Origin of the sequence: Lysinibacillus sp. ZYM-1 (genome assembly GCF_001308875.1) — a bacterium.
Lineage (GTDB): Bacteria > Bacillota > Bacilli > Bacillales_A > Planococcaceae > Lysinibacillus.
On sequence record NZ_KQ465114.1, the window covers coordinates 1 to 57671 of the forward strand.

Below are 57671 nucleotides of genomic sequence, written 5' to 3' on the forward strand. Positions count from 1 at the left end.
GCCCGTAGTGGAAATCAACGGCTTTACTTTATTTCATTGTAAAAGAAAAAAGACTGTAGGCAAACTCTCAAATTTTTTGAGTTTGTCTACAGTCTGAGACTGTCTAGTTAGACAGTCTTTTTTCTTAAATTTTAGCGCACTTCTGTACCTTCAATTGTAGCAATTGCTTTTAGTACTTTATTGTGTGCAGCTACTACTTCTTCATCTGTTAAAGTACGTTCTGGGTCGAAGTATGTGAGCGAGAAGGCAACAGATTTTTTACCTAGCTCCATTTTCTCTCCTTCGTAAACGTCAAATACACGGATGTCTTTCAATAATTTCACGCCTGCTGCATCAATAGCTTTAACCACTTCACCTGCAGTTGTTGTGCGGTCCATAATAAGCGCAATATCACGAGACATTGCTGGGAAACGAGGTACTGGTGTGTATGCAAGTGGCGCTTCTTGTGCATTTGCCATTAGTAGAGTAACGAGATTCATCTCCATGACATATGTGTCTTTTACACCCCATGTTTTTTCCTCTGCTGGGTGTAGACCACCTATAATCCCAACTTGCTCGCCATCCAATAAAATGCTGGCTGTACGGCCTGGATGTAATCCATCCACTTGTGTTTTTACAAATGAAATACGATTTCCTAGGCCAAGTTTGCCAATGACTCCTTCTACAATGCCTTTTAAGACAAAGAAATCTACTGCTTTTTTCTCGCCTTGCCATGTATGGTCTAGCCATTTTCCTGTAAGGACTGCTGCTATATGCTCTTCCTCGAATGGTTGCCCTTCATCCGATTGACCAAGGAATACTGAGCCAATCTCATACAGTGCTACACTGTCAGCTTGACGGGCAACATTGTATGCAGCCGCTTCGATTAAGTGTGGAATTAGGCTTTGTCGTAATGTAGAGCGCTCCTCACTCATCGGCATTAGTAATCGAGTCACTGGTTCAGCTTTCAAGGCAAATTGTTGTGACAATGCATCAGATGTTAAAGAATATGTCACTGCTTGATATAGACCAGCACCTTCCATGAAATTGCGAACAATACGTCGATTAGCTTGGTAAGGTGTCAAACTACCTACTTGTGTAGCACCTTCTGGTAATGTCATTGGGATTTCATCGTAGCTATAAAGACGTGCAATCTCCTCCACAATATCTTCCTCGATTTTAATATCCTGACGACGTGTTGGTGCATCAATAATTAATAAACCGTTGGCAGCTTCTACGCCGAATTTTAGGCGTTCTAAAATAGATAACATATCTTCCAATGCGATCTTCATGCCTAAACGTTCGTTAATAAAATCTGGAGAAACGACAACACGTGATGGTGTTTTTTCTAACTCATCTACTAGACATGTGCCTTCCAATACTTCTCCACCAGCTAATTCAGCAAGTAAAGATGCAGCACGTTCAGCGGCAGGTAAAACACGGTTTGGATCAACACCTTTTTCAAAACGGGCAGATGCATCTGATCGTAGACCTAGATGACGAGACGTTTGACGTACTGTTAAGCCATCGAAATAAGCGGACTCAATGACAACAGTCGTAGTAGAATCTGTTACCTCAGAATTGGCACCACCCATTACACCAGCAATAGCAACTGGTTCTTTGCCATTCGTGATGACTAAGTCTGATGCTTTTAATGTTCTTTCTTGGTCATCCAATGTTGTGATTTTCTCACCCTCTGTTGCTTTACGGACAACGATTTCACCAGTTGCTAGGCTATCATAGTCAAACGCATGAAGTGGTTGACCATATTCCATTAACACATAGTTTGTCACGTCCACTACGTTATTGTGTGGGCGTACGCCTGCTGCCATTAAACGATTTTGGAGCCACATTGGAGACTCACCAATTTTTACGTTTTTCACAACTTTTGCTACATACATTGGATTCCCTTGTAAATCTTCCACTCGAAGTTTTAGTAAATCCTCTGCTTTTTCATTCGCAGCATGATAAGCGATTTCTGGATACTTTACTTCCTCTGAAAGGATGGCACCCACCTCATACGCTACACCCAGCATAGAAAGTGCATCTGATCGATTTGGTGTTAAGCCAAGCTCTAGCACCGTATCACGTAAGCCTAAAATAGCCAGTGCGTCCGTTCCTACTTCTGCATCTTCTGGAAGCACATAGATACCTTCAGAATAAGCTTTAGGAACAAGTTTCCCCTCAATACCAAGTTCTTGTAGTGAACAAATCATACCATTTGATTCATGTCCACGAAGTTTTGCCTTTTTAATTTTAATACCGCCTGGTAAATGGGCGCCTGGGCGAGCCACAATAACTTTTTGACCAGCATCTACATTGGGAGCACCACAAATAATTTGTTGTGGCTCTTCTTCTCCAACGTCAACTTGGCAAATATTCAATTTATCGGCTTCTGGATGTTTTTCCTTCGCTACAACATAACCAACTACAATTTTATCCATAGCGTTAGCACGATCAATTACTGCGTCTACTTCAATACCTGAACGCGTAATTTTTTCTGCTAATAGCTCAGGTGCTAAGTCCTGTGTATTGACATAATCTTTTAACCATTCTAATGATACTAACATGTTTTATCCCCCTTACGCCTCTGTTCGCTCGAATTGTGATAAGAAACGAGTGTCGCTTGTATAGAAATGTCGAATATCGTCTACACCATATTTCAACATGGCAATACGCTCTGCACCAATACCAAATGCGAAGCCAGAAACTTTCTTCGGATCATAACCAGCCATTTCTAAGACATTTGGATGAACCATACCTGCGCCTAGAATTTCAATCCAACCAGTGCTCTTACATACGTTACATCCTGCACCACCACATTTAAAGCAAGAGATATCCATTTCAACAGATGGTTCTGTGAATGGGAAGAAGCTCGGACGAAGTCGAATTTCACGTTCAGCACCAAACATTTTTTTCGCTAAAGTATCTAAAGTTCCTTTTAGATCACTCATACGAATATTTTCGCCAATCACTAAACCTTCAATTTGCATAAATTGATGTGAGTGAGTGGCATCATCATTATCACGACGGAATACTTTTCCTGGACAAATGATACGAATGGATTCACCTTTCTTAGCTTCCATTGTGCGAGCCTGTACGGGTGAAGTATGGGTACGTAATAATATTTCCTCGGAAATATAGAACGAGTCTTGCATGTCACGAGCAGGATGTCCTTTTGGTAAATTCAATGCTTCAAAGTTATAGTAGTCCTTCTCTACTTCAGGGCCTTCTGCAATTTCATAGCCCATTCCAATAAATAAATCTTCTATTTCTTCAATTACACGTGTCAAAGGATGACGATTTCCAACTTTAATTTCACGTCCAGGTAATGTAACATCAATCGACTCACTTGCTAATTTTTCAGCAATAGCTGTTGCTTCAAGAACAGCTACCTTTGACTCTAATACTGCTGTTACATTTTCACGAACAGTATTTACTAAAGCACCCATTTTTGGTCGTTCTTCAGCTGATAATTTTCCCATCCCTTTTAATAAATCAGTGATGGGTCCTTTTTTCCCTAAATATGCAACACGTACTTCATTCAATTCTTTTAGATTTGCTGCTGCTTCAATTTTAGCAAGTGCTTCTTGCTCTAATTGTTTTAATTGCTCTTCCATGATAAAACCTCCTTAGAAAGTAAACGCCTGTTTTTAGGCATAAAAAAACTCGCCCCTAAAAAAGGGACGAGGACATAATCGCGGTACCACCCTAGTTATTGCAAGGTCAAATATCCTTACAATCACTTCATTGACATAACGACTTGATGAAGCCGGCTTACCTTTACAGCATCAAGCTGGTCCCGGTAGCTGCTCGCGGGCTGAATTCAAAACTGCATCGGTACGGCGTTGGCTCTCAATCTCCGGCCTTACGCTCCCTGTCGTCCATTCACAATCTTTACTACTTCCCGGTCATAGCATTTCCTATTTAAACTTACATTTTAGAATTAATCATACAGTAATAGACGCTTGCAAATCAAGTGGTAACTGTCTGAAACCTGCTTTTATTTGTCAATTATCTCACAAAACCATATAAAACAATGCCAGTTGCTACAGCAACATTAAGAGATTCTGCCTGACCCAAAATAGGAATGATTATATTTTGATCTGTCATCGCTAAAAGCTGCGGCTGAATGCCACTACCTTCATTCCCCATAATAATAGCAAATGCACCTGTATGATGAATGTCGTTATATGGCACAGCATCTTCATCCAATGCAGTCCCAAATACAGGAACTCCTTGATCCTGTAAAAAATCTACACATTCTGTTAACTCTTCACGTATCACAGGGATATGGAAATGTGAGCCTTGTGCAGCTCGTAACGTTTTAGGATTGTAGACATCGGCACAACCTTTCCCTAAAATAACGGCGTCTAATCCTGCTGCATCGGCTGTACGAATCATTGTCCCGATGTTTCCTGGATCTTGGACAGCATCTACCAATAACACTTTACGCCAGGATGCCTTCACTTCATCCTCTAAGACAGGCTGTTTACAGATGGCAAAAACACCTTGTGACGTTTCTGTTTCCGCAAATTCCTTCGCAACAGTTGCCGTTACCTCTACTATATCAATTCCATCAATCGGCCATAGCATTGGTAAATCTATACCTTCACGTACAATAATTTGCAGAACTTGATCTTTGTTTTTTAATGCTTCTTCTACAAGATGAAAACCTTCGACTATGAATTCACCTGTTCGTTCCCGCTCTTTTCTTGTTGTCGCTAATTTTTTCCAAAATTTCACCAATGCGTTTTGCGTAGATTCAATTCTCTTCATTGCTACCTCTGACCGCCTTTTTCCTATATATTGACCACTATTATACCTTAGGAAATACTAAATTACATAGCTATGTGAGAAAACTGTTATTTTCTTAGGGCAAGTATAATTTTGATTGCGTGAATAACAAATCCAACATGATATAATGATATATATTTTAAAATATTCCGACGAAGAAGGTGACATGGATGAAAAAAACAATACGTGTAGTTGGAGCAATAATTGAAAATGATCGGCAAGAAGTATTTTGTGCTCTAAGAAGTGCCCATATGGTCCTCGCTAATTATTGGGAATTCCCTGGTGGTAAAATTGAACATGGCGAATCACCCCAACAAGCACTTTATCGAGAAATCCTTGAGGAATTTAACTGCATCATTCAAGTGGGTGATCAAGTAGCCGAAACTCTTTATGAATACGAACAATTTTTTGTTCACTTAGAAACCTATCAAGCAACTATTGTCAAAGGTACGCCAGAAATACTGGAACATGCTGAAGCAAAGTGGGTGTCTCGTCATCAATTGCTTCAGCTTCCGTTTGCTCCAGCAGATCTTCCTTCCATTCAAAAATTATTAGCTGAACAATAGAATCCAGTCATTTCATATCACAAAAATGAGTTACTTGGTTACGACCATTTTCTTTCGATGCATACAAAGCATCATCAGCATTTTTTATCAATGTCGTCCCAGTATCTTCTAATGTAACTGTGGCCATTCCAATACTTATTGTCACCTGACCAGTTGGCCAATTATCCAACGCAACCGTTTGTCTTATTTGCTCCCCTAATTCTTTTGCTGCGACTATCTCGGTTTCTGGTAAGATTATGACAAATTCTTCGCCACCATAACGTGCGACGATATCTTCATTACCCGCTCGTTGTGTTAGTAGCTGTGCCAATTGAACAAGAACAGCGTCACCCGCTTGATGACCAAATGTATCATTGACCTTTTTAAAATGATCAATATCAAGAATACATAAAGAAAAAGGTTTAGCTGTTTCATAAAAACTGTTAAACTGTTGTTCAAGTTTCTCTTGGAAAAATCTTCTATTTTTTAAACCTGTCAGTTTATCTGTCTCAGACAATTCAACTAAAGTAGCATTCATTTCTAACAATTTTGCTTGTTGCTGTTCGATTTCTACATGAATTTGCTTCAAATTGGCTAATGCCTGGTCTTTTTCTTGATAAGCTGCCTCCAATAGCTTTTTTGCCGATCGCAATTCTTGTTCATAATCGATACGCTTTTTCATCTTGACTAAAATACAATCAATTCGTTCTACCATATCCTCCGTATACAATCTAGCATTCATTAGAAATGGTATAGACATCCCATCTTTATGTTTTAGATGAATAAATAATTCCTCTACGTGCTGTTCTAAATTAATCGTCGGATAAAAATACGAATGAAAAATCAATTTGTTAGGTGTAGATAGAAGTATCTCTAGGTGTCTGTGTAGCAAATCAGTCTGCTCAAAGCCTATCCAATTCAGCAAGGTTTGATTGATTTCTGCAATAACTCCTTCGTGTGTGATGGAAAGAAAACCACATGGCGCATAATTAAGTCGTTGTTCCATTTTCGATAATCCTTTCATTTTTCCCTACAAAAAACCCGTAATGCACTGAATGGTTTCATTTGGGTGACTAATGTGCGGGTAATGTCCTTTCGCTTCCATTAATATCAAGGTACTGTCTTTAACATGTCTATGTAAATAATCTCCTACACCAATGGGTACAATACTGTCTTCGGAGCATTGTATAATTAAAGTAGGGACAGTTACCTTCGATAAATCATTTCGATGATCGGTTAAAAATGTTGCCTCAGCAAATTCTCTCGCAATGACAGGATCTGCAGATTTAAACGTTTGTTTGAGTTCTTGCGTTAATGATGGATTTTCAGGGTTACTCATCGCGATAGGGGCCATATAACTTGCCCAACCTGCAAAGTTCATTTCCATCATGTCTAATAATTCTGATATATCGTTACGCTCAAATCCACCTTGATATTCACCATCATTTAAATAACACGGAGAAGGACCAATCATAATTAATTTTTGAAAGTATTCAGGTTGTTTTATGGATGCAAGCATGCCAATCATGGCACTAATAGAATGCCCTACAAAAATACTTTGCTGTAAATTTAATGATTCAATAATATCCAATAAATCTTGCACATAGCCCTGCAAAGTTTGGTATTTTTCAGATGTATAGGCACCTTTATCCGAGCTCCCGGAGCCGACATAATCGAATAATATAATTTGATATTTGTCCATAAATGCAGGCGTAATAAAACGCCACATGTTTTGATCACAGCCAAATCCATGTCCAAAAATAATCGGTTGATTCCCTTGTCCGATTACTTTTACATGATTACGAACAACAATATTTTCCATCCCACTTACTCCTTTTAGAAATTTATGTAATAGTTTTATTGTGACCTCTGACACTGTAATTATCAAGATTAATTTCAACTTGTCGGTTGGACTTACTTTACTTTTCCAAAAAAAGAAAGAGCAGCAATGCCTCTGCATCCTGCTCAGCTTTTGGGCTATATCCATTTTCTAACAGGTGGAATACTTTGCGGAAATTGAAATACATTAAATGGATCATACTTTGTTTTTACTTCCCTCAGCCTTCTAAAATTACGACCATAATAGGCTGTTGGCCAATCCTGAATAAACCGATCCGGAAAATTCACATAATCTCCAGCAGTGTATGGTGATAAAGCTCTCCGTAAGTGCTCCACCCACTCAATATTTTCCTCTTCCTCGTCTGGCTTTTTCCAAGAAGTATTGTATTCTTGAGCCATTAATGCATTTCGGTAGTAATAGGCAGTGCGATTTGGTGCAACTTCACTGACTGCCCCTCTTAAAGATTGTTGCCAAATTGTCGAATTTAGATTGGGTGCATTGGTCAAAAATTCTTTCATTTTCTTAATTGCCTCAAAAGGCAGTGGTTTCTCAATAAAGGAACCCGAACTTTTACGGAGGGCTGGCCGATTACCACTGGGTTGATCAAAAAATTCTACAGCCTTTATATAGGGCACCTCTTTTATCCAAATATTCGTTGGTGAACCGGCTTTTCTTAGTGGACGTAGAAGTTTCTTTAAGTCGGCTACTGATCCCACAAATTCCCCTTGTGCTACAATTTCTCCAACTTCTTTGGACTTTAACTCAATTTGTGATGTCAAACGCACATCTGTATAGGGAGCCCATTTTTGCCAAGTATCGAAAGCAAGCTCAAAATCGTTCCAGCCCCAAGTAATGGAAAAGAGTGATACATCACTGATAGCATGTAGTTTGAACGTTAGTGAAGTGACAATGCCGAAATTGCCTCCGCCTCCACCACAGCTTGCCCAAAAGAGATCATTATTCTTTTGCCTATTTGATTGAATGATTTGAGCTCCTTCCTGTCCACTTGCTATTACCATCTCTATTTCCAGGAGATTGTCACAAGTTAGCCCAAAAGGTCGTGACAGCATACCAATCCCCCCACCAAGGGTTAAGCCAACTACGCCAACGCTACTTTCTGTGCCAGCAGGTATCGTTACACCATTCTCCCATAATTCCCGGTATACCTTTCCTAAATTGGCCCCAGCATCAATTCTCACCGACATATCTTGGAGATTAACAGCCATCTTATTTATGTCACTTATATCAATAACTAGTCCTTTATTTAATAACGAAAAATTTTCATAGCTATGACGACCACTGCGAATTCTGAAAGGTTCATTGTTTTCTCTAGCCCATTTTAAAGCATTGACCACATCCTTCGTTCTTTGACAGAACACAATTAAACTCGGATATTTTGGATTATTTAAATTATTATTTGTCCTCGCTTGTTCATAATTCGGATCTTCAGGAGTAACGATTCTACCTGTAAGTTTCGCTTTTTTCAACATCAAACCCCTTTCTCCATGATACCTAGCATACGTCTTATCCTATGCTACACAGTTAGAAAGAATTTGAAGTTTCAAGCATTTTACATATCTCTTATAAAAATACTTATTTCATCATTTGAATCATATGATGCACTAATAAAATATAATTTTAGGAGGTGTTCTATGATTATTCATGTAGTAAGTGCTGGAGAAACGCTATGGCAAATTGCCAATCATTATGGGGTACCTGTTCAATCTATTACCTTATTAAATGCGTTAGCTACTCCTGATCAATTAGCGATCGGACAATCACTTGTTATCCCTTCACCGTATACCACTTATACCGTGAAAAGCGGGGATACGTTATGGGCGATTGCCCAACAATTTGGCGTTCCCATAGAAGCGATCATTGCAGACAATCATCTAACAAACCCCGATATGTTAACACCAGGCACTAAATTAGTCATTCCTCCAGTCATTCATATTGTGCAGCCTGGTGAAACATTATGGCAGATAGCTCAATACTATGAAACATCCATTCAAGCTATTGTGGCAGCAAATCATATCAACAACCCCAATATGATTTATGTAGGTAGCCATTTAATCATCCCTAGGAAGTTACCGATTATCGAAGTAAATGCTTATTCTTACCAACCATCCGAAGAAGCGATTGATTCAATAAATGCTGTTGGTCATCTACTTACTTATTTTAGTCCTTTTGCTTATATGATGAAGGAAGATGGTACATTGCAGCCCATAAGTGATGAAAAAATGATAGCAGCTGCACAGGCTAAAAACATCATTCCTATGTTAACGCTCACTAATTTTACTTCCACAGAAGAGGGTTCTAATTTAGCACATGTTGTTTTGTCCAACGAAGACTTACGTGTAAAGGTAATGAATAATGTTTTACAGGTGATGCAAGAGAAGGGCTATCAAGTATTGAATATTGATTTCGAAAATGTTTTACCTGCTGATCGAGAAAATTACAATGCGTTTATTGAATTAGCTGCGGATATGCTTCATCCAATGGGCTACCTCGTATCAACAGCCCTTGCACCTAAAACAAGTGCTACACAAGTTGGAACATTATATGAAGCACATGATTATGAGGCACACGGTCGCTTAGCAGATTTTGTGGTTTTGATGACATACGAATGGGGCTATCGTTTTGGTCCCCCTCAAGCCATTTCTCCTATTAACGAGATGAAAAGAGTTGTAGAATATGCCTTAACAGAAATACCTGCAGATAAAATTTTATTAGGCTTTGAGCTGTATGCCCGTGATTGGCTACTACCACATGTCAAGGGGCAAGAAGCAGAAACATTTAGTCCACAGGAGGCGCTCAATCGAGCAATTAAGTATGGCGCAACGATCCAATTTGATCAGACAGCACAATCTCCATTTTATCGTTATGTCGATGAACAAGGGAGAAATCATGAAGTTTGGTTTGAAGATGCAAGAAGTGCACAAGCTAAATTTGACATGGTCAAACAATACAACCTTCGAGGAATTAGCTACTGGGCATTAGGATTCCCATTCCCACAAAATTGGGTACTTTTAAATGAAAATTTTTCTATTAAGAAACCTTAGCTCTTCCTTATTGTGCACGCAATTATGAAAGATATGCTACATTTTCCCGATTTTTTCCCATGATAAAAAATCCGTTTCAAAGCCATATTAAGATATATCAATATGAAAGGAGCAACTCACATGGGAAGAGACAATAAACAAGGTCAAAGTAGCAATAAAGGCTCATTACCACAAACACCAAAAAACCAGAAGATCGCACCTAATAAGGTTAGCGAGGAATTTTCTCAAGAATTCATGGAGCTGATTAATTCCGTATCGCAAAATCAGAATAATAAGAAGAAAAAATAAGGGGGGCCTCAGTTGGATTTTCAGCGTGCACATGAAATTGTTGCCTCACCGTTAGAATTTGAAGTGAGCTATAATGGTGTTTCCGTTTGGATTGATAAACTCCATGATGATGAGAAAACAGCGACCGTTCACCTACGCCGCTCTTTAGAAGAGCGTTCTGAAGTGGATATATCCGAACTAAAGGAAGAATATCTCGTTCACTAAAAAGAAAGAACCTGCTTCATTACTACTTAAGCAGGTTCTTTGTATTGCTTTAAATACTATAATCTTCAATATAGTGAAGCTGCATTAAAACGTCGTCTACATGGTGGTGCAAATCTTGAAAGGTTTCCGAAATTTGCTGAGGCGAGATCGGCCTACTAAATAAATATCCTTGAATATAATCGCATCCACCATCCATTAGAAATGAAAGCTGTTCAACCTCTTCGATGCCCTCTGCCACAACCTTCAAACGTAAATGCTTCGCCATCGAAATAATCATTGATACAAGTGCCTCATCATTTGGATTATGTGGCACATTTCTTACAAAGGTACGGTCAATTTTTAGACAATCGATAGGAAAATCTTTTAAATAGGATAAAGATGAATAACCGGTTCCAAAATCATCTACCGCTATTTGAATGCCGAGCGCCTTTAATTCATGCAGTAGCTGTGTCATTTGATCGATATTCATTGTCATACTTTCTGTAATTTCTAATTGCAGATATTTTGCATCCAATTTTGTACGTTGTAATATTTCATCCACCATTTCAACTAAATCCCGTTGGAATAATTGTCCAAGTGATAAGTTAACCGCCACTTTGATTGGAGGTAAACCTTGTTCCTCCCATAGTTTCGCTTGATGACAGGCCGTTTCTAATATCCATTTACCAAGCGGAATAATGAGACCACATTCTTCAGCAATCGGAATAAATAATTCAGGTGACACAAATCCGCGATTGGGATGTCGCCAGCGCACTAATGCTTCAACCGATTCGATAGTGCCAGTTTTTAAATTCACCTGTGGTTGATAATCTAAATAAAATTCGTTATTAGCTAACGCATTATGTAAATCTTGCTCTAGAAGAATTCTATCTGCAATCCCTTTAGACATGTACGACTTATAGAAAAGAAATCTTTGAGGTATTTGTCTAGCCTCTCGCATCGCTAACTGGGCATGCATCAATAGCTCTTCACCTGTCCACTTCTCCTCATGTAGAGCAATCCCCATATTTAAATTGCCATTTAGCGAAAATAATTGTACCTGTAAAGGACTTTTCATGGCACTTTTTAGGTTTAAGCAAAATTGTAATAACTCTTCAACGGTCTTAACATGATTAATATAAATGACAAATTGGCCCTCACGTAGTTTAGTGGCAAAATAATGCGGTGGTAAAATCGCTTGAATACGTTCTGCCACTAGCTTCATCATTTTATTAGAATGGCTGATTCCTATAGAAGAACGAATGGCTGCAAAACGATCGATCTCTATGGCAATGATCGCCTTTTGCAGTTTATTTTCATGTAATTTTTCTTTTAATGTTTTTAGTAATAAATGTTCATTTGGCAGTAGTGTAATATCATCATGATAGGCTTGGAATAGAAGCTCCTGTTGTGATTGTTCAAGATCCTTTTTAATTTTCAACAGTTGTTGAAATGGTTTTTCAACAGATGTATAATAAATCGCCTTTAAAAAAAAGTAAAATGCTAAAAATTGATAAATTAGTGCAGAGAAATCCCAAATAGCATTTGTATCTTGGCTTATAATAAAAAAGGTATCACTTACGATGAGCGAGATAGCTGCACTGATTAGCCACATGGAACGCTTCGGCATTTTTTTAAAAAATCTACTAATAATAACAATCGTAATTAGTTGAAGCACACTAGAAAATAGGTGTACCATATTATCAATATGATCTATCCATTGTTCTGGTAAAAATATTGGAGAAATATACACTAGTAGAATGCTTGTTACAACAAAAAGTAGAGAGCTACCATAAGTAAGGACCCGATGTTTCATCGTTAATTGTTTTCTAGGGTGTAAAATAATAAATAAAAATCCCAGTGATAAATAAAAACGTATTAATATATGTAAATGACCATCCATAAATCTCCATTCAATGGAATTGTTTTGACTATAAAATAAACTTACTAATTCGAGTAATGCAAGAATAAAAAACAAATTTCCTATGTATAAAGTTTGATTTGAAAGTAAGTGTGAAAATACTAAATAGGATTGTATGGCAATTGCCATTGTAAACACAATAATTAAAACTTGTATAATCAATTTTAAATTTGTATAAATTTCACCTTGAAAAACACCATATATTTGATTACTAAAAATTAATAATGGTATGACCAGTAATAATGGTAATACCATGTACCAAACCTCTTTTTTTTCGATCTGATTAAACCATTTCCCCAAAACAAACCCTCCATACTACTATGTAAAAAAAATTGCTAGGTATTTTAAACTATCCAAATAGAATAATCTATGTAAAATTGTACATTTCTTTGACTACTTACAAATCATAACACTTTTATCTTAATTTGTATGCATTCGAGTGTAGTATGCTAATATTCATTTTATTTCAATATTAGCATACTTTTGATATTTCAGAGCTTTATTTCCACTTTAAAACCAGATTTCTTAATTTTTTGATGATTCTCTCCCGCCTTTTTTTACTGGCTACAATAGAACAACCCAATACATTAGCTATTTCTTGATCACTGAAATCTTCTACATAATAAAGAAGCAATATGCTCCTTTCTACCTGTTTCAACTGGGACATCAAGCATTCTAGAAAGTTAGAACTTTGTGGATAATTATTTTCCTCCATCTCGAACTCACTTCGCAGATGATCGAGTGTTTCATCATCAACTGTTGTAATTTGCTTTGTATAGTTTTTTTCCTTTAATAATTCATTTAAAATTTCTCCTTTTATTGATGAATAAATATAAGCAGACAACTGTCCTTTTGACGGATCCGCTTTTAGCCATGCTCTCCAAACAGCAATGGACGCTACTTGACGATAGTAATCATGATCTTTATAAATTCGCAGCTTTGTAAGGATTGAAGTAATCATTGGTTGTACACCTTCCAATATTTCCTCGAATGATTGTGTAGATAAGAGCTTTCGATTGTTATGAATGGTCATTTGTCTCTTCCTGTCGACTATGCACAGTCCGATATTCCTAGGTGATATTATCTTATTACTGACTATTTCTTGAGGCGAATGCTCTTTTTGATCAATTCATTGTGCAAAATGGATCAAATCCCTATTGGTATTTAGTCATAATGACAGCATGTTTTTGTAAAATTGATCTATTTTCTTTGGGATTTCATACATATTTAAACGAAGCTTGGACAAATTACTACTAAGGAGGCGAAATAGATGAATTTTCAAATTAGAGATGCGATTACAGCCAATGTACACGGACAATCTGCGGCAGAAATTAAAGATATTGTTGAAGATGCCATTAGCCGTGGTGAAGAGCATTTACTGCCAGGGCTTGGGGTATTTTTTGAAAAATGGTGGAATCAATCAAGCTCCACTGAACAAGATGCATTCGTTCAAAAATTAGAAAAAGCATTTGCAAACTGATTTTTTATAAGTAGCACATTCCATTTCCAATAAATGCATGATAAAGTTTTACTTATCAGAAAATTTGGAGGGATTGGAATGACTGTTGCAGTAGAATTAATTGTCAATCAACTCAAACAGGTTTTATCAGAAGAACAAGTGTCAACAAACGAAACGGTACGACAGCTACACGGAAAGGATGAATCCCATCATGCGATGATCTTACCAGATATCGTTGTTTTTCCCCGCTCCACCGCTGATGTCAGTGGCATTTTAAAAGTCGCGCATGCACAACGTGTACCAGTTGTACCATTCGGTGTTGGCTCAAGCTTAGAAGGAAATGCAATTCCTATTGCACATGGTATTTCAATCGATTTCTCTGAAATGAATGCTATTTTAGAAGTTCGACCTGACGACCTCCTTGTAAAAGTACAACCAGGCGTCACACGTTCACAATTGAATAAAGAATTAAAAAAACATGGATTACAATTTACAGTGGATCCTGGTGCTGATGCAACGCTAGGTGGTATGGCAGCTACAAATGCTAGTGGCACTACTGCGGTTCGTTATGGTGTTATGCGTGATCAAGTTCGTGATTTAGAAGTAGTACTTGCAGACGGCTCTGTTATCCATACAGGAAATTTAGCAGCGAAGTCCTCTTCTGGCTATCATTTAAACGGTCTATTCGTTGGCTCAGAAGGTACACTTGGCTGCTTTACTGAGCTTACATTGAAAGTATACGGAATACCTGAATTCGTGACTGCAGGGCGAGCGGTATTTGATACGGTGGGCGATGCTGTCAGTTCCGTCACGACATTATTACAGGCAGGAATTTCGGTTGGTCGAGTGGAATTGGTCGATGAAGCCTCCATTAAACAAGCCAATATTTATAACGACACATCCTTTAACGAAAAACCGACTCTATTTTTAGAGTTCCATGGAAATGAAGCGGGTATGCATGCAGATATAGCATTTGCTAGCGAAATTTTTGAAGACTTTCATTGTCTATCTGTTGAATTTGAACATGATAATGCTGGACGTAATAAACTATGGGAAGCGCGCCATTCATTGGCATATGCCTATATCCACTCTTACCCTGGAAAGAAGCTTATGTCAACAGATGTCTGTGTACCAATCTCTATGCTTGCAGAAACCATCTTATATGCACGGGAACAACTCGATAATGTTGGACTAGCAGGTGGAATTGTCGGTCATGTAGGAGACGGTAATTTTCATGCACTGTTAATGTTAAATCCGAATGATACGGAGGAGCGAACAAAAGCCGATCGCTTCAACGAGCACATTGTTCAATATGCTCTACTTCGAGGAGGTACATGTACGGGTGAACATGGTGTTGGGATTGGTAAGATGAAATATCAAGCTACTGAACACGGTACCTCCCTTACAGTCATGAAAAGTATAAAGGTAGCACTTGATCCACATAACATTATGAATCCAGGAAAAATTTTCTCCCTATAACCATTAGAAACCCGCCGATGTCTACCACGTCAGCGGGTTTATATTTATAGATCATAACGAAAGCTCTTAACTAATATATCTCCTTTATAAAACTCCTTTGACTCGTCTCTTACAAAGCCCAAAGATAAATAAAGATTAATAGCAGCCTGCATGATATCACCTGAATGCAAGTATAGTGCCTGATCCTGTCTCTTTCTGGCAAAGGCAAAACTTTCATGCAATAATTTCTTGGCAACCCCCTGCCCTCTTCCATTTGGATGGACACCCAATAAGCGAACGATTGTCGATTGAATATTAAGCTCTGGCAGTCCATAAGCTTTCTCAGCATCCGTAAATAATTGTAATCCTCCTAAAATCTCATCGCCACGCTTTGCGACTAAAATAGTTTCTGCGTTCGGATTGCCGACAGAGGCACGGATATCACTTAAATACGACGCCCATCGCTCTGGATCCTTATAATCTTTTTCATATTGTCCATAGCTCTCTACTAAAACCTCAAGATAACGTGCATAATCTTCCTCTTGTAAATGTTCAATAACAATTTCCGCTACTGTCATATATATTTCCCCTTTCTACTAAAGGCCACTCTTACTATAGGCCGTTACTCTTTTTTCAATGAGGTGTGAGATCCATTCTGTCATGATCGAAATACTCCAATAAATGATACCAACAGCAATGAAAGCCTCTAAAAACTTCAAGTTTACAGAAGCAACGATGTTCGCCACTCCTGTCAATTCTTTGATGGAAAGAAAAAAAGCTAATGAGGTGGCATGTAAAAAACCAATAAAGACATTTGTAAAGTTAGGTATAGACTTACCAAATGCTTGCGGCAGGATATAACGTCGCATAGCTTGAGTAAATGTTAAACCTATTGCATACGCCGCTTCTAATTGTCCTTTGGGTACACTTAATATACCTGAGCGAATAATTTCTGAGGCATAGGCCCCAGCACTAAATGTAAGCGCGAGTATCACAAAAAATAATATAGGAATTGAGCTTGATTGAATTGCTAAATGGAAAGTATTTGCCACACCATCCACTATAAGGGGTAACCCAAAATAAACGAGCATGATATGCATAATAATAGGTGTGCCTCTGAAAAAGGATACATATAAATTTAATAATGGTGTGACAAATTTTATTTGCTTCATCCGCACAAAGGCTACGATTATTCCTATAACAATGCCTAAAAAAACAGGTGTAAATGTCATGAATAAGGTTAACGGTATTACTTTACTAATTTCTCGTAAAGCCTCCAACACAAATGCGATATCAATGGTCATAGCACATCCCCCTAATGAGTGGCAATTTCTTTTGGCATATAGCGATTAAAATAACGTTCATTGAATTTGAATATTTTTTCAAGAACCATCACTATCACAAAGTAAACAATAGACAATGCCACATATATTTCTAGCGCTCGTGTTGTGGAAGCAATCAAAGTTTCTCCACGCCCAACCATATCCATCACACCAATTGAAAAGGCTAGTGATGTATCTTTTAGTGAACTAATCATCGTGTTCGCGATATTTGGGAAAGCAACACGTATTGCTTGTGGGAAAACAATTCGCATAAAAGCTTGTGGACCATTTAAGCCTACGGAATAGGCTGCCTCCATTTGCCCATTGTCAACAGTTAATATGGCTGCACGAAATATTTCAGCAAAGGCTGCCGCATTGCTCAGTGTATACGTAATAATGACAAAATACATGGCATCCATTCGAGTAACATCAATATGAATGAGCTTTAGGATTGCAGGTACGCCATAAAATACTAAGAACAACTGCACTAAAATGGGTGTGCCACGAATAAATGATATATAAATTGTGATAATTTGCTTCAATACCGGTATGTGCAGAAGCTTCGGTATAGCTAGCATAATCCCTATCACCATACCAAAAAGTATGGAGAATACTAGGATTTCAAAAGTTACTGGTAAATACTGAAGCAATGTAGGGAGTAATTTCGCAATGAGTACGAAATCAAAGTTATTTTCCATACTTTTTTCTTCCTCTCTTGTTTGTTAAAAGTCTACTGAATAGTCATCTCCTAACCATTTTTGACTTAGTTCGCTTATAACACCCTCTTTCTTTAGCTCAACAATAGCCTCATCTAAACGCTCTTGTAACTTCACCTCATCCTTATTTAATAAGAAGTAAACTTTCGAATTTAATAATGCATCCCCGACGACTTTTTGCTGTGCCTCATTACTTTCGTTATAGTATTTCACGGCAAATGGTGTCGTAATAATAGCATCAATACGACCACTTGCAAGTTGATTATTCACATCGACTGAACCAGAAGAATACACGATATTCGCTCCTAAATTATGTTCCTTGTTATATTTTTCAATAAAGACAGCGGAGTTACTTGTCGGAGAAACGCTCACGTTTTTCCCTTTCAAATCATCAATAGATTGAATCTCTTTATTTTTTTCGTTCACTGTCACCTTTAATGGGAAAACATTATACGGTTCTTTATTGAATAAAAATTTCTCTTCTCGCTCACTATTCACTTCCATTTGATGGGCAATAAAATCAATTTTTCTTGTCTCTAAACTTAGTAATAGATTTGAAAATTCCATTGTTTTAAATTCAAATTCATACTCAGGTAACTTTTCATCGATGGCTCTAACTAGCTCTACATCATAGCCAGTTAGATTTCCCTTATCATCTAAAAAACAGATATTTGGAAACTGTGTACCTGTACCGACAATAATTTTTTGTACATCTTTCCCTCCTTGTGCCGTCTTTTGTTCACTCGAATCTTCGTCCGATTTCTCTGAACTCGCACATGCTGTTAATAGAGCAATTAGCAAAAGTAGCAAATAAAACAATATTTTTTTCATATAATTCCCTCTCCTTCTTCTATGCATGTGAGGGTAAGCCCACGGCAAGTGCATCCTTGACGTGCTCTAATCCGATTTCTGTTACGGCTCTATAGACGCCACTTTCCCTTGAACCAATCTCTACAACAGGCACGTACCGAATGCCATATTTTAAGTCAAGAATGTCTCTAAACGTATCATTATTTGTCACATCAACTGTTTTATAGGGAATGCGCTGTTCTTCTAAATAAGCTTTTATGTCATCACAATAGCTACACCCTTGCTTCGACCAAACAATTATATCTCTAGTCTTTGTCATCATTTTTCCTCCTTAGCTTACCGCTTCTATTTTCTCCAAATGTAAATTAATGGGACTTAAAAGTTCAAAGGAGCGTTGTCGTTCAAATTCCTTCAACACTGGTGTGTGCAAAATGAATTCATCTACTTGATATTGCACGTGAAAATTATCTAATAGGGCTTTAATTTCTTCTGGTGACCCATGGACAATATCTGCATCATACTGTTTGACCGTATACCCTTCTCCAGATTCCTGCCCAAATTTTTCTGCTAATTCTACTGATTGTAAAGTCAGCGTCCTGCCGCTTGCTAAATGCACCTTTGTAATCTTTTGGCCTTCTATCAGCTCTATTGCTTCGTTTTTTGTAGGAGCTGCAATGGCTGCGATGGAGACAGCAAAGTGACCTTTAGGATGATGTTCACGATAGATGCTAGCCGCCTGCGCTAGTAACTCATTGTCGCTATTAATGAATCGTGCAAAGACGAAGGCAATACCGAGCCTTCCTGCAAGTTCTGCACTTTGTGGACTTGCCCCTAATAAAAACAAAGCCGGCTTTACATTTGGAATTGGTGTTGCCTGCACACCATGCAGGTCATGATTCGTTGGTAAAGTTTGTTCAATTAATTGTTGTAAAAATGTTAGTCTCTCTTCAAAATCCTCGCCTTGATTGAGAGTGCCATATTGTAAAGCCTTCGTGGAAAGAGGCAAACCACCTGGCGCCTTCCCAATGCCTAAATCAACCCGGCCAGGTTCCAATGATGCAAGTACATGAAAATTTTCCGCTACTTTGTATGGACTGTAATGCTGGAGCATGACTCCACCTGACCCAATACGAATGGAATTGGTTTTTGCAAGTAAATAGGAAACTAATACTTCCGGGGATGACCCTGCTAGTGTATCAGTATGATGATGCTCCGATACCCAAAATCGGGAGTAGCCCAACTGCTCCGCTTTCTGTGCCAATGCTACAGTTTTTTGTAACGTTTGCTCATTTGTTGCTCCATCAATAATTGGACTTTGATCTAATATGCCTAATGTATAACTCATACACTGCCTCCTCCTTAATTTCATTTATTCAAATAAATTTACTTGGTTTTTAGACAGACTGTTTGACATAGCGACTTTCCTTGAACGGTAAACCCAAATTACCACGCAATGTGTCTGCTTCATAGTCTTTCCGATAAAGCCCTCTCGCTTGTAATATTGGCACCACTTTATCAACAAAATCTTCGAGGGCACCTGGTACCGTCACACCAATTATGAAGCCATCTGCTGCCTCCTTTTCAAACCATTCCTGTACAAGATCTGCCACGTGCTCAGCTGTCCCAAAAAATGCTGTTTTTGGAGTGGCCTCACGTAAAGCAACTTGACGTAAAGTAAGTCCTTCATTCTTAGCATATTGTTTAATATAATCTGTCGTACTTCTAAAGCTATTTGCCCCAATATCACCTAGCTCAGGAAACGGCGCATCCACATCATACTGTGTAAAATCATGATGATCGAAGTAACGCCCCAAATAAGCCAAAGCACGATCAATAGAAACGAGTTCAACGATTTCTTGGTATTTTGCCTCTGCTTCCTCATCTGTTTCACCAATGATAGGGGAAATTCCTGGGAAAATTTTCACTTCATCTGGATTGCGCCCAAATGCTGCAATCTCTGTTTTTACTCTTTTGTAAAATTTTTGCGACTCTTCTATGGTTGCTCCGTGTGTAAAAATGGCATCTGCATCCTTCGCAGCCAATCGAATCCCAGCATCAGATGACCCAGCTTGAAAAATAACGGGCTGACCTTGCTTTGTTCGTCCAATATTAAGTGGACCTTGGACTGAAAAATACTGCCCTTTATGATTTAACGTGTGTAATTTCTCTGGATCAAAAAATTGGTCATTTTCGACATCTGCAATAAACGCATCATCTTCCCATGAATCCCATAATCCTTTGACGACCTCTAAATATTCTTCGGCAAGTTGATAACGGTCTGCATGGCTTGGATGTTGGTCAATTGTTTTATTGTAGTTTAAAGCTGTATTCTCTAAAGGAGTAGTCACTACATTCCAACCTGCACGCCCTGCACTAATATGATCTAAAGAAGCAAATTGGCGTGCTATTGTGAATGGTTCGCTATAGGAAGTCGATACGGTCCCAACTAATCCAATGTTTTTGGTCGCTACAGCTAATGCCGATAATATCGTAATAGGCTCAAAACGATTTAAAAAATGAGGAATGGATTTTTCATTAATAAATAAACCATCCGCAATAAATGCAACATCAAATTTTCCTTGCTCCGCCTTTTGAGCCTGCTGAATATAAAAAGGCAAGTTGACACTTTGATTGCTCGCTACCTTTGGATGACGCCAACTTGAAATATTGCCACCTACTCCGTGAATAATTGCACCAAAACGAATTTTGTCCTGTCTAGCCAAATCAATTCCTCCTCAATTTTATTTTTTACTAAACATAGTGGTTAAGTATGCTTTTGTGTTAAAAAAATATTTATTTACAATATTTCATAAATAAATTTGGATTGAGAATGATATTACAGTTCATTGAAGCAATATGCAATAGGTTAAGTAATAGAAAAAATTTATGGTCTAATAAAATATTTTATCAATACTTGATTTGTACGCTTTCAAATTCCTTAGCTGTATCACAGATTGTCTGCCAAAAAGCTGATGTCAATGTATCTTTATTTTTATAAGTTAAAAATATATGTTGATTCATATCCAGTAAATGTTTGACATCTATCTCCACAAACTCGCCGCTTTCAAGTTCATTTTTGACACAAAGTTGGGGTAAAAAGCTTATATAATCTTTTGTGCGAATAAACGCTTTAGCGACTTCTAAATGATCTGTTCGAACCTCAATATTCGCTGCTACCCCCTCTACCTCGAACATTTTATGCACATAATTCCAATCAAACGCTCCACATTCAAAAAACACCATTTTCTGTTGTGCCAATTCTTTCACTTGTATGGATTCTTGTAGTTGTAAAGGATGATCGCGATGCTTCACAAGTTTCACTGCATTATTTAATAATAACTCATTGCAAACTCCATCCCTATGCACATACTGAATGAAAGCTAAGTGAATTTGATGACTTTCCAATTTTTCTAATAGCATGGCTGTTGATCCAGTCATCAATTGAAACCGCAAATTTGGGAATTTTTCTTTCCATTTGGGCAATGCATCTGCTAAAAAATATTGAGCTGTTACTCCATTTGCACCAATACATACGTCATCTGTTTCCTGTGTCTCTTCTAATTGCTTTTTTCCTTGCTGAAATGTTTGCACAATTTGAGTAGCAAAAGGTAAGAAGTCTTTGCCTTTATCTGATAAGGTCACACTTCGTCCATCTCGATAAAATAATTCAACACTTAGCTCTCGCTCTAATGATTTGATTCGTGCAGTCACAGTTGGCTGCGATAGAAACAAGGCATTGGCTGCCTTATGGGTACTCTTATAATGTACAACATATAAAAAAGCCTCAATATGGTCTATATTCATGTAAATTCCACCCCTTCATTCCTTTTTTATTTCATTATATAAATAATTCATTATATTCTCCATATTTTATAGGAAAAGTATGTTTTATTTCTATACCGACACAAAAGAAAAAAGTAACCCAGCGTCTCCCAGGTTACTTGACTATGTAGCGATGTAGCCATCCATCTTGACAACAAACATCGCGCATGGTGAACATCCCTCTGTCTGCCAACCACTTGTATGTTATTCACATGGGCACCCTCTGTTGCCCATGTAAACTCTATCTATCGTACTTCTCAACCCGAGAAGTATATGTCAGATATTATGCTAGAATCGATGCTAGAACTGCTTTCTGTGCATGAAGTCTGTTCTCAGCTTGCTCAAAGATATATGAATTAGAGCCATCAATAACAGATGTTGCCACTTCTTCCTCACGATGTGCTGGCAAGCAATGCAGGAACATATAATTTGGTTTCGCATAGGCAACTAGCTCATCATTAATTTGATAATCTGCAAAGTCTTGCAAACGTTTTGCTGCTTCTTCCTCTTGGCCCATTGATGTCCAAACATCCGCATAGACAACATCTGCATTTAATACAGCCTCCACAGGGTCATTTGTGATCATAACTGTGCTGCCATTTGCCGCTGCAATAGCCTGTGCTTTCGCGATTACTTCCGCATCACATTCATAACCAACAGGTGTTGCCACGGCTACATTCATACCAACATGTGCTGAAGCAACTACTAAAGAATGTGCTACATTGTTGCCATCTCCCACATAGGCAATTTTAAGTCCTTTTAAAATACCTTTGTTTTCTGCAATTGTTTCTAAATCCGCTAAAGCTTGGCATGGATGATAGATATCCGTTAATCCATTGATGACAGGAATTGCCGCATGCTCTGCAAGCTCCTTGACCATCGCATGGGAATTTGCTCGGATCATAATACCATCTAAATAACCTGATAATACGTGTGCTGTATCGTAAATGGATTCGCCGCGACCAATTTGTAAATCACGCGCATGCATAAACATACTTTTCCCACCTAGTTGATTCATGCCAACTTCAAATGAAATACGAGTACGCGTTGAATGTTTTTCGAAAATCATACCCAGTGTTTTACCTTCAAGTAATCTTGGGCATTTCCCTTCTTTGGTGATCATTTTAAGCTGTGTTGCTAACTCAATCAGTTCTTCAACTTCTTGACTTGTATAGTCTAGCAAAGTTAGCAGGTCTTTTCCTTTTAAACTAGACACTAACTTCAGCTGTACTTCCTCGAGTAATTTCATGGCTTTCGCTCCTTATATCGTTGCTGTTGAAATTAGTATAACATGCATAAATATAAAATCAACTGAATTTTTATAATTAATTCGAATCACTATTCATTTGTTATTAAATGTGTCTAAAATTCATCATTATGAATACTTATGCATATTAAGCAATTTTCAAAAATCACAAAACCTCTATGAAGTATTCTAGTATGCTTAAATCCTTATCAGTACTTCGGTTAGAGAGGGTGTTTATTTGTTTACGGTGAAGTATAAGGAGCTATCTAAAAAAGTGGAAAAATGGATCCTAGTTGGAAGCAGTAAAAGAAGAACACGCAGGTGGGCAGCTATCACTTGGGCGGAGTTTGTTAGTGACAAAGGTGAAAATGTCGTGAATACCATTTTCCTTTGTGAGTATGACTCAGGTAAGCTCATTATTAATGAATAAGATGAACTAGAAAAATTATTTCTATTAACAACGGAAGAAATAATGAACAATTCTTTAATACCTTACAGTTGGCTTTTTAGAACTATCATAAAAAAACTCCTACCAAATATTTGATAGGAGGTAAAATCATATTATTTCTATAATTAATCGAAGGTATTTCATTCTTTTAACTACTTCATGGTCATTTTTTAATGACTTCCAACATTAATTTAGCAGCACTATTCATAATCATTACGATGTAGGATATTCACTTAGTGCTTGTACGCCATTTGCTGTTCCATAGATTGAACATCCTATGCCTTCCCATACTCATAACTAATACCTAATCAATACTACCTGTTGGGTATAATGTAGTTCCTCCAATGGAGACTTTTATTTCATTAGACAATGGAACATTATATTCATCAATAACCGTTCTCCACCATTCCCATGCAAGGCCTGTACATTCTCTTGCATAGATTCTTATATTTTTTGAATTAGGTGGAAGTGGTATTACTGTAGAGAAATGAGCTGTTTTGTCTTTCCAATTTCCATCCCAAGTTTTATGGGTTAATACTTCATTTCCATTTTCATCATAGGAAAATTCGTCCCAGGCTACTTCAAATTGAGCAACGTATGCACCATAATGATCAAGGATGATCTTTCCTTTAGAATATTCTGTAGCTGTCGTCTCGATATAATCTGTATTGTTATGAACAGCAGCAATTGAATGATCCTTTAAGAAAACACTTGTATATGAAATTGGATATGCTGGATTTTTAAGACTAAATTCTCCATTATCTTTAATTATTTCTCGAATATCATTAAAGTCCTTTGAGACAATTTGATTATGCTTTTGTGAATCTCCGCCTAATACTACAGCCGTAAAGGAACTTTCTTCAAAAATATCCTTGTATTGTGCACTAGTTTCTACATTAGTATTAACATTCTTCAATAAGGCTTTAAAAGCAGCTTGGACATCCTTGCTTTTAGAGCTTGTCTCTAATTTCACATAAATTGTTCTACCATAAGCTACATTTGACACCATAACGGGAGGGGCATCGTTACTTACTCCTTTACGAGTTAACTCTGTAAAATCAACACTATCATCGAAAAGGTCTGATGGATTGTTAGGCAGTTCAGCACTTACGGTATAAAAAATTTGTTTATATGCCGCAACCATCACTTTTTTCTCTCCATTCGCAATCGCATTAAAGTCAATTCCCAGTGAATTGTCGAGAACTTGGGCGTTTACATTCAGAGCGCTTGCTATTTGAGATTTGCTATAAACCATTGATTCTGAATATTGTAGTCTTGCAGGCAAAGTATGTGTTGTGGAATATTTCTCACTCCATGTAGATACTAATTCATCTACTGCTCCTGACACATTACCATATGTTGGATTATCAACGGTCGTAGTATTTTCTCTTTTCATGCCAGGTAAATCAATGCTTATATTTAGCGGTTTTCTTTTGGCCACCAATAAATTTGGTTGATTGTCTGCAAAAGCTTGGTTTGCAAGTTGTAATACTCCTGGATATGTACGATTCGCCATTGAATCAATAATTGAAATATCCACCGGTGAAGTTGTCAGTGATTTTTTATTACGTTCAACCACTATAAATTTATCATTTGCATTAATACCTTCTCTCGGAACAAAGCTATCAACCTTGTCACCATTCACTGCTAATACTTCTTTGTTATTGTAGTTCAAATTTGCTATACCAGTATCAATGTCATTCGATTTGCTTTTTTCACTAGAACTATTAAGTGTTTCAGCAAAAGAAATACTAGGATAATTTATGATGCATAGACTAATAGATAAACATACTAGAATCTTTATTACTTTTTGAATTCTCAAAGAAAACCACTCCTTTTATAGGAAATTATACCATATAAAAATAATTTTCAAATATAGTATTTTGGTTTCATTTTCAAGTAATTCCACCATCCTTCTAGAGCTATATAACTTTTCATAATTAAAATCTACTTTGATATATACTTTTTTGGTTTAACCAACCCAATATAAAAAGCCTTCTAACATTTTAATTAGAAGGCCATTAATATTTAGTTCTTTTTGTTTAATTAATCGAAAGTAATTTTATTCACTGCTTCACGGTCTAATTTTTTAATAACTTCTACCATTAATTTAACAGCATTATCATAATCATCACGATGTAGGATACCTGCATGTGAATGGATGTAGCGTGTCGCAATACCGATTGATAGTGCTGGTACGCCATTTGCCGTTACGTGGATTGAGCCAGCATCTGTACCACCGCCAGCCATTGCTTCAAATTGGTATGGGATATTGTTCTCGTCTGCTACGTCTAATACGAATTCACGTAAGCCACGGTGTGATACCATAGATGCATCATACACAACAATTTGAGGACCCGCACCCATTTTACTAGTTGATTCTTTAGCTGTAACTCCTGGAGTATCTCCTGCTACGCCTACATCAACAGCAAATCCAATATCTGGTTGAATTTTATGTGTCGCTGTTTTAGCACCACGAAGTCCAACTTCTTCTTGTACATTCCCTACTGAATAAAGAATGTTAGGATGTTTTTCATTTTGTAAAGCTTTCATAACATCGATAGCAATGGCACAACCGATACGGTTATCCCAAGCTTTTGCTAACAGATATTTTTCATTTTTCATAACATTGAATTCAAAATATGGTGTTACCATATCGCCAGGGCGTACGCCCCACTCAAGCACTTCATCTTTAGAAGCAGCACCAATATCGATAAACATATCTTTAATGTCTACTACTTTATTGCGCACATCAGCAGGTAAAATATGAGGTGGTTTTGAACCAATAACCCCAATCACTTCATCGCCCTTACGTGTCGTAATTGTAACGCGCTGTGCAAGCATAACTTGGCTCCACCAGCCACCTACTGTTTGGAATTTGATAAAGCCTTTGTCATCGATTTGCGTAACCATGAAACCTACTTCATCTAAATGTCCTGCTACGACGATTTTAGGCCCGTTTTCATCGCCTACTTTTTTAGCAATTACACTACCTAAGTTATCTGTTTCTACAGTATCTGCATATGGTGCAATGTATTTTTTCATGACCTCGCGCGGTGCACGTTCATTACCTGCGATACCATTTGCATCTGTTAAATCTTTAAACATTTGTAATGTTGGATCTAGTTGTGTCATCCTTTTGCCTCCTACTTCTTGTATCTACTTTATTATACTTCGTTTACCGAAATATTCCTAGCTTAATCGTCTGAAAATTGGTGTATTTCTTAATTATTTAATATCCGGAACGCTGACGATTATAATTTTCTTGGTTTTTTTCTATATAGGCACGAACTACATCTTCGAATGTAAAATCAAGATTGTGTGCAAGTATTCCATAGCATTGCCAAATCGCTAAATAACGATCCTCTGTAGGTTGTTGAATAAATGACAAAATAACATTTTGAGTCGCTAAAAATGTTGCCGTTAAATTTCTACTCTCTTCTACCACTGGCCATTTTTCGATTGCTGTATAGCCCTTTAATAAGCCCAGGGATAAGATAAAATGAATAGAATCCACATATTCTTCTAAAATGACTTCACGTGCTGATGGCCCCTTTGTGCTCCAAAATTTAAAGCAGCGCGTTTCATTGGCAAGCTCAGCTAGCTCCACCATTAATGCTAGCCCTTTTTCTTGAAACACATCTTGCTGAATATTTTGCGTTTGCTCAATGAAATCATCAAGCTCTTTTTGCATGGTAAACAATTGTTGTAAATTCATTTTTTTCTCCTAAATTTCTAAAAAATATTTAAATAAAAATGAAACTATTTGACCTCCCTAATCGTATAGGAAAGAATAACCTTTCTTCAAGGGGGAAATTTGAAAATGTTGCCTTTATTAATTCGACTTGCTGTAATAGCGCTTATTATTTATGTATTTTATAAAGCGATTCGTTATATAACTGATCCTAAACGAAAACTTGATGAAGCCTATGAAAAAGGCCAATATTACTTTTATGATGACGTTAAGAATGTCCGGAAAAATTTCTTTATTTCCTATAAGGGTGCTCTTTTTGAAGGCGAGAAGTATCTAGGTACGACAGAGGATGCCTTTGAGGTTGTCACCATTTTTGTTGGTGCACGTGATACTGCAACTTTGCAGGGCTTTTCAAAAAGTGACTTTGAATATTTACAGCAAGAAATTCTATTAAATTATCCAAGTGCGAAAATCAATTGGAAGCAGCCCATTGAACAGCTTATGCGTAACACATCCTCTTGATGAGGATGTGTTTTAATTGTTTTCACTTATATCCACAATTGTACGATGATAAAAATTTGAATGGCTGCAAGTAGAGGAAAACCAAATGCAAAACTATTGTGGCGTGTTTTGTGTCGGAATAAATACATGCCAAGCACCCCACCAATTGCCCCTCCTACGATGGCTAGCGTAAACAAAGTGCGTTCTGCAATACGCCATTCATGCTTTTTTGCACGCGATTTATCCATACCCATTAAAATGAGCAACACAATCGATATAATACTCATATAAGCTAATAATGCTTGTCCCATTCCCTACTCCTTTATCCAGAAACGTTATATTATTAATCTAACACAAAAAAGACTGATGGAAAAATCCATCAGTCTTTTTTTCACCTGTCGCTACGCTTTCGGTGCAGAAATAATAGTTGACTTTGTCAATTATTATTTAGCTACTGCTTTTTTAGCAGAGTCTGCTAATTGAGTGAATGCTGCAGCATCAGTTACCGCTAGGTCAGCTAACATTTTACGGTTAACTTCGATACCAGCAACTTTTAAACCGTGCATTAAACGGCTGTATGAAAGACCGTTCATGCGAGCAGCTGCGTTGATACGAGTGATCCATAATTTACGGAAATCACGTTTTTTCTGACGACGGTCACGGTAAGCATACTGACCTGATTTCATTACTGCTTGGTTAGCAACTTTGTATAATGTATGTTTTGAACCATAGTAACCTTTAGCTAATTTTAATACTTTTTTACGACGTTTGCGCGTCACTGTTCCGCCTTTTACGCGTGGCATATGAATTACCTCCTGCTTTTCATTAAAAAATGAATGTTAGTATTTTTTTGTAGTCAATTATTTCATGTAAACAAGTAAAGATTTGATACGTTTAAAGTCACCAGATGAAACGATGTTTGCTTTACGTAGGTGACGTTTTTGTTTCGTAGATTTGTTTGCGAATAAGTGGCTTCCATAAGCACGGTCGTATTTTAATTTACCTGAACCCGTTTTTTTGAAACGTTTCGCAGCTCCACGGTGAGTTTTCATTTTTGGCATGTCGAATTCCTCCTAAACTGTTCGTCTAATATTATTTCTCGTTCTTTGGTTGAAGAACTAAGAACATGCTTCGGCCTTCCATCTTCGGTTTTTGTTCAACCGTTGATACTTCAGCACAAGCTTCAGCAAAACGATCTAACACACGTTGACCAATATCTTTGTGTGTAATCGCACGACCTTTGAAACGTAGGCTACATTTTACTTTATCGCCTTTTTCAAGGAATTTAATCGCATTACGTAACTTCGTTTGGAAATCATGCTCATCGATTGTTGGGCTCAGACGAACCTCTTTCATTACGATGACCTTTTGATTTTTACGAATTTCACGGTCTTTCTTTTGCTGTTCAAACTTAAATTTACCATAGTCCATGATACGAGCGACTGGCGGCTTGGCTTGAGGGGCCACAAGGACAAGATCCAAGTTTACACGAGTGGCGATTTCTAGCGCTTCGTTACGTGTCTTTACACCAAGCTGGTCACCATTGTGATCGATTAATCGAAGTTCACGTGCGCGAATGCCTTCGTTTACATACATGTCTTTGCTAATAGTAATCCACCTCCAAGTAGTTGTCGCGAATACATGGTTTGGGCAAAGTCTTGCCCGGTTGAACGGTACATCCTCTTGTCATGTCCATAAAAAAAGGACGGACATTTTGAAGATGTCCGCCCGCTATATGTGCATGCGTATGTGTACGCAAAACAATTCAACGTGTCATACCTGTTCACAGCCTTTAAAGCGTTGTATCAGGTGAGAAGCGGGCAGCCTCTACTTCAACCACAAACTTTGTATTCATTAACCTTAATTATATTAGCATGTATATGATAAGCTGTCAAATATCTTTTTTTCTTATCATTACTAGATTGATCTAACATTAAATGATTTATACAAAAGCAAGATTCATTTTATACAAAAAACCTCACTTTTGCAAGCGAGGTTTCTTATGAAAATATTATTTTGTAATTTCTGCTTTTATAGCTGTTAGGAAATCCTCAAAACTAATTGTTTCGGAATCTTTTGAGCCATAACGACGAACATTTACGCCATTTGCTTCAACTTCTTTATCACCAATCACAAGCATATACGGAATCTTTTTCATTTGTGCTTCACGGATTTTATAGCCTAATTTTTCTTCACGATCATCCATTTCCACACGTAAGCCCGCCGCTATTAATTGCTCTTCAATTTGTTTTGCATAGTCGAAGTGTGCTTCATTCGATACTGGGATGACTTCTACTTGTACCGGAGCTAACCAAGTTGGGAAAGCACCTTTATATTCTTCAATTAAGAAAGCAACGAAACGTTCCATTGTTGATACAACACCACGGTGAATAACGACTGGACGATGTGGTTTTCCATCTTCTCCCACATAAGTTAGGTCAAAACGTTCTGGTAATAAGAAGTCTAGTTGAACTGTTGATAAAGTTTCTTCTTTACCAATCGCTGTTTTTACTTGAACGTCAAGTTTAGGACCATAGAATGCAGCTTCACCTTCTGCCTCGAAGTAGTCTAAACCAAGCTCATCCATTGCCTCTTTTAACATGCTTTGTGCTTTTTCCCACATTGCATCATCATCGAAGTATTTTTCAGTATCTGCTGGGTCGCGATATGATAAACGGAATGAATAATCTTTTAAATCGAAATCTTTATAAACCTCTAAGATTAATTGAACAACTTTTTGGAATTCCACTTTAATTTGGTCTGGACGAACAAAAATATGTGCATCGTTTAAAGTCATTCCACGTACGCGTTGTAGGCCTGAAACTGCTCCTGACATTTCATAGCGGTGCATTGTACCAAGCTCTGCAATACGTAAAGGAAGATTACGATAAGAATGCATACTATTTTTGTAAACCATCATATGGTGAGGACAGTTCATTGGACGCATAATTAATGTCTCGTTGTCCATTTCCATTGGTGGGAAAATAGAATCTTGGTAATGATCCCAGTGACCTGAAGTTTGATAAAGCTCTTTCGAACCTAATACTGGTGTATAAACATGCTTATAACCAAGCGATAATTCTTTATCTACAATATAACGCTCAATGACACGACGAATTGTTGCACCATTTGGTAACCAAAGTGGTAAACCTTGACCGACTTTTTGAGAAGTTGTAAATAACTCTAATTCTTTCCCGATTTTACGGTGATCACGTTCTTTTGCTTCTTCTAACATTTGTAGGTGATGTTTTAATTCTTCTTTTTTGAAGAATGCTGTACCGTAAATCCGTTGTAGCATTTTGTTATCAGAGTTGCCTCTCCAATAAGCACCTGCTAATGATAACAACTTGAATTCACGAAGTTTACCAGTAGATGGTACGTGAATACCACGGCAAAGGTCGAAAAACTCTCCTTGATAATAAATTGAAACTTGCTCATCTGCAGGAATCGCTTCTAGTAATTCTAATTTATATTCATCGCCAATTTCTTCAAAAATTGCTTGTGCTTCTGCACGACTTACATTTTTGCGTTCCACCTCTAAATTTTCAGCAATAATTTTTTTCATTTCTTTTTCAATTGCTGGTAACTCTTCAGCAGTGATTGGTGTTGGTGAGTCAATATCGTAGTAGAAACCACCTTCAATGACAGGACCTATACCAAGCTTCACATCTGGAAATAAACGTTTAATTGCCTGTGCTGTTAAGTGTGCTGTTGAGTGGCGTAAAATCTCAAGTGCTTCTTCATCATCTTGTGTGATAATAGCAATTGTTGCATCTTCTTCGATTGGTGTTTTTAAATCCACTAACTCACCATTAATTTTACCTGCATAGGCTTTTTTTCGTAAGCCAGGGCTGATTGATAATGCTACGTCATCTGTTGATGTACCTTTTACAAATTCCTTTACAGCGCCATCTGGGAAAGTTAATTTAATCATTTCTGACATATTCTTTGCACTCCTTTGTTTTTGTTGAATACATAATGATTGATGAGCGTTTGACTAATGAATTAAATGATTAGGCTTCTTATTTGAGCGCACTCCAACTCGGATTGAGCGAGATCTCCACATCTAAAAAAACAAAAAAGCTCCGTCCCTCACAAAAGGGACGAAGCGTATGCTCGTGGTTCCACCCTTCTTCCTTCCGACTTACAAAGTCAGACGAAGCTCAAGGCTAGCTAACGGGCTAGGGACCGGCGAAAGATTATCCCTTTCGCTGCTCAGTAGGTAGTAAATGATGCGTTCATACTAGGAAGCTTTCAGCCGATGACTTCCCTCTCTAGAAGCTGATACACAAAATTCATGTCCTCATCAATGCATATTGATATTTAGTATATGAGTCAGTATACGCTCGATTGTCGAAAAATGCAACTACCAATGTTACATCCTACGGTTATTGCCACGCATTTCAATTGGCTCTGTCAAGGCTTTGATACGCTCCATAATACGCCCCGCCTTGACAACCTCAATATCACCTTTTTGCGATTGGGCTAAATGGTGCTCTAATTCTCCATAATTAAAATTAGATGTAATAAACGTTGGCAATTGTTCAGCCATACGATAATGGAAAATGGTTCCTAAAATTTCATCTCGTGTCCAGGCGGTCATTGTTTCTGCTCCTAAATCATCGAGCATTAAGACAGGTGCCTTTTTTATATAGTCTATTTTTTCATTCAATGTATTATCGCCAATAGCATTTTTCATTTCCCGTAAAAATTCTGGCACAAACACAACAACAGAACGTATTTTTATAGACGCTAATTCATTCGCGAGTGCGCCAAGCACAAAAGACTTCCCTACTCCAAATTTACCGTATAAGTAAAAACCTTTTGATGGTAAATGACCTGATTCTTTTGTCGCTTTTACAAATTGTGCTGCTTTTTGGGCAATCATTACTCGTGATTCATCATCAATACTTAAATCTTGAATAGTTGCTTGAAGCACATCTTTTGGCATATGCATACTTGCAATCATATTCGCGACATCCCGACGCTCTTCTTCCCTGATCTTTTGCTCACAACGTACATAATCAATTTCAACTGTGTTCCGAACTACCCTTAAAGTAGGTAGGAAGCCTTTTAAATAGTTTGTACAATGTTCCGTGTTATCACAGCCGCAGCACTCCGTAGATTGACTAATAAATTCATGGAGCTTAGGTAAATTTCGTTCGATATTGTCATAGTTTAATTCATCTGCATGTCGTGCTAGAAATTCTTGCACTCGGGGATTTTCTAAAATTTCACGGCGCATGGCCTCATAACGTTCTTTGAACGAGGGTACATTAATAGCTCGTTTTAATGGTCCATTTATAGGTTCGATTGTTGCTCACCTTCTTTACTATTCACTTTTTCCTAGCATTTCTAATATTTTTTGACGTTCTTTTTCAAAATCTATCGTGCTAGAAGTACTTTCCTCTTGCTTCTCATCACGTTTATAAAACCATTCAGGGACTTTTTCTTCTCGTTGATGTCCTGAACGTCCCTTAACACGTTGATTCGTTTTATTTGTCGTTTGAGGTTTGTTTTTCCAAGTTGTATATTTATCATGCTCTTGGCGTGCGAGCTCCATTGCTTCTTTAGCAGTTTGAATATTTTTACGAACCCAATGATCCGCGATCGTTTCCACATATTTTTTAGGCAACTTCATATCCGTTGTTAACATAACATACTCAAGCAAAGCATTGACCACCCCAATCGGCATACCATGCTGAACAATCAAGCTTTCTGCTAGTTGTACAGAGGTTTGCAAAGGTTCTTTACCATTATTTATATCACGTAACACTTGAATAGGAGCCGTAGTCTCTAAATAGTGTTGTAACTCCTGATCCTTCGTTTTTTGACCTGTTTCTTCTAATGGCAGGGGCTCGCTTACTCTCGCTATTTTTGGTGGCTCTTTAGATACGGTCAACTTATAGAAATCGGCAGCTGCCTTGCGTAAGCGTTCTTGTGAAATCCCTATATCATCATCTAAAGCTAGTATCACTACTTTTTGCATATCGAGGGCTGTTAAATGGTATAAAAATGCCAGTTTTGCAATCGACTCACGAACTTCTAATGTCAGTAAACTAGACGGTACCAATTGCTCGGATAAACCTGCTTGTAACAAGTCAAAGTCAAATTGCTCCAAATAAAAAGGATATACCCTTTGTTGTTTATCCTTATGATTCGTATCTACTTGTAAATCTGATGGAATATTTGAATGAACAGGCTTATAGACATCTATAAAAGCGCGTGATACGTCCTTAAAATCTGCGTCCCTCACAGGTGACATAAAACGTTGACGTAAATTACGATATGCCTGCTCTCCAATTTTGCTAAACAAAAACATCGACAACAGTGGGTCTTTCATAAAGCTTTCTGCATCTAAAGGACGCTGTAGCTCATATAAAAAACTTCGCTCATCAGCATTTTCTTTTTTCCATGTACGTAGTAAACCAATTGCTTCAAGGGCTATACGTGCCTCAAACACTTTACCAATAGGCAGACCAAGCACATTTATTAAATAATAATGAGTCATTTGCTGTCTTGGCAGTTGCTCTGCTTCTGCCCATAAAGTCAAATAAAGGCTAATGGGGTCTGAGCCCGTTAAAGGTTGATAGAATAACGTTACTAATTGACGCTCCTGTGTAGAAAATGCTTGAGGTAGACGAATGTCAAAAGGATCGCCAGGCTGCAATTCCTTATACAAATGAATCAACGTCATTCATCCTCTCTATTTTCTATGATTTTTGCTCCGTTTGACGTTGAATAATATCTTTAATCTCCTCGATAAAGACATTGATATCTTTAAACTGACGGTAAACCGACGCAAAACGCACATAGGCCACCTCATCAATTTTAGCTAAGCGGTCCATTACCATTTCACCGACATCTTCTGAGCGTACCTCTGAATTACCAATACGACGAAGATCTTTTTCAATTGATAGGACAAGTTGCTCCAGTATATCAAGCGCAACTGGGCGTTTCTCACAGGCACGAATAAGCCCACGAAGTACCTTTTCACGGCTAAATTCCTCTCGTGAACCTTCTTTTTTCACTACAACTAATGGGGTCTCTTCAATTTTTTCAAACGTTGTAAATCGGAAGCCACATGACTCACATTCACGACGTCTACGAATTTCTTTATTATCATCTACTGGCCTCGAATCCACAACACGCGTTCCGTTAAATTGGCAAGATGGACATCTCATATAATTACTCTCCTGGTTTACAACAATTTAATATTTCTATTATAACAAATTTCCTACATGTAAGAAAAGTGCATTCACGTTAGTGAGCTCATGATAAACCTAAAGGACCTAAAGTACAAGGAAAGTTTTTTAAAAAAGCACATTGAAACCAGTTAGATTTCAATGTGCTCAAAATTAAAATATTATGCGTTTACTGTTTCTAATGCATTAGCCACTTTTTTCACTAGATCAACAACACGTGCAGAGTAACCCCACTCATTGTCATACCAAGCAAGCACTTTCACTTTACGGTTACCTAATACCATTGTAGAAAGTCCATCAACTGTTGATGAGTATGTCGTTGTATTGTAATCAGAAGATACTAGTGGTTCAACTGAGAAGTTTAAAATTCCTTTCATCGGACCTTCTGTTGCAGCTTTTACGAATGCTGCATTGACAGAATCAACTGTCACATCTTTATTTAAATCTACTACGAGGTCAACTAAAGATACATTTGGTGTTGGAACACGAAGTGCCATACCATGAATTTTACCTTCTAATTCAGGTAAAACTAATTTTAATGCTTTTGCCGCTCCTGTAGATGTTGGAATAATGGATTGTGCGCATCCACGTGCACGACGTAAATCTTTATGTGGATTGTCTAAGTTCTTTTGATCGTTTGTATAAGCATGAACAGTTGTCATTAATCCATTTTCAATACCAAATGTATCATTTAATACTTTTGCTACTGGTGCTAAGCAGTTAGTTGTACAAGAAGCATTCGAAATTACATCATGTTTAGCAATATCAAGTTTGTCATCATTAACACCTAAAACAATTGTTACGTCCTCGTTTTTACCTGGTGCTGTTAAGATAACTTTTTTCGCGCCCGCTTCTAAGTGCATTGCTGCTTTGTCACGTTCGTTAAATTTACCAGTAGCTTCAATAACAATATCAACACCCATTGCAGTCCAAGGTAATTTTAATGGATCTCGTTCACTAATAATTTGAACACGTTTACCATTTACAATTAAAGCATCGCCTGCTGGTTCTACCGTACCCTCAAATGTTCCGTGATTTGTGTCATACTTAATCAAATGTGCTAACGTTTCTGCTGGATAGCTAGCGTTAATTGCAACAATATTTAAACCTTGTTGTACGATCGCTTGGCGGAAAACCATACGTCCGATACGTCCGAAACCATTTATAGCAATTGATACTGTCATTTAAAAATCCTCCTGTGAGTACATACTCAGATTAATTATATACTTTATGGTGATTAGTATAACACAATTTTAAAAAAGATGAACATTATATACTCATAATATTAAAGTTCTTATTTTCTGAAAAATTATTTTTTATTATGGCTTTTCGCCCATAAAAAAATGCGTAGCAAGGTTTAATTTGCTACGCATTTAGCCTGAAATAACTTAAACGACATCCCAATAAGTTAGGATTTTCTTTAATTGTTCCTCTGTATTTTCTATATTCTCATTATTATAAATGACCGCATGTGCTCCTTTTTCTTTGACAGTCATAGGTAGCTGCGAGTGCATACGTGCTAAGGCATCCTCTTTTGATAAATGATTGCGTTCCATTAAACGTCGGAGTTGAACCACTTCACTTACTGAAACGACAATGATACGCTCCACAAAATGCTGAAGCTTACTTTCAAATAACAAGGGAATATCCATGACAACGTGCTCATACCCTCCTTCTAAATAGGCATCACGTTGACGTAACATTTCCTTTCTAATGGCCGGATGCATGATATCATTTAAAATTTTACGCTTGGCAGGCTCATGAAAAATAATATCTCCAAGCATTGTTCGATTTAAATTTCCGTCCTCTAGCAATATATCTTGCCCGAAGCTTTCAGCAATGAGTGCTAATGTTTCCGTTCCTGGTTCGACGACATCTCGCGCTACAATATCTGCATCGACAATCGGTAATCCCAGTTCGAGCATCATTTTTGCTACTGTACTTTTTCCGCTTGCAATACTTCCTGTAAGTCCGATAATCATTGTTAAATCCCCTTTAATGTTGACAATTTGGGCAAAAAACCGATGTACGACCACCAACTGTCATTTGACTTGTTGCCGTTCCACATGCTGGACATATCTTTTTCCCATACATTTTCAAACGATTCTGCATGCTTCCAGCTTCCCCATTGATGTTTCGATAATCAGAAATCGTTGAACCACCTGCTTCAATACTTTGACGTAAAACAGCAACAATCTCTTCAAATAATGCCCGCTTTCGTTTCTCGCTTATGCGATTCAATTTTCGAGCAGGATGAATTTTCTGAGCAAACAGTGCCTCCGTTGCATAAATATTGCCACAGCCCGAAATGACTTGCCCATCCATAATCACTTCTTTTACAGCCTTATTCGCATATTTCGGTAGTTTGGATTTTGTCATAAAAAAATCACACGCTAACTCATCAAATGGCTCCGGTGCCATTTTTGTCAAAGGGGCGTGATCTTCAATTTTTGTCAGAAAACGAAGTTCACCAAAGCGGCGAATATCTGAATAAATTAAGTAACCACCATCAGCCATTTTAAAAGTTGCATGAATATGCTTTTGGAATTTAGCTTCATTGATTTCTTCTGGTGAATTCACTACAAACCATGCACCTGTCATCCCCAAGTGACTGACAAGAACATATGGGACATCTTCTTTCAGCAAATGAAAGAAAATATATTTCGCACGTCGTTCAATCTTCGTAATCGTCATTTGGGACAACGTCAATTCAAATGCATCAGGCTCTGCTTGTTTAACGATACATTGTTTCCCCTCACTAAAAGAGAAATGTACCCTTTCAGATAGCTGAACGTGTTGAATTGTACGTCCTTCAATCTTTGGCTTCAATGCCTGGACGACACCTTCCACCTCTGGTAATTCAGGCATTTGAACCCCTCCTTATTTTGCTTCATACCATGTTGAACCATGGTTAAAATCTACTTTAAGTGGTACGGACAGCTCTATGGCGTTTTCCATTACTTCAGGTACAATTTTTTCTAGCAGCGCAATCTCTTCCTTAGGTGCTTCAAAGATTAATTCATCATGCACTTGTAAAAGAAGCTTTGCCTGCATATTTTCCTTTTTCAGACGAGCGTCCATATCAATCATTGCTTTTTTAATAATATCAGCAGCGCTTCCCTGAATAGGGGTGTTCATTGCCGTGCGCTCAGCAAAACTTCTTAAATTAAAGTTTGAGCTCGTAATATCCGGTAAATAGCGACGTCTATTTAAAATAGTTGTGACATAACCATTGAATTTCGCATTTTGCACAATATCATCCATATACTGTTTAACCCCTGGGAAACTTGCGAAATATTTCTCAATAAAAGTTGCTGCTTCCTTACGAGTAATATCTAAATTTTGTGATAAGCCATAATCACTGATGCCATAAACAATTCCAAAATTAACAGCTTTCGCTGCACGACGCATATTACTATCAACTTCATCTTCTGATACATGGAATACATCCATAGCTGTACGCGTATGGACGTCCATTCCTTCACGGAAGGCCTCTACAAGGTTTTTATCTTCGGACATATGTGCAAGCACGCGTAATTCGATTTGCGAATAGTCCGCAGAAAACAGTATCCAATCCTCTTTCGCAGGGACAAATGCTTGACGGATTTTACGTCCCTCCTCTAATCGGATAGGGATGTTTTGTAGATTCGGATCCGTCGAGCTTAGTCGTCCTGTAGCAGTTAAAGCTTGTTGGAAGCGAGTATGCACTTTGCTATCCTTTTCATGGATTTCCTTCAGCAACCCTTCAATATAAGTAGACTGTAATTTACCAAGCTGACGATATAACAGAATATATTCAATAATGGCATGCTCGGATTTTAACTTCTCTAATACATCAGCAGCCGTTGAATAGCCCGTCTTCGTTTTTTTAATAACAGGTAAACCTAATTTATCGAATAAAATAACACCTAATTGTTTTGGTGAATTAATATTAAACGTTTCTCCTGCCTCCGCATAAATTTCTTGTTCAAGCACGACAAGCTTTTCATTAAGCTCTTGGCCCATTTTTTCTAGCGTAGCACGGTTAACGGTAACGCCTTCACTTTCCATCTCACCTAAAATGGCTGCCAGTGGCAATTCCAAGTCTTTATAAAGATCAAATTGTTCATTTTCCTTTAATAATGCCTCTAGCTTCGGCTGTAATGACCAGACAGCATAAGCTTTTCGGCTAACATGCTGTGCAAGTTTATCTATTTCAGGTATAGCACGTTTGGCTCCCTTGCCATAGACCGTTTCATCAGCTTGTACATCATAATACCCAAGTTCCTTCGCCAGTGTGGCAACATCATCCCCACTAAGTCCAGGATTATTAATATACGAAGCAAGCACTAAATCAAAATCAACGCCAGCTAATTGAATACCTGCTCGTTTTAATGCCGCTTGAGCTGCCTTGGAATCAGACATATATTTGATTTTTGAGGAGTCCTCTAACCAGCGGCGAAGTATATCTGATTTTGCCGCAATGTCAAAAGGAATGTATTGAGTCTTTGTTCCATCAGATAAGGCCATTCCTAGTAGCGCACAAGTGTGGTAATGTTCATTCTCTAGCTCAACATGCACAGCCATCACATCTTGTAAGTCTTCTTGTCGAACTTCTTGAACATGTTCAAAATCAAAAGGTGTTTGCTCTTGCTCTTGCACAGTAAAATCACTTTTATCGAGCAGTGATTTAAAGCCAAGTTCACGCCACACATTGATTAATTCTTCTTCATTTGGACCATGGTAAACGAGATCAGTTAGTGAAATAGATATTGGGGCATCTGTAAAAATCGTTGCCAACTTCTTACTCATTATGGCCTGCTCTTCATTGGCTACCAACTTTTCTTTCATTTTAGAAGCTTTCAATGTATCCATTGCCTCATAAAGTGCCTCAACGGAGCCATGCTCTTTTAATAGTTTCACAGCAGTCTTTTCACCAACACCTGGCACACCTGGAATGTTGTCTGAAGAATCGCCCATTAAGCCTTTCATATCAATAATCTGTAGGGGCGTTAAACCGTACTTTTCTGCAATAAAGGCCGGTGTGTTTCTCTCAATTTCCGTAATCCCTTTTTTCGTAATATAAACAGTTACTTGCTCTGTCGCAAGCTGTGTTAAATCTCGGTCTCCAGATACGATGATAACATCCATATCCTGTGATGAAGCCTCTTTAGCAAGCGTCCCGATAATATCATCCGCTTCATATAAATCTTGTTCGTATTGCTTAATTCCATAAGCGTCAATAAGCTTACGTAAATAAGGGAATTGCTCAGATAATTCTGGTGGAGTCTTTTGTCTCCCACCTTTATATTCCGTAAAAGTTTCATGGCGGAATGTTGTTTTTCCAGCATCAAAAGCCACTAAAATTTTCGTTGGTTGTTCTTCCTCTAATATTCTTTGTAGCATTGTTGTAAAGCCGTACACAGCATTAGTATGAATGCCACTATCATTCGTCAACAATGGCAACGCAAAAAATGCGCGATACGCTAAACTATTACCGTCCAATAATAGTAATTTTTCCTTTGTCATGATTTTATCCTCCTGCGTTGTCTTCTACTTAATTGTAAAACGAAAACGTATGTTTGAAAATGCTTCTTCACTCTACTTTATCGAGAAAACAGCCATTTTGCCAACAATAACGATGCATTTTAAATAAAAAAGCCTGCGACAACGCAATGCTATCCGTCACCTTGGGGGCTCTATCCATCACTTTCAGTATTTTATCCGTCACTTTGGAGGATCTATCCATCACTTTCAGCATTTTATCCGCCACTTTGGAGGATCTATCCATCACTTTCAGCATTTTATCCGCCACTTTGGAGGATCTATCCGTCCTTACCACCATTACAAAAAAGCCAACCGCACACAGCGATTGACTTTTTAATAGATCATCTTGATTTCTGATTAACGCATATTATTGATTATCGAAGAACGACTATCCTGCATTTTTTTAATAAAGTTCGTCATGGTATCAAAGGCCTCGTTACGTTTATTATTCATGCTTTGTAAGCGGAGCATATCCATTTGCTGTGAATTACCTAGACTATCTATCTGACCTTTTAGGCTTTGGATTTGCTGATCAAGTGCTATTTGTTTGTCCTGATCTTCTACAGGTGTAGCCGTTTTTTCCTGATTTAATCCTGCTAGCTGTGAATTCAAATCAGCTATTTCCTGATTTTTTTGTTGAACAGCTCCTAGTTGGTCCTTTAATTGGTTTTCTAATAACTGTGTTCGTTGTGATTGAACTGCCATTAAAGCTGTTTCCAGATCCATACCTTGAATATCCAAGGGCTGAATTCCACTTTCCCCTTGCAAATGGTTATTTGCAGAGGAATGCCCTGCCCCACTAAATAATAAACCTACTGCTAATGCACTTCCAAAGACTACTTTTTTCATCTTGATTCCTCCTCCTATTAAAGTGAAATTTTTCTAATCATACATACTGAAGATTAAAATTTGGATAAAAATAATTATCCATTCTTGTATGTAGAGTACCTTCTTGTGACGTTCAGTCATTGACTTTCCCTCATACTTCTTAAATGTACTATGGATAAAATAAAGGCGATACTGATGAATGTTAATAATTTTCGTATTAACATGGCATTTGACTCTTGGCATTCGGTACAAGAAACATAAAAAAACTTTCATTCTGGGAGGTAACTCCTATGAATGAAAGTTCTATAATTGATGTTATTGATTGGCTGTGCGATAAAAAATCTCTTCATATATAACCGTTAAGATAAACGCATTCATAAAGGCAAACACTAAAAATAAGGGCATTCCCCCTAATTGTGGCTGTGTTAACTCTTTACTAAATACCATAACAGCGCTAATTTGTGCTAGAAAGAAAATAAAGCCAATACCGATTTGCCAAATAGGACGCTTGACCTTTCGTTTTTCATACCAAAACAACTTTTTAAACAGATTTCTTACATCATTTGCAATAATAATACTAACTAAAAAGATACTTACAAAAAATACTGGTATATGATAAACACTCTTTGTCATCCACTCAAAATCAGATAGGCGGAAGAAAAGAGTCAATAACGATGCAATACTACAAGCAATCCCTAAATTTTGGAGCCATGTGCTAATTCGTAATTTCACAGCTATTACCCCCAACAATTCTTTTTTAAACATTATCATTCTATCAAATTGTAGGCGGTTGGGGAATAGAAATTTATAAGTTTCTATTATTTTCACAATATAGAAATTCAAATTAAGGGATTTTTATAATTTTATTTCAACAAAAAAAGTCGTCTCTTTGATATGAGAGACGACTTTGCTATCAATTATTTTATATAACCAGATAAAACCTTTGCATAAGGTGAAGACGCTGGCAAAATAATAACCGTATCCTCTCCAACCGTTTTCTTATAAGATTCTAGCGTGCGGTATAAAGAGTAAAATTCAGGATCTTGGGAGAATGATTTATTGTAAATTTTTGCGGCTTCTGCTTCTCCTTCAGCTTGAATAATGGATGCTTCCTTATTCGCAGTAGCTAACATTTCTTGTACTTGTTGATCGGTTTTGGCTTCAATACGACGTTTCTCAGCATCACCTTCTGAAAGATACTTTTGGGCAATGGATTCACGATCTGAGATCATGTTCGTAAAAACAGATTGCTCATTTTCAGTTGGCAAATCAATGCGACGAATACGTACATCTACTACTTCAATGCCATATTTATCGTTTGAAAGTAGTTCATTAACACGTTCTGTTACCGTATCATTAATGCTCCCTCTCGAAGAATCCTCATCATTAATAATCTGATTATAATCAATACGTCCAAGCTCAGATCGAATAACAGAATAAATAAACTCTTCCATTCGCGATTCCACTTTTTCAATCGTACCCGCATTAGAAATTAATAATTTGGGATCTGTAATACGCCACACAGCATAATTATCGATAATAATTCGCTTCTTATCTTTTGTATTAATTTCCTCTTCTGAAATTTCATATGTCATTTGATTTTTCGGTAATTTTGTGACACTTTGGATAAATGGAATTTTCATATTTAATCCAGGTTCGCGTTCAAACTTTACAACCTCTCCAAATTGTCGAACAACAGCATATTCGGATTCCTTCACTATATAAATATTTGTTAATAAAATAATCACTAGTGCAAAGATAGCTGTTATCGTTACACCTAATGTTATATATTTCTTTGGATTTTTAGGTCCTTTTTTCGATATTTTTACTACATTGTCCCCTGAATCACCTTCTGATGGAGTAGTTTTTTTACTTTTGCCCGATAAAAAATGGAGGAATTTATCAAGATCCTTATTTTTTTGGTCCATTAGTTACCACTCCCTTCTTTTTTCTCTGTTGGTGTCTGCTGAGGTTGTAGCGGCTGTAGTGGCAAGTACTTCATCGTATTACCATCATCATTCATAATGTAAATTTGTGCTTTTGGTAAAACGTTTTCAAGCGTCTCTAAAATTAAACGCTCTCGCGTAATTTGTTGATTGCCTTTATACTGTTCATACGTTTTATTAAAGACTGCTACATCACCTTGCGCTTGCTCAATACGGGCTGTTTTGGCACCTTTTGCCTTTGACATAATCGCATCACGTTCACCTTGAGCTTCATTAAGGCGTTGATTTTCATATTTTTCAGCTTCATTAATTTTCGTATTTTTCATTTCACGTGCATCTGTGACAGCAGTGAATGCTGCACGCACTTCCTTATTTGGCAATTCTACATCTTGCAATTTTACACCTAAAACACTAATCCCAATATCGTAATTTTCTATAAGAGAAACTAATAATTCACGCGTTTTTGCTTCGATGTCAGCTTTACCTTCTGTTAACGCTGCATCGATCGAAGAACTTCCGATAATAGAACGAATGGCACTCGATGTGGCACTATGTAATATTCTTTCCGGGTCCTGTGAATTAAATAGAAACTTATTAGGCTCAGTAATTTTCCATTGCACTACAAGGTCTGTTAACACAATATTTTCGTCCCCTGTAATCATTTTTGTTTCAGCATCATACGCTTCTAATTCACCTGATTTATTTTGCTTATAGCCAAACTGTAAACTAAAAGTTTCTTTTGACAAAATTTCAACTGATTGAACTGGCCAAGGTAATTTAAAATGAAGACCTGGGTTTGTGACCATTTCATCGGCACGACCAAATGTAATGACAACTGCTTGTTCTGATTCATCGACTGTGTACCATGATGTAAATACTGTAATAAGTGCAATAACTCCAAAAATTCCAAGTCCAACCATCATTAGTGTCCTTTTCACACTCATGTCTGTTCCTCCCTTTTATTGATTACTATTGTTTACGGGAGATCTTTATAAAAAGTTTCAAAATATTTTCATATAATTAATTTAGCATAAAAAAACCCTGCTACCTTTTATGGTAACAGGATATTAATAACTAGATGTTCAATAACTGGGAAAATGGTTGTGGATAATACAATACTAATTAAAGCAGCAACAATCATTGCTAAACTTGCAAAGGTACCTTCTAGTTCACCAAATTCAAATGCTCTAGATGTACCTGCACCATGTGCACCCATCCCTAACATTAATCCTCTAGATGATGGATTATGGAATCGACATACTTTAATAACGATCGGTGCTAATAGGCTTCCTAAAATACCTGTTGTCATAACGAAAACAGCTGTAAGCGTAGGTGAACCTCCAATCATATTTGAAATGTCCATTGCAATGGGTGTTGTCACCGAACGTGGCACTAGACTATGCACAAGCTCATTGTTTAACCCTACAACTATGGCCATTATAAAGGATGAAATAATAGCAACTGTTGAACCAACCGCAATACTTACGAAAATTTCGAAGGCATGCTTTTTTAATAAATTGACATTTTTATAGATAGGAACCGCAAAAGCAACCGTTGCTGGTCCGAGTAAATTCGTTAGAACGCTAGCTCCAGCATTATAAGTTTTATAGGGTATACCTGTTAGTAATAATAGGATGATAATTACTAACGGCGTCACCAACATTGGTGTCAGCCATTCTTTTTTATATTTCTTATAGATCATTTTACAACTATAAAAAATAACAATTGTCCCTAATAAGCTAATACCAGCTATCCATAAGCTCATACCGCATCACCCTTCTTTCGTTGCTCTAGCCATTGTGCCGTATAGCCCGTTACAAACATCACAATAATCGCGCTTCCAACTATGACAAGCACAACCTTCATGCCTTGTACACCGAATAATGCATGATAATCGATGACGCCGATGGCAGATGGAATGAAGAAAAGTAAGAGTTCACTTAGTAATACTGCTGCCCCTAGCTCAATCCATTTAAGCTTGATAATATGAAACTGTAAAAGTAAAAATAATAGGACGAGTCCTATTATGCTCCCTGGAATCGGCAAGTGAAGTAGGCGTGCAATATTATTCCCGATAAATAATAGGATATAAAGAAAGCCAATTTGCACGATACTTTTGACGATTTTCATGGTCATCCTTCTTTCATTTTTTTCTCTGCCTTAACAGTCAGAAAAACACATTTCAAATGAAAAGAAGTTATGATTTCACTGACTGTTCAAGCTTTAATTTGACGAACAATCTACTAAAGATTGATGTTAAACTTTTATGCTACTATACTTTACACCTATTTATCCTCTCTGTAAAACAGAAAAAGAATCTAGTGCCTAATTATTAGACAGTAGATTCTTTGTGGGGCGAAAAATATAGCAGTTATTAAAAAATCTCCAAACATAAAGATGGTTAGAGATTTTTTATGGTTATAGTCTTAACAATCATATAGGGGGTTTCTAGTTACAAGTATAGTTCCCAAATATGAATGTAACATTTTGTTCATGTAAAGGATTTGTTAATTTTTCGGAATCGTGACAATCATTTTAGTTCCTACTCCCACTTCACTTTCTACTTGAATGCGTCCATGATGGGCATCTACAAGATGCTTGACAATGGCTAAGCCTAAGCCTGTTCCACCTGAATTTCGACTTCGTGCACGATCAACACGATAAAAACGCTCAAAAACTCGGGCAATTTCATGCTTTTCAATACCGATTCCCTGATCTTCTATTTCAATAATGCCATGTGTTTCATTTTCCTTTAAACGAATAGACACAGTTGTATTTTCAGGCGAATAGGTGATGGCATTGGTAATTAAATTCGTCACAATCTGAATAATACGATTGGCATCTCCCATTACCTGTACGTCACGCTCAATATCCACATGAAAGCTCATATTTTTTTCATCTAATCGTGGAGCTGTTAGCTCTGCTCCACGAATCAGCACATCTTGTAAGCCCATTGGCATAATGTTGACAGTGAAGCCATGCTGTTCAATCTTAGATAGCTCTAACAAATCTTGAATGAGCATTTGAAGACGATTACTTTCTTTATAAATAATTTCTAAGAAGGATATCAGCATTTTTTCGTCTTTATAGGCTCCATCTAATAAAGTTTCAGAAAAGCCTTTTATAGAGGTAATAGGTGTTCTTAATTCATGGGATACATTGGCAACAAAGTCTTTGCGAATTTGCTCTAAACGAACAAGCTCCGTTATATCATGCATAACAATGACAACGCCTAGCCATCTTCCATGGTCTCCTATAACAGGTGCTCCATATACTTCTTTATTATAAAGCTCCTGCTTTATTTCCATCTTAATTTGTTGTCGATAAGGCATCTCTGTAAGAAATACATGATCGATAAACTGCTCTAATGATTTTGGTAAGCCAATTGTCCGAAATACCTTGCCCTGAACTTCATCAATCTGCATCCCAAAACGTTCTAAAAATACGCGATTCACTATCGAAATATTTCCTTCGCGACCAATCATCATTAGAGAGCTGCCCATATTTTCGATTAAGGTTTTTAGTCTCTCTTCCTCTACTTCACGGATAGTCGTAATATCCTGCAAATTACGGGCTAAAATATTAATAGAATGGCTTAGTGGTATCATGCGTTCATATTCATTTTCATGGGCACGTGCACGGTAGTTCCCCTTTGCAAGTTCAAGAGCCGTTTCGGTAACATTATCGATTGGTGCTGTAAAATTCCGAATCATATAGCGACTTATAATACCAATTAATATCAGTGTGATGGTAAAGAGAATTGCCAATATGATATAGAGTCGTGCCCGCACAAAGGTCAACAAGGAATCCTCTTGCTCCATGCTCTGTGCTGCAAACAATGCTTCTTGATCTTCCTGGGAAAGTTCGATCTTGCGCTCATCCATTACTTGGCTCATAGATGCTTGTATGTGAGTGTTTGCTTGCTCATTGTATTGCTTGATATAAACAGGAAAAAGCTGACCTATAACAATCATTAGGACAGCTAATATCGTTCCAAGTAAAAGCATGAATGTCAAGAATAAGCGGTTGCTCATTGATTTCATGACGTTTTCGGCTCCTCAAATTTATAGCCAAGGCCTCTAATTGTTTTGATGAACATCGGCTTACGGCTATTTTCTTCAATTTTATCGCGAAGGTGGCTAATATGAACATCCACAATTCGAGTATCGCCAGCAAAATCATATTTCCATACAGCACTTAATAGCTGATCACGTGTTAATACACGATTTTTATTTTCAAGTAAATAAATGAGTAACTCAAATTCTTTTGGCGTAAACTCCAGTGCCTCATCTTGTAAAAATACTTCAAAGCGTTCTGGAAACACTCGCAATTGTCCAAACTCAAACATTTTCTCTTGAGGCTCATCTTTCTCATCTGACACAACATTTTGTGTAAAGCGTCTTAAAACTGCCTTTACACGCGCCAATACTTCCCGTGGACTAAAGGGTTTTGTCATATAATCATCTGCCCCTAATTCCAGACCAAGTACTTTATCAAATTCATCATCTTTTGCTGTTAACATAATAATTGGCGTATTCATACGCTGCTGACGAATTTGTTTACATACTTCCATACCATCTAGCTTTGGTAGCATTAAATCTAATAGTATTAAATTGGGCTGTATGTCAATTGCTTTTTCAAGTCCTTCTTGACCATCTGCAGCCGTTTCTACTAAATAGCCTGCCTGTTCTAAATTATATTTCAATAATGTTGCAATTGAAAATTCATCTTCAATAACTAAAATTGTTTTTGTCATAAATTTAATGCCTCCGTTAGTGATTTGAAACCCCCATTTCAAATCTCAAGACGTCTATAATGCAAGTGGTGGTGTCACCAACAACATACCTTCAATCACAAGCTGCTTTTGCTCATTATAAGAGTGTACAGACACAGTAATCGTATTTTCGTATTTATTGACTGCTGTTACCTCTAAAAGTGTATCAAACAGTTCATAATGATAGAGAGGCCCTAAATACTTTAAATGTTGCTCAATAATTCGTGCACCTGGTCCAGGAATATACTTTGACACAGCTGATGTAATAATACCATTTAACATAATTGTCGGGACAATAGGTTTTTGGAAAGGTGTCATCGCCGCATAATCATGTTGAATATAAAGCGGATTACTATCGTTTGTTAGCCCTAAATACAGCAATAGATCCCTATCCTCAATCTTTTCAGTTATATGGATCTTTTCGCCAATAGTAATTTCATTGATTGTAAGACCAAGTTTACTATTTTTTTGAAGCAAAGATACGCCAACCCCTTTTCTATCATACTACATTCATAGTATCAATTTTATGCCAAAAGTACAACGAAAAGCCGAAGAACCTTATGCCACCCAGCACTTATACATAAAAAAAAACGAGCAGGGGTTACCTACTCGTTTTTTCTTAATCTAACAAATGTTATTGTACCGAATCTGATACGTCCGATATAGAATGACGCTGCCTATTTAGTTTTTTCAGCAGTGTTCAAATGTACACTGCAATAGAGGAACACCGTCATGTTGTACCAAAGCCCCCCAGAAATGTCACAGATTTTTAAGTAGCTTTTCGGTCAAACTCTAAAAAATCTAGACGTCATTTTATCGGGACATAATTGGTTTACACTAAAATTTTCATCACATTGCGGACTGCATCTGCCGATTGGTCTAAAGCTGCTTTTTCTTTGTCTGTTAACTCAAGCTCAAAGATTTTTTCAATACCATTTTCGCCAAGTAAGGTAGGAACACCTAGATATAAATCGCTATAGCCATATTCTCCTTCTAAATAAGCGATAGATGGCAGAATACGCTTTTGATCTTTTATAATGGCTTCAGCCATTTCAATCAATGCTGCAGCAGGTGCATAGTATGCTGAACCGTTGCCAAGTAAGTTAACGATTTCAGCACCACCATTACGTGTACGATCTACTATTGCTTCTAGGCGCTCAGCAGGGATTAACGATTCTAATGGAATACCACCTGCAAATGAATAACGTGTTAGAGGCACCATCGTATCACCATGACCACCTAATACAAAACCAGTAATATCTTTCACTGAAACATTCAGTTCTTCTGCGACAAATGCACAGAAACGAGCAGTATCAAGAACACCAGATTGACCGATAACACGATTTTTAGGGAAACCAGTTTCTTTATAAACAGTGTATGTCATGGCATCAACAGGATTTGTAAGTACGATAATTGTGGCATTTGGTGAATGTGTGGCAATCTCTTTGGAAACAGTTTTCATGACACCTTGATTGATTTGAACAAGATCATCACGACTCATACCTGGTTTACGTGCAACTCCAGCCGTAATAATGACTACGTCAGAATCAGCTGTATCTGCATAATTTGAAGTACCTTTTACATAAGCATCATAACCTTGAATAGGTGCTGCTTCCCACATATCTAGGGCTTTTCCCTTTGTAGGATTTTCTGCTTGTGGGATATCCACTAATACGACGTCACCAAGTTCTTTCTGAGCTGCTAAAAATGCTGCGGTAGCACCTGTGAATCCGCCACCGATTACTGATATTTTTTACGTTTCAGAGTCATTTGAATACGCTCCTTTAAAATTGGGTTATATATTTTAAAAGAGGGAGGAGAAATACATCTCACTCCCTCGATTAAACAAGTTCATCGTAAATATTTTATTTAACGAAAATTTACTTTTACCCTAATTATATCGGCATAATAAAGCATCCGTTTTCGTAAAAATCCCTATATTAGAATAGAGAATTATAAGTTTTTGATTAACTCATTTGCGAATTCTGAACATTTCACTTCTGTAGCGCCATCCATTAAACGAGCGAAGTCATAAGTTACAACTTTAGAAGAAATTGTATTCTCAACAGATTTAGTGATCATATCAGCAGCTTCTTGCCATCCTAAGTGTTCAAGCATTAATACACCTGAAAGTAATACTGAAGATGGGTTTACTTTATCTAAACCAGCATATTTTGGAGCTGTACCGTGAGTAGCTTCGAAGATCGCATGTCCAGTTACATAGTTAATGTTCGCACCTGGAGCGATACCGATACCACCAACTTGTGCAGCTAGTGCATCAGAAATATAGTCACCATTTAAGTTCATTGTAGCTACTACATCGAACTCAGTTGGACGAGTTAAGATTTGTTGTAAGAAGATATCAGCGATAGAATCTTTCACCAAGATTTTACCTGCTGCTAAAGCATCAGTTTGTGCTTTGTTTGCTGCTTCTTCACCTTGTTCAGCTTTGATTGCATCGTATTGGTTCCAAGTGAAAGTTTGATCAGCAAATTCTTTTTCTGCTAATTCATAACCCCATTTTTTGAATCCACCTTCAGTGAATTTCATGATGTTACCTTTATGAACTAAAGTAACAGATGGGCGTTTATGTTTAATTGCATATTCGATAGCAGAACGTACTAAACGCTCAGTACCTTCTTTAGATACAGGTTTTACACCGATACCAGATGTTTCTGGGAAGCGGATTTGATTTACACCAAATTCAGATTGTAGGAAGTTGATGATTTTTTGAGCTTGTTCTGAACCAGATTCGAATTCAATACCAGCGTAGATGTCTTCTGTGTTTTCACGGAAGATAACCATATCAACGTCTTCTGGGCGTTTTACTGGAGAAGGCACTCCATCAAAGTGACGTACTGGACGTAAGCATACATATAAGTCAAGTTGTTGACGTAGTGCTACGTTAAGAGAGCGGATACCACCACCGATTGGTGTAGTAAGAGGACCTTTGATTGCAATTAAGTATTCGTTAATTTTGTCTAAAGTTTCTTGTGGTAACCATTCACCAGTTTGGTTAAATGCTTTTTCACCAGCTAAAACTTCTAACCATTCAATTTTCTTTTCACCGTTATAAGCTTTTTCTACTGCTGCGTCGATTACGCGTGATGCTGCTGCCCAGATATCTGGACCAATTCCATCACCTTCGATGAAAGGAATTACTGGATTATTTGGTACATTAAGTACGCCATTTTCAACTACAATTTTGTTTGACATTCTGTTGCCTCCTAAATTCATAATCATAGGACTGTGTTAGTGATAACACAGTCCCAAACATTCTAGCATATTTTCCAAATTAGCGCTCGCTGATTGGAACATATTTTTGCATACCTGGTCCAACATACTCAGCACGTGGACGGATTAGGCGGTTATTTGCATATTGCTCAAGGATGTGTGCCACCCAACCTGAAGTACGTGATACTGCGAAAATTGGTGTGAACAGGTCATGATCAATACCTAAAGAATCATACACTGACGCAGAGAAGAAATCTACGTTAGCAGGTAATTTCTTTTGTTCTACGATCATGTCATGAATTTTAACTGACATTTCATAAAGCTCTGGTTTACCAGTTAGTTCAGTTAATTTTTTAGACATTACACGTAAATGTGGTGCACGAGGGTCGCCTTTGCGATATACGCGGTGACCAAAGCCCATGATTTTTTCTTTGTTGTCTAATTTATTTTGAATGTAAGATTCAACATTTTCAAGTGAGCCGATTTCAGATAACATCTTCATAACTTGCTCGTTTGCTCCACCATGAAGTGGCCCTTTTAATGCACCAATTGCTGCAGTTACACCAGAATAAACATCTGATAATGTAGCTACACATACACGTGCTGTAAATGTAGATGCATTTAACTCATGGTCAGCATGTAATACTAATGCTTTGTCGAATGCTTCAATTTCAATATCTGCTGGCTCTTCGCCTTTTAGCATGTATAAGAAGTTTGCAGCATATCCTAGTTCAGGTTTTGGTGAAACTGGTTCTAAACCTTTACGAACACGCGCAAATGCTGTTACTACTGTAGCAATTTTAGCTTGAAGACGAATTGCTTTACGATAGTTTGCTTCTGGATCCATAACATCCGCTTCTTCATCGAATACACCAAGTAGAGATACTGCAGTACGTAGTGCAGCCATTGGATGTACAGTTGAAAGTGGGTATGCTTTGAATTGGTCGACAATCGCTTGCGGAATTGACATGTTGTCTGCCAATTGTTGTTTTAACTCAGCTAGCTCGTCCTCTTTTGGTAAACGAGTATGCCATAACAAGTAAATTACCTCTTCGAATGACGCATTTTCTGCTAAATCATCAATGTTGTAACCAACATATGTAAGTGTGTCATCGATAATTGAACTGATTTTAGATTCCGCTGCTACGATACCTTCTAAACCTTTAGTTGCTGACATAAATTATCGCTCCCTCATATTTATATTTTTGTTGTAAATGTGTTTTTTTGCTACATTTACGGTTTTTGCTCATATGAACCATTAAGTAAATCGCTTACATTGCTATTATAATCATTTTTGACAGCTTTGTGAATGAAAATCCTCCAAATAAAGAAAAAGACGTCCGAACGACTATATATTTGTTCCAAAGAGGTTTTTTTGTATATTTTGACATTATGATTTGAGGTGAATTTGTAAAAATGAGGAATTTTAAGTATTTTTCATACGAAAGAACTACAAGTATTTTGCTTTTTATTTTTTATTTAGTCATACTATGGTTTGTGTTACCAGTATCACTTGCAATTTTTTTATCATTTTCGACGTATCCTATCATAAATTTTTTACATAAATATTGTAGGATCGCCAATTGGATAGCAGCAATTATTGTGGAGGTATTCATTTTAACTTGTATTTTTTTGCTTGTCGTCATATCCATCAATAGTGTTATTGTAATATTTCCGGAGATTCGAGATACGTTACAAAACTTCCCACTTTTCAGTGAATATGAATCCATGTTTGTACAAGTTTTAAAGGAGAAATCATTATCAATTTTTGATTCGATCATTATATATACAGCAGATCTTTTCCAATTATTAATGAAACATGTTATTGAGGTATTCATTTTTCTGGTTGCTTATTATTTCGCTCTACTAGAGACACGTAAATCACGTTACTGGTTTTTTCAATATGTGCCAAAGAAATATCGTCATGAATGGCAATCACATTTCGCGAAAATCATGCAGCTTTTTCATTATTTTTTATTCGTGGAATTTCAATTGTTCACGATTACCTTGCTTATTCTTTGTGGAGGTTTTATGATCCTTCAGTTTGAACAAGCTATTATAAAAGCTTTTATTGTAGCATTTGCAGATGTCCTGCCATTTTTCGGCATTGGTGTATTTCTTGTACCGATGAGCATTTATTTTTATTTTAATGGTAATACATTTTTATGTGTAGCCATTTTATTGTTGTATTTATTTGTACAATTAACAAGGCAGCTAGCTGACTCAATGCTTTGGTCCAATACGCTTCAATTACGAACATTCCATACATTTTTCATCAGCGCCGCCTCTATTCTATTGTTTGGCTTTTATGGAATATTACTTAGCCCAATCTTTTTATTTTTAGCGGTCAAGTTAAAAGAAAACTCTATCTTTGAACGATGATAAATTGACCTTTTTTCATTTTTTTACGCATCCAGTAATAGACAACGGGCTGGAACATTTTTCGTGAAAAAGGCATGAGAAGTAATAAACCAACAAGATCTGTTAAAAATCCTGGTAATGCTAAAAGCAAACCACCACTAAAAGTTAATAATGTATCAACCAAGGCAGATCCCGGTGCTTCTCCACGTGCTAATGTATTTTTTACATTTTGAACAGAATTCATACCTTTATTTTTCATTACATAAATCCCAATTACGCTAGTGGCAATAATGAGTAATAATGTACTTAAAACACCAATATTTTGTCCAATGACTATTAATAACGCCAATTCGGCTAATGCGTAGACAACAAAACCAAGAAAAATCTTTCGCATATTTTTCTCCTCTCTACTTGAAAAGGTATACCTTTTATACGTTATTATAGCCCATTTAGTTTCATAAAAAAATGAATGTCTCCAATCAAATAATACCAAATCTCTTACCTATCGATGATTGAGATATAAAAAGTGGCATTCCATATAGCACTAAAAATAGTTTAATTTGTACAACCCTTATTAAAAAGCTCTAGTACAACAAATCGCACTAGAGCTTTTTGTTAATTATTAAAGAACGCTTGCATGTCCTTTATAGATAACACCTGTTTCAGCGTCCATTGTAATTTCTTGACCATGGCGTATTAATGTTGTTGCTTCTTTTACGCCAACAATTACTGGAATACCAAGGCTTAATCCAACAACTGCTGCATGACTCGTTAATCCACCTTCTTCAGTAATCAGACCAATACAATTTTCAATTGCTGGCATCATTTCACGGTCTGAACCAACTGTTACAAGGATGCATCCTTCTGTATCATAAGCAAGTGCTTCCGCCGCATTTTTAGCAATAACCGTTTTACCTACAACGGATGCTTTTCCAATCCCTTGACCACGAGCTAGTAAATCGCCAATAATGTGTACTTTCATTAGGTTTGTTGTACCTGCTTCTCCTACTGGTACACCTGCTGTAATCACAACAGCATCTCCATGTGTGACGAAACCATACTTCAAGCTTTCATCCACAGCTAATTCTAAAATCTCATCAGTTGTCGTAACACGTTGACAAACAATTGGGTGTACACCCCATACTAAAGTTAATGTATGAGCCGTATTTTCGGAACCTGTTACAGCTACAATCGGTACACCAGGTCGGTATTTGGCAATCATTCTAGCTGTATTACCACTTTCCGTTGGTGCTAATACGGCTTTGACACCTAAATTGATGGATGTATAAGCTACTGCTTGTGAAATAGCCTCTGTCATATTGGCTTCTTTTTCACGACTACGTGTAGAAACAATTGATTTATAGTCTAAAGAATTTTCAGTACGTTGAGCAATTTTATTCATTGTTTGTACGGACTCTACTGGATAAAGACCCGCAGCCGTTTCTCCTGACAACATGATGGCATCTGTTCCATCAATAATGGCGTTCGCTACATCACTTGCTTCTGCACGTGTTGGACGTGGGTTACGTTGCATAGAATCCAACATTTGTGTGGCAGTAATAACTGGTTTCCCCACTTGATTACATTTTAAAATTAATTTTTTTTGTACAAGTGGTACTTCTTCTGCAGGAATTTCTACACCAAGATCTCCACGTGCTACCATTAATCCATCAGACACAAGGATAATTTCATCGATATTATCGACACCTTCTTGGTTTTCAATTTTCGGGATGATTTGGATATGCCCACCGCCATTTTGCTCAAGCAATTCACGAATTTCAAGCACATCTTTTGCTCGACGAACGAATGAAGCAGCAATAAAATCAACGCCTTGCTCAATACCAAATAAAATATCCTGTGCATCTTTTTCTGTAATACCTGGTAGCTGTACAGAAACACCTGGTACGTTGACACCTTTTTTATTTTTCAATACGCCAGCATTTTCAACAATCGTATGGATTAAACCTTTTTCAATATCTGTGGCTAAAACACGTAATTGGATAAGGCCATCATCAAGTAATATAATTGAGTTTTGCTCAACATCTTCTACTAATTGCTCATAAGTGACAGAAAAGCTTGTCTCAGTACCTTCCACTTCAGTCATTGAAATATCAATCACTTGGCCAGCTGTTAAATGAAGCTCACCATTTTTCATGTTATGCGTACGAATTTCAGGACCTTTCGTGTCTAATAAAATCCCTACTGGTTTATTTAACTTTTGTGCAACTTCACGAATTAAATGAATACGCCCCGCATGCTCTTCATGAGAACCATGTGAAAAATTCAAGCGGGCTACATTCATACCTGCTTCCATTAATTTTTCTAATGTTTCTGGTGACTCACTTGCAGGTCCGATTGTACATACGATTTTTGTTTTTCTCATTTTTGCCCACTCCGTTTATAACAAATTATATTGATAGTTCTTTCATTAGTGTGTATAGACTTACATCTGCTTCATGATTCTTTTCAAAAGCCTCAGGCATATCATAATCAATAACTTGATGATTGCGAATACCTACTGCACGGCCAGACTTGCCTTCCATTAGTAACTCCACTGCATGTGCGCCAAATTGACTCGCCAATACACGATCACGTGCAGTTGGTGAACCACCACGCTGAATATGACCTAACACAGAAACTCGTGTTTCTTTGCCAGTCTTTTCTTTTATCAGCTTTGCTAATTCATTTCCAGACATAACACCTTCAGCAACAATAATGATACTATGCTTCTTTCCACGTGCTGCACCACGATCTAAGCGTGCTACAATATCATCTAAGTCATAATCCTCTTCTGGAATTAAGACTGTTTCAGCACCTGCAGCAAGTCCTGCCCATAAAGCAATATCCCCTGCATCACGCCCCATGACCTCAACAATGAAAGAATTTTCATGAGATGTAGCTGTATCTCGGATTTTATCGATGGACTCTACTACCGTATTAAGTGCCGTATCAAAGCCTATCGTATATTCCGTACCCGGAACATCATTATCGATTGTCCCAGGTACACCTACAACTGGGAAGCCTTTTTTCACTAAATCCATAGCCCCTCGATAAGATCCATCACCACCAATAACAACAAGCCCTTCAATTCCCGCAGCTCGTAAATTTTCAATGCCTTGTTGTTGAACAGCATCTTCTTTAAATTCTGGACATCTTGCAGAATTTAAATGTGTACCACCACGCTGAATAATACCACCGACTGAACCTAAATCAAGCTCTTCCAAATAACCTTTTACTAAGCCTTCATATCCATGCTTAATTCCGACAACATCAATTCCATGGAATGCTGCCTTACGAACGACTGCTCGAATAGCTGCGTTCATTCCAGGCGCATCTCCACCACTAGTTAATACAGCAATTTTTTTCATTGTCGAACCTCCTGCAGTTACTATTATTATTCACATTAACATGAAAAAACAAACTATGTAAGGGTTCTGATGATACAAAAACATAACTTTTACATAAAAAATAAAAAGAATGCGCTTTCACACACTCTTTCCATCCAAGAACATCCTAAATCTAACATTTTTTCAAGAAGTCTGACGTTCGGATTGCGCAGCTATCTTCTTTAATTTTTATAGCTTTTTAATATGCTGAGATACAAATTTTGTCTCTTAACGAGCAAATTTATATCTCCATATTTTTGACGCTATCAAAAGATAGCCTTCTACAAACGGTTTTACACTTCTGTATATTGTCCAATTTT

Annotated in this window: 57 protein-coding genes, 1 pseudogene and 1 other annotated feature (1 of these 59 running past the window's edge); of the genes and pseudogenes, 9 read left to right on the forward strand and 49 right to left on the reverse strand. The window is 37.3% G+C overall.

Annotated features, from left to right (window positions below; all coding sequences use genetic code 11):
• Positions 1–131: 131 nt before the first annotated feature.
• From pheT to AO843_RS08965, 3 genes are all read right to left on the reverse strand, one after another.
• Positions 132–2549 (reverse strand): phenylalanine--tRNA ligase subunit beta, encoded by a 2418-nt coding sequence (gene pheT, locus AO843_RS08955; RefSeq protein ID WP_054610782.1) that lies wholly within the window; start codon positions 2547–2549, stop codon positions 132–134.
• A gap of 12 nt (positions 2550–2561) precedes the next feature.
• Positions 2562–3599 (reverse strand): phenylalanine--tRNA ligase subunit alpha, encoded by a 1038-nt coding sequence (gene pheS / locus AO843_RS08960; protein WP_054610783.1) that lies wholly within the window; start codon positions 3597–3599, stop codon positions 2562–2564.
• A 394-nt stretch (positions 3600–3993) separates the two neighbouring features.
• Positions 3994–4758, reverse strand: coding sequence for a TrmH family RNA methyltransferase (locus AO843_RS08965; RefSeq protein WP_054610784.1), 765 nt, complete (start codon positions 4756–4758; stop codon positions 3994–3996).
• Positions 4759–4946: 188 nt separating this feature from the next.
• Here AO843_RS08965 and AO843_RS08970 point away from each other — a divergent pair, with 188 nt between their 5' ends.
• A complete protein-coding gene (locus AO843_RS08970) occupies positions 4947–5342 on the forward strand; it encodes a (deoxy)nucleoside triphosphate pyrophosphohydrolase (protein ID WP_054610785.1) in 396 nt (131 codons plus the stop codon).
• Positions 5343–5349: 7 nt separating this feature from the next.
• Here the strand turns inward: AO843_RS08970 and AO843_RS08975 are convergent, their stop codons facing one another.
• From AO843_RS08975 to AO843_RS08985, 3 genes are all read right to left on the reverse strand, one after another.
• Positions 5350–6327, reverse strand: a complete 978-nt coding sequence (locus tag AO843_RS08975; RefSeq protein WP_054610786.1) for a sensor domain-containing diguanylate cyclase — start codon at positions 6325–6327, stop codon at positions 5350–5352.
• A gap of 24 nt (positions 6328–6351) precedes the next feature.
• Entirely contained in the window at positions 6352–7143 is a 792-nt protein-coding gene (locus AO843_RS08980; protein ID WP_054610787.1) for an alpha/beta fold hydrolase, read from the reverse strand.
• Positions 7144–7298: 155 nt separating this feature from the next.
• Positions 7299–8648, reverse strand: a complete 1350-nt coding sequence (locus AO843_RS08985) for an FAD-binding oxidoreductase (RefSeq protein ID WP_054610922.1) — start codon at positions 8646–8648, stop codon at positions 7299–7301.
• Positions 8649–8813: 165 nt separating this feature from the next.
• On the opposite strand from AO843_RS08985, the gene AO843_RS08990 reads away from it, so the two are divergent.
• The 3 genes from AO843_RS08990 to AO843_RS08995 all read left to right on the forward strand — a co-directional run bounded on the left by AO843_RS08990 (position 8814) and on the right by AO843_RS08995 (position 10715).
• A complete protein-coding gene (locus tag AO843_RS08990) occupies positions 8814–10223 on the forward strand; it encodes a LysM peptidoglycan-binding domain-containing protein (RefSeq protein ID WP_054610788.1) in 1410 nt (469 codons plus the stop codon).
• Positions 10224–10343: 120 nt separating this feature from the next.
• Positions 10344–10511 carry a YfhD family protein gene (locus AO843_RS24525; protein WP_156313953.1) on the forward strand — a complete coding sequence of 56 codons (168 nt, stop codon included), beginning with the start codon at positions 10344–10346 and terminating at the stop codon, positions 10509–10511.
• A 12-nt stretch (positions 10512–10523) separates the two neighbouring features.
• Positions 10524–10715 carry an H-type small acid-soluble spore protein gene (locus AO843_RS08995; RefSeq protein ID WP_054610789.1) on the forward strand — a complete coding sequence of 64 codons (192 nt, stop codon included), beginning with the start codon at positions 10524–10526 and terminating at the stop codon, positions 10713–10715.
• A 49-nt stretch (positions 10716–10764) separates the two neighbouring features.
• Here AO843_RS08995 and AO843_RS09000 read toward each other — a convergent pair whose 3' ends face one another.
• Together AO843_RS09000 and AO843_RS09005 are read right to left on the reverse strand one after the other, a co-directional pair.
• Entirely contained in the window at positions 10765–12915 is a 2151-nt protein-coding gene (locus AO843_RS09000; protein WP_231630108.1) for a putative bifunctional diguanylate cyclase/phosphodiesterase, read from the reverse strand.
• Positions 12916–13114: 199 nt separating this feature from the next.
• Positions 13115–13648, reverse strand: a complete 534-nt coding sequence (locus AO843_RS09005; RefSeq protein WP_054610790.1) for an RNA polymerase sigma factor — start codon at positions 13646–13648, stop codon at positions 13115–13117.
• Between the two features lie 237 nt (positions 13649–13885).
• Between AO843_RS09005 and sspI the strand changes: the two genes are divergently transcribed.
• Together sspI and AO843_RS09015 are read left to right on the forward strand one after the other, a co-directional pair.
• Positions 13886–14095, forward strand: coding sequence for a small acid-soluble spore protein SspI (gene sspI, locus AO843_RS09010; protein WP_054610791.1), 210 nt, complete (start codon positions 13886–13888; stop codon positions 14093–14095).
• A gap of 78 nt (positions 14096–14173) precedes the next feature.
• Positions 14174–15553, forward strand: coding sequence for an FAD-binding oxidoreductase (locus tag AO843_RS09015; protein WP_054610792.1), 1380 nt, complete (start codon positions 14174–14176; stop codon positions 15551–15553).
• A gap of 44 nt (positions 15554–15597) precedes the next feature.
• On the opposite strand, the gene AO843_RS09020 is transcribed toward AO843_RS09015, so the two are convergent.
• From AO843_RS09020 to argF, 9 genes are all read right to left on the reverse strand, one after another.
• Positions 15598–16110 (reverse strand): GNAT family N-acetyltransferase, encoded by a 513-nt coding sequence (locus AO843_RS09020; protein WP_054610793.1) that lies wholly within the window; start codon positions 16108–16110, stop codon positions 15598–15600.
• A gap of 18 nt (positions 16111–16128) precedes the next feature.
• Entirely contained in the window at positions 16129–16836 is a 708-nt protein-coding gene (locus tag AO843_RS09025) for an amino acid ABC transporter permease (protein WP_054610794.1), read from the reverse strand.
• An 11-nt stretch (positions 16837–16847) separates the two neighbouring features.
• A complete protein-coding gene (locus AO843_RS09030; RefSeq protein WP_054610795.1) occupies positions 16848–17552 on the reverse strand; it encodes an amino acid ABC transporter permease in 705 nt (234 codons plus the stop codon).
• Between the two features lie 24 nt (positions 17553–17576).
• The gene (locus AO843_RS09035) at positions 17577–18401 is read right to left on the reverse strand and encodes a transporter substrate-binding domain-containing protein (RefSeq protein WP_054610796.1); all 825 of its coding nucleotides are present in this window, start codon (positions 18399–18401) and stop codon (positions 17577–17579) included.
• Between the two features lie 19 nt (positions 18402–18420).
• The gene (locus AO843_RS09040) at positions 18421–18699 is read right to left on the reverse strand and encodes a glutaredoxin family protein (RefSeq protein WP_054610797.1); all 279 of its coding nucleotides are present in this window, start codon (positions 18697–18699) and stop codon (positions 18421–18423) included.
• Between the two features lie 12 nt (positions 18700–18711).
• Positions 18712–19725, reverse strand: a complete 1014-nt coding sequence (locus AO843_RS09045) for an LLM class flavin-dependent oxidoreductase (RefSeq protein ID WP_054610798.1) — start codon at positions 19723–19725, stop codon at positions 18712–18714.
• A 49-nt stretch (positions 19726–19774) separates the two neighbouring features.
• The gene (locus AO843_RS09050; protein WP_054610799.1) at positions 19775–21103 is read right to left on the reverse strand and encodes an LLM class flavin-dependent oxidoreductase; all 1329 of its coding nucleotides are present in this window, start codon (positions 21101–21103) and stop codon (positions 19775–19777) included.
• Between the two features lie 184 nt (positions 21104–21287).
• The gene (locus AO843_RS09055; protein ID WP_054610800.1) at positions 21288–22184 is read right to left on the reverse strand and encodes a LysR family transcriptional regulator; all 897 of its coding nucleotides are present in this window, start codon (positions 22182–22184) and stop codon (positions 21288–21290) included.
• A 301-nt stretch (positions 22185–22485) separates the two neighbouring features.
• Complete coding sequence (gene argF / locus AO843_RS09060) at positions 22486–23451, reverse strand: ornithine carbamoyltransferase (RefSeq protein WP_054610801.1); 966 nt, start codon at positions 23449–23451, stop codon at positions 22486–22488.
• A gap of 271 nt (positions 23452–23722) precedes the next feature.
• On the opposite strand from argF, the gene AO843_RS09065 reads away from it, so the two are divergent.
• Positions 23723–23878: a hypothetical protein gene (locus AO843_RS09065; protein ID WP_156313954.1), complete on the forward strand. Its 156-nt coding sequence runs from the start codon at positions 23723–23725 to the stop codon at positions 23876–23878.
• Between the two features lie 322 nt (positions 23879–24200).
• Here AO843_RS09065 and AO843_RS09070 read toward each other — a convergent pair whose 3' ends face one another.
• From AO843_RS09070 to AO843_RS09080, 3 genes are all read right to left on the reverse strand, one after another.
• Positions 24201–25718, reverse strand: a complete 1518-nt coding sequence (locus tag AO843_RS09070) for a thiol-activated cytolysin family protein (RefSeq protein ID WP_054610803.1) — start codon at positions 25716–25718, stop codon at positions 24201–24203.
• 224 nt (positions 25719–25942) lie between these two features.
• Positions 25943–27031: a M42 family metallopeptidase gene (locus AO843_RS09075; RefSeq protein WP_054610804.1), complete on the reverse strand. Its 1089-nt coding sequence runs from the start codon at positions 27029–27031 to the stop codon at positions 25943–25945.
• A 97-nt stretch (positions 27032–27128) separates the two neighbouring features.
• Entirely contained in the window at positions 27129–27614 is a 486-nt protein-coding gene (locus AO843_RS09080; RefSeq protein WP_054610805.1) for a dUTP diphosphatase, read from the reverse strand.
• A gap of 105 nt (positions 27615–27719) precedes the next feature.
• On the opposite strand from AO843_RS09080, the gene AO843_RS09085 reads away from it, so the two are divergent.
• The gene (locus AO843_RS09085; RefSeq protein ID WP_054610806.1) at positions 27720–28112 is read left to right on the forward strand and encodes a hypothetical protein; all 393 of its coding nucleotides are present in this window, start codon (positions 27720–27722) and stop codon (positions 28110–28112) included.
• A gap of 26 nt (positions 28113–28138) precedes the next feature.
• Here AO843_RS09085 and AO843_RS09090 read toward each other — a convergent pair whose 3' ends face one another.
• The 25 genes and pseudogenes from AO843_RS09090 to citZ all read right to left on the reverse strand — a co-directional run bounded on the left by AO843_RS09090 (position 28139) and on the right by citZ (position 52781).
• Entirely contained in the window at positions 28139–28402 is a 264-nt protein-coding gene (locus AO843_RS09090) for a DUF1294 domain-containing protein (RefSeq protein ID WP_054610807.1), read from the reverse strand.
• Between the two features lie 132 nt (positions 28403–28534).
• Positions 28535–28894, reverse strand: coding sequence for a 50S ribosomal protein L20 (gene rplT, locus AO843_RS09095; protein ID WP_054610808.1), 360 nt, complete (start codon positions 28892–28894; stop codon positions 28535–28537).
• Between the two features lie 57 nt (positions 28895–28951).
• Positions 28952–29152: a 50S ribosomal protein L35 gene (gene rpmI / locus AO843_RS09100; RefSeq protein ID WP_004226312.1), complete on the reverse strand. Its 201-nt coding sequence runs from the start codon at positions 29150–29152 to the stop codon at positions 28952–28954.
• 31 nt (positions 29153–29183) lie between these two features.
• Positions 29184–29687, reverse strand: coding sequence for a translation initiation factor IF-3 (infC, locus tag AO843_RS09105; RefSeq protein WP_024363824.1), 504 nt, complete (start codon positions 29685–29687; stop codon positions 29184–29186).
• 95 nt (positions 29688–29782) lie between these two features.
• Positions 29783–29930 (reverse strand) — a sequence feature (ribosomal protein L20 leader region).
• Between the two features lie 172 nt (positions 29931–30102).
• Complete coding sequence (thrS, locus tag AO843_RS09110) at positions 30103–32034, reverse strand: threonine--tRNA ligase (RefSeq protein WP_054610809.1); 1932 nt, start codon at positions 32032–32034, stop codon at positions 30103–30105.
• A 432-nt stretch (positions 32035–32466) separates the two neighbouring features.
• Positions 32467–33396, reverse strand: coding sequence for a primosomal protein DnaI (dnaI, locus tag AO843_RS09115; protein WP_255350372.1), 930 nt, complete (start codon positions 33394–33396; stop codon positions 32467–32469).
• 27 nt (positions 33397–33423) lie between these two features.
• Positions 33424–34788, reverse strand: a complete 1365-nt coding sequence (locus AO843_RS09120; protein WP_054610811.1) for a replication initiation and membrane attachment family protein — start codon at positions 34786–34788, stop codon at positions 33424–33426.
• Positions 34789–34804: 16 nt separating this feature from the next.
• Entirely contained in the window at positions 34805–35275 is a 471-nt protein-coding gene (gene nrdR, locus AO843_RS09125; RefSeq protein ID WP_054610812.1) for a transcriptional regulator NrdR, read from the reverse strand.
• 182 nt (positions 35276–35457) lie between these two features.
• Complete coding sequence (locus AO843_RS09130; protein ID WP_054610813.1) at positions 35458–36480, reverse strand: glyceraldehyde-3-phosphate dehydrogenase; 1023 nt, start codon at positions 36478–36480, stop codon at positions 35458–35460.
• A gap of 204 nt (positions 36481–36684) precedes the next feature.
• Entirely contained in the window at positions 36685–37278 is a 594-nt protein-coding gene (gene coaE, locus AO843_RS09135) for a dephospho-CoA kinase (protein WP_054610814.1), read from the reverse strand.
• A gap of 13 nt (positions 37279–37291) precedes the next feature.
• Positions 37292–38164, reverse strand: a complete 873-nt coding sequence (mutM, locus tag AO843_RS09140) for a bifunctional DNA-formamidopyrimidine glycosylase/DNA-(apurinic or apyrimidinic site) lyase (protein ID WP_054610815.1) — start codon at positions 38162–38164, stop codon at positions 37292–37294.
• Positions 38165–38176: 12 nt separating this feature from the next.
• Positions 38177–40804, reverse strand: a complete 2628-nt coding sequence (gene polA, locus AO843_RS09145; RefSeq protein WP_054610816.1) for a DNA polymerase I — start codon at positions 40802–40804, stop codon at positions 38177–38179.
• 67 nt (positions 40805–40871) lie between these two features.
• Positions 40872–41078, reverse strand: a complete 207-nt coding sequence (locus AO843_RS09150; protein ID WP_054610817.1) for a hypothetical protein — start codon at positions 41076–41078, stop codon at positions 40872–40874.
• Between the two features lie 101 nt (positions 41079–41179).
• Positions 41180–41671, reverse strand: coding sequence for a hypothetical protein (locus AO843_RS09155; protein ID WP_054610818.1), 492 nt, complete (start codon positions 41669–41671; stop codon positions 41180–41182).
• Between the two features lie 294 nt (positions 41672–41965).
• Positions 41966–42382 (reverse strand): DNA polymerase I, encoded by a 417-nt coding sequence (locus AO843_RS09165; RefSeq protein WP_231630109.1) that lies wholly within the window; start codon positions 42380–42382, stop codon positions 41966–41968.
• Positions 42383–42567: 185 nt separating this feature from the next.
• The gene (gene hflC / locus AO843_RS09170) at positions 42568–43578 is read right to left on the reverse strand and encodes a protease modulator HflC (RefSeq protein WP_054610821.1); all 1011 of its coding nucleotides are present in this window, start codon (positions 43576–43578) and stop codon (positions 42568–42570) included.
• Positions 43578–44540: an FtsH protease activity modulator HflK gene (hflK, locus tag AO843_RS09175; RefSeq protein ID WP_054610822.1), complete on the reverse strand. Its 963-nt coding sequence runs from the start codon at positions 44538–44540 to the stop codon at positions 43578–43580. Before hflK ends, hflC begins: the two co-directional genes overlap by 1 nt.
• A gap of 107 nt (positions 44541–44647) precedes the next feature.
• Entirely contained in the window at positions 44648–45361 is a 714-nt protein-coding gene (locus tag AO843_RS09180; RefSeq protein WP_054610823.1) for an LrgB family protein, read from the reverse strand.
• Entirely contained in the window at positions 45358–45726 is a 369-nt protein-coding gene (locus AO843_RS09185; protein ID WP_054610824.1) for a CidA/LrgA family holin-like protein, read from the reverse strand. The genes AO843_RS09180 and AO843_RS09185 overlap by 4 nt, the downstream gene beginning before the upstream one ends.
• A 377-nt stretch (positions 45727–46103) precedes the next feature.
• Complete coding sequence (gene pnpS, locus AO843_RS09190) at positions 46104–47639, reverse strand: two-component system histidine kinase PnpS (RefSeq protein ID WP_054610825.1); 1536 nt, start codon at positions 47637–47639, stop codon at positions 46104–46106.
• Positions 47636–48352: a response regulator transcription factor gene (locus tag AO843_RS09195; RefSeq protein ID WP_012295616.1), complete on the reverse strand. Its 717-nt coding sequence runs from the start codon at positions 48350–48352 to the stop codon at positions 47636–47638. Before AO843_RS09195 ends, pnpS begins: the two co-directional genes overlap by 4 nt.
• A gap of 54 nt (positions 48353–48406) precedes the next feature.
• Entirely contained in the window at positions 48407–48847 is a 441-nt protein-coding gene (locus AO843_RS09200) for a MaoC/PaaZ C-terminal domain-containing protein (RefSeq protein ID WP_054610826.1), read from the reverse strand.
• A 355-nt stretch (positions 48848–49202) separates the two neighbouring features.
• A pseudogene (mdh, locus tag AO843_RS09205) lies at positions 49203–50140 on the reverse strand (malate dehydrogenase).
• A gap of 183 nt (positions 50141–50323) precedes the next feature.
• Positions 50324–51586 carry an NADP-dependent isocitrate dehydrogenase gene (icd, locus tag AO843_RS09210; RefSeq protein ID WP_054610827.1) on the reverse strand — a complete coding sequence of 421 codons (1263 nt, stop codon included), beginning with the start codon at positions 51584–51586 and terminating at the stop codon, positions 50324–50326.
• Positions 51587–51665: 79 nt separating this feature from the next.
• Positions 51666–52781 (reverse strand): citrate synthase, encoded by a 1116-nt coding sequence (gene citZ, locus AO843_RS09215; RefSeq protein ID WP_054610828.1) that lies wholly within the window; start codon positions 52779–52781, stop codon positions 51666–51668.
• Positions 52782–53020: 239 nt separating this feature from the next.
• Between citZ and AO843_RS09220 the strand changes: the two genes are divergently transcribed.
• Positions 53021–53986 carry an AI-2E family transporter gene (locus AO843_RS09220; protein WP_082389431.1) on the forward strand — a complete coding sequence of 322 codons (966 nt, stop codon included), beginning with the start codon at positions 53021–53023 and terminating at the stop codon, positions 53984–53986.
• On the opposite strand, the gene AO843_RS09225 is transcribed toward AO843_RS09220, so the two are convergent.
• The 4 genes from AO843_RS09225 to AO843_RS09240 all read right to left on the reverse strand — a co-directional run.
• The gene (locus AO843_RS09225) at positions 53970–54359 is read right to left on the reverse strand and encodes an FxsA family protein (protein WP_054610829.1); all 390 of its coding nucleotides are present in this window, start codon (positions 54357–54359) and stop codon (positions 53970–53972) included. The two genes, AO843_RS09220 and AO843_RS09225, sit on opposite strands and share 17 nt — an antisense overlap.
• A 228-nt stretch (positions 54360–54587) precedes the next feature.
• Entirely contained in the window at positions 54588–56348 is a 1761-nt protein-coding gene (gene pyk, locus AO843_RS09230) for a pyruvate kinase (protein WP_054610830.1), read from the reverse strand.
• A 25-nt stretch (positions 56349–56373) separates the two neighbouring features.
• On the reverse strand, positions 56374–57333 hold the full coding sequence (gene pfkA / locus AO843_RS09235; protein ID WP_054610831.1) for a 6-phosphofructokinase: 960 nt from the start codon (positions 57331–57333) through the stop codon (positions 56374–56376).
• 311 nt (positions 57334–57644) lie between these two features.
• Positions 57645–57671 carry the final stretch of an acetyl-CoA carboxylase carboxyltransferase subunit alpha gene (locus AO843_RS09240; protein WP_054610832.1) on the reverse strand. It continues 930 nt past the right edge of the window, so 27 of the gene's 957 nt are visible here — the last part of the coding sequence; its start codon lies beyond the right edge, outside the window — the gene reads right to left on this strand; the stop codon is at positions 57645–57647.

Bases quoted from the DNA above. Each gene is read 5' to 3' on its own strand.
- pnpS (WP_054610825.1), bottom strand. From the start codon at position 47,639: ATGAAATCAATGAGCAACCGCTTATTCTTGACATTCATGCTTTTACTT.
- AO843_RS08970 (WP_054610785.1), top strand. From the start codon at position 4,947: ATGAAAAAAACAATACGTGTAGTTGGAGCAATAATTGAAAATGATCGG.
- coaE (WP_054610814.1), bottom strand. From the start codon at position 37,278: ATGATTATCGGACTTACAGGAAGTATTGCAAGCGGAAAAAGTACAGTA.
- AO843_RS09185 (WP_054610824.1), bottom strand. From the start codon at position 45,726: ATGAAAATCGTCAAAAGTATCGTGCAAATTGGCTTTCTTTATATCCTA.
- AO843_RS09035 (WP_054610796.1), bottom strand. From the start codon at position 18,401: ATGAAAAAAATATTGTTTTATTTGCTACTTTTGCTAATTGCTCTATTA.
- AO843_RS09040 (WP_054610797.1), bottom strand. From the start codon at position 18,699: ATGACAAAGACTAGAGATATAATTGTTTGGTCGAAGCAAGGGTGTAGC.
- polA (WP_054610816.1), bottom strand. From the start codon at position 40,804: ATGACAAAGGAAAAATTACTATTATTGGACGGTAATAGTTTAGCGTAT.
- AO843_RS09075 (WP_054610804.1), bottom strand. From the start codon at position 27,031: ATGACACAACTAGATCCAACATTACAAATGTTTAAAGATTTAACAGAT.
- rplT (WP_054610808.1), bottom strand. From the start codon at position 28,894: ATGCCACGCGTAAAAGGCGGAACAGTGACGCGCAAACGTCGTAAAAAA.
- pyk (WP_054610830.1), bottom strand. From the start codon at position 56,348: ATGAGAAAAACAAAAATCGTATGTACAATCGGACCTGCAAGTGAGTCA.
- AO843_RS08990 (WP_054610788.1), top strand. From the start codon at position 8,814: ATGATTATTCATGTAGTAAGTGCTGGAGAAACGCTATGGCAAATTGCC.
- AO843_RS08975 (WP_054610786.1), bottom strand. From the start codon at position 6,327: ATGGAACAACGACTTAATTATGCGCCATGTGGTTTTCTTTCCATCACA.
- mutM (WP_054610815.1), bottom strand. From the start codon at position 38,164: ATGCCTGAATTACCAGAGGTGGAAGGTGTCGTCCAGGCATTGAAGCCA.
- AO843_RS09090 (WP_054610807.1), bottom strand. From the start codon at position 28,402: ATGGGACAAGCATTATTAGCTTATATGAGTATTATATCGATTGTGTTG.
- AO843_RS09225 (WP_054610829.1), bottom strand. From the start codon at position 54,359: ATGCGAAAGATTTTTCTTGGTTTTGTTGTCTACGCATTAGCCGAATTG.
- AO843_RS09155 (WP_054610818.1), bottom strand. From the start codon at position 41,671: ATGAAAAAAGTAGTCTTTGGAAGTGCATTAGCAGTAGGTTTATTATTT.
- AO843_RS09020 (WP_054610793.1), bottom strand. From the start codon at position 16,110: ATGACAGTAGCGGAAATTGTTATTGAACATTTACAAGAGGAAGATTAT.
- AO843_RS08980 (WP_054610787.1), bottom strand. From the start codon at position 7,143: ATGGAAAATATTGTTGTTCGTAATCATGTAAAAGTAATCGGACAAGGG.
- pheT (WP_054610782.1), bottom strand. From the start codon at position 2,549: ATGTTAGTATCATTAGAATGGTTAAAAGATTATGTCAATACACAGGAC.
- AO843_RS09195 (WP_012295616.1), bottom strand. From the start codon at position 48,352: ATGACAAAAACAATTTTAGTTATTGAAGATGAATTTTCAATTGCAACA.
- AO843_RS09080 (WP_054610805.1), bottom strand. From the start codon at position 27,614: ATGAATTTACAACAATTGTTTACCATGCAAAAAGAGCTTGATGATTTC.
- AO843_RS09055 (WP_054610800.1), bottom strand. From the start codon at position 22,184: ATGAATATAGACCATATTGAGGCTTTTTTATATGTTGTACATTATAAG.
- infC (WP_024363824.1), bottom strand. From the start codon at position 29,687: ATGTATGTAAACGAAGGCATTCGCGCACGTGAACTTCGATTAATCGAT.
- hflC (WP_054610821.1), bottom strand. From the start codon at position 43,578: ATGGACCAAAAAAATAAGGATCTTGATAAATTCCTCCATTTTTTATCG.
- AO843_RS09180 (WP_054610823.1), bottom strand. From the start codon at position 45,361: ATGAGCTTATGGATAGCTGGTATTAGCTTATTAGGGACAATTGTTATT.
- AO843_RS08965 (WP_054610784.1), bottom strand. From the start codon at position 4,758: ATGAAGAGAATTGAATCTACGCAAAACGCATTGGTGAAATTTTGGAAA.
- AO843_RS09130 (WP_054610813.1), bottom strand. From the start codon at position 36,480: ATGACAGTATCAATTGCTATAAATGGTTTCGGACGTATCGGACGTATG.
- AO843_RS09120 (WP_054610811.1), bottom strand. From the start codon at position 34,788: ATGACGTTGATTCATTTGTATAAGGAATTGCAGCCTGGCGATCCTTTT.
- icd (WP_054610827.1), bottom strand. From the start codon at position 51,586: ATGTCAAACAAAATTGTAGTTGAAAATGGCGTACTTAATGTACCAAAT.
- AO843_RS09030 (WP_054610795.1), bottom strand. From the start codon at position 17,552: ATGGAAAATAACTTTGATTTCGTACTCATTGCGAAATTACTCCCTACA.
- AO843_RS09220 (WP_082389431.1), top strand. From the start codon at position 53,021: ATGAGGAATTTTAAGTATTTTTCATACGAAAGAACTACAAGTATTTTG.
- AO843_RS09025 (WP_054610794.1), bottom strand. From the start codon at position 16,836: ATGACCATTGATATCGCATTTGTGTTGGAGGCTTTACGAGAAATTAGT.
- thrS (WP_054610809.1), bottom strand. From the start codon at position 32,034: ATGTCAGAAATGATTAAATTAACTTTCCCAGATGGCGCTGTAAAGGAA.
- pheS (WP_054610783.1), bottom strand. From the start codon at position 3,599: ATGGAAGAGCAATTAAAACAATTAGAGCAAGAAGCACTTGCTAAAATT.
- rpmI (WP_004226312.1), bottom strand. From the start codon at position 29,152: ATGCCAAAAATGAAAACTCACCGTGGAGCTGCGAAACGTTTCAAAAAA.
- AO843_RS09150 (WP_054610817.1), bottom strand. From the start codon at position 41,078: ATGCTGAAAGTGATGGATAGATCCTCCAAAGTGGCGGATAAAATGCTG.
- AO843_RS09015 (WP_054610792.1), top strand. From the start codon at position 14,174: ATGACTGTTGCAGTAGAATTAATTGTCAATCAACTCAAACAGGTTTTA.
- citZ (WP_054610828.1), bottom strand. From the start codon at position 52,781: ATGTCAGCAACTAAAGGTTTAGAAGGTATCGTAGCAGCGGAATCTAAA.
- nrdR (WP_054610812.1), bottom strand. From the start codon at position 35,275: ATGAGATGTCCATCTTGCCAATTTAACGGAACGCGTGTTGTGGATTCG.
- argF (WP_054610801.1), bottom strand. From the start codon at position 23,451: ATGAAATTACTCGAGGAAGTACAGCTGAAGTTAGTGTCTAGTTTAAAA.
- hflK (WP_054610822.1), bottom strand. From the start codon at position 44,540: ATGAGTGTGAAAAGGACACTAATGATGGTTGGACTTGGAATTTTTGGA.
- pfkA (WP_054610831.1), bottom strand. From the start codon at position 57,333: ATGAAAAAAATTGCTGTATTAACTAGTGGTGGAGATGCGCCTGGAATG.
- sspI (WP_054610791.1), top strand. From the start codon at position 13,886: ATGAATTTTCAAATTAGAGATGCGATTACAGCCAATGTACACGGACAA.
- AO843_RS24525 (WP_156313953.1), top strand. From the start codon at position 10,344: ATGGGAAGAGACAATAAACAAGGTCAAAGTAGCAATAAAGGCTCATTA.
- AO843_RS09045 (WP_054610798.1), bottom strand. From the start codon at position 19,725: ATGAGTTATACATTAGGCATATTAGATCAAAGTCCAATTATTGATGGA.
- AO843_RS09085 (WP_054610806.1), top strand. From the start codon at position 27,720: ATGTTGCCTTTATTAATTCGACTTGCTGTAATAGCGCTTATTATTTAT.
- AO843_RS09005 (WP_054610790.1), bottom strand. From the start codon at position 13,648: ATGACCATTCATAACAATCGAAAGCTCTTATCTACACAATCATTCGAG.